The following is a 43,355-nucleotide window of genomic DNA, read 5'->3' as shown; positions in this document are numbered from 1 at the left end:
GGAACGGACGCTTCCTTTGTACTCACCCTCTCGGGCTTTCCTCCGGGCGCTTCCCTTCGGTCTTGCGTTTCCGACTCTATCAGATCTTTCCGATCTGATTTCCTCGGTGCTTTCCAGGTTCCCGCTTTCGCGTTTCCCTTTCCGGCGGTGTCGACTGTATCAGATCCTTTCGGCGTCTGACGCCCAGTCAACCGGGCTTGTCCTCGCGGCCGTTGAGCCGTTCCGACGTCTCAAACCTTAGCGGATTCCCCCGGCAGCGCCTAATCGGGCTGCCGAGCCCCATTCGAATTGAATTCGGGCACGCCGAATTCACCCCGGCTGGGAGATCGTGCTGGTGGTTTGAGGTGCCGCTGAAGCGGCGGAGGTGTTGTCGAAGAACCGTTACGTCCCCGCGGCAACCCGAAGAACTCTACGCATCGGGCAGGGGGGTGTCAAGCACCGCCTGTCAAGATCTTTAATCGAGGTCCGAGAGCCGGCCGCCGGCGTCCGGCTGAGCGTGCTCGACGCGGCGGAGCAGGCGGGTGAGGACCTCACCCAGGGCCGTGCGCTCCTCGGGAGAGAGGTCCTGGAGGAGCTCCTCCTCGAAGACCGAGGCGAGGCGCATGGCCTCCAGCCACTTCTCCCGGCCCTCCTGGGTGAGCTCGACGATCACCCGGACCCGGTTGGTCTCGTCGCGCTCCCGGGTGACCAGGCCCTCGGCGACCATGCGGTCGATCCGGTGGGTCATCGCGGCCGGGGTGAGGCCGAGCCGCTTGGCCAGCTCGCTCGGGCCCAGTCGGTAGGGGGCGCCGGAGAGGACGAGGGCCTTGAGGACCTCCCACTCGGTGCTGCTGATGCCGAGCGTGGCGGTCTGGCGGCTGTAGGCGACGTTCATCCGGCGGTTCAGCCGGGACAGCGCGGAGACGATCTTCTCGACCTGGGGGTCGAGGTCCTGGAACTCGCGCTGGTAGGCGGCGATCTGTTCTTCGAGTGTCGGCTCGCCGCTGATGCCGGAGTGGTCGCCCATGGCCGAAGTATCGCACGGGGCGAGTTGGCGTTGAAGTTCTTCCAGATGTAGTCTTTAGCTTCGAATTTTAGCTTTGAAGTCTTCAGGGGTAACCACTACAGGTTCAAACTCCTTCAGGCGTCGACTACTTGAGAGGGTGAACGTGACCAGGGCAATGGGCGCAGCGATGCGCCGGATCCACGTGGGCAACGCACTCAGCGCGTTCGGGCTGGGCTTCACGGTTCCGTATCTGTACGTCTATGTGGCGCAGGTACGTGGGCTGGGGGCTATGACGGCGGGTCTTGTGCTCGCCGTCTTCGCCGTGGCCGCGCTGGCCGTGCTGCCGTTCGCCGGGCGGGCCATCGTCCGGCGTGGCCCGCTTCCGGTGCTGCTCGCCGCTCTGGTCACCGCCGCGCTGGGCGCGCTGAGCCTGGGGCTGGCCGGGAACGCCACCGCCGTACTGCTGTCGTCGGCGGCGCTGGGCGCGGGGCAGGCCGTGATGCAGCCGGCGCTCGCGACGATGATCGTGGACTGCTCCACGGCGGAGACCCGGTCGCGGGCGTTCGCCATGCAGTTCTTCCTGCAGAACCTCGGTCTCGGTGTGGGCGGGCTCATCGGCGGTCATCTCGTCGACACGACCCGGGCCTCCTCCTTCACGCTGCTCTTCGCGATCGAGGCGGCGATGTTCCTGCTGCTGGTCGTGGTGATGGCGACGGTGCGGATGCCGCGGTCGCCGCGGATGGCGGACGCGCCGACGGCGTCGGCGAAGGGGAGCTGGAAGCAGCTGCTGAAGAACCGGGCGATGGTGCAGCTCTCGGTGCTGGGCTTCATCCTGTTCTTCGCCTGCTACGGGCAGTTCGAGTCGGGGCTTCCCGCGTACGGCGTGGAGGCGGCCGGGATCTCGACCTCGGCGCTCGGGACGGCGCTGGCCGCCAACACGCTGATGATCGTGGTGGCGCAGTTCGTGGTGCTGCGGTTCGTGGAGCGCCGGCGGCGGACCCGGGTCATCGCCGCGGCGGGGCTGATCTGGGCGGTGGCCTGGCTGGCGGCCGGGTACGCGGGTCTGGGCAGCGTCAGCCAGGAGATGGCGACGGCGGCCTTCGTTTCGACGTATGCCCTGTTCGGGCTGGGTGAGGCGCTGCTGTCGCCGACGGTGGCGCCGCTGGTGGCGGATCTGGCTCCGGCGGGCATGGCCGGTCAGTACAACTCGGCCTTCGCCCTGGTCAAGCAGTTGGCGCTGGCGGTGGGTCCGGCGATCGGCGGGCCCTTGGGTGCCGCGCTGCACGGCCCGTACATCGTGACGTTCCTGCTGTTCTCGCTGGGCATCACCGTGCTCGCCCTGCGTATGGGGCGGTCGCTCACGTTGGCGCAGGACCACCCGGCGCTGGCGCGGAGCCGGGTGGTGGCCTCGGGCGGTACGGCTCAGGCGGAGTCGGCTCCGGCGCACGCCTGAGCCGGGGCTCCGGGTGTCAGGTGCGAGGGAGGACGAACTCGCACCACACGGCCTTGCCGCCGCCCGGGGTTCTGCGGGAGCCCCAGCTGGAGGCGATGGTCGCGACGATGGCGATGCCCCGGCCGGATTCGTCGGCCGGTTCGGCGCGGCGGCGGCGCGGCAGGTGGTCGTCGCCGTCGGTGACCTCGACGATCAGGCGGCGGTCGGTGCGGCGCAGCCGTAGCCGCATGGGCGGGGTGCCGTGCTGGAGGCTGTTGGCGACGAGTTCGCTGGCGGCCAGGACGCCCAGGTCGTGCAGGTCGGCCGGGAAGCGCCAGCTGGTGAGGACGCCGGAGGCGAAGGCACGCGCGCGTGGGGCGGCTTCCACGCCGCCGAGTAGTTCGAGTGCGGCGTTGCGGAACAGGTCGGCGTCGGGGCCGGTGCGGGCCGGGTGCTGGAGGACGAGGACGGCGACGTCGTCGTCGTGGTCGGCGGTGACGCCGGCCGAGCGGACCAGGCGGTCGCAGACGACCTGAGGGGTGCCGGTGGCGCCGGCGAGGGCGCGCTCCAGGGAGGCGATGCCCTCGTCGAGGTCCTCGTCCCGGCGTTCGACCAGGCCGTCGGTGTAGAGGACGGCGGTGGAGCCGGGGCCGAGCGGGATGGAGCCGGAGGAGTGGATCCAGCCGCCGGTGCCGAGCGGGGGTCCGGTGGGTTCGTCGGCGCGCAGGACGGTGCCGCCCTCGTCGCGGACCAGGATGGGCAGGTGCCCGGCGGAGGCGTACACCAGCCGTCCCTCGTTCGGGTCGTGGATGGCGTAGACGCAGGTGGCGATCTGGTTGGCGTCGATTTCGGTGGCGAGGCCGTCCAGCAGTTGCAGTACCTCGTGCGGTGGGAGGTCCAGGCGGGCGTAGGCGCGTACGGCGGTGCGGAGTTGGCCCATGACGGCGGCGGCGCGTACGCCGCGGCCCATGACGTCGCCGATGACGAGGGCGGTGCGGCCGCCGCCGAGGGTGATGACGTCGTACCAGTCGCCGCCGACAGCGGCCTCGGTGCCGCCTGGCTGGTAGGTGGCGGCGATGCGCAGGTCGTCGGGGTGTTCGAGTTCCTGCGGGAGCAGGGACCTCTGGAGGGTGACGGCGGTTTCGCGCTGGCGGCGTTCGCTGGCGCGCAGGCGTTCGGCGGCCTCGGCGTGGTCGGTGACGTCGGTGGCGAAGACCAGGACGCCCTTCTCGCCTTCCGCGACCGGCGTGCAGGTGAACGTGTAGGAGCGGCCGTCGGGGGCCTTGCGGGACTTGAGGGTGCGGGGCTTGCCGCTGCGCAGGACCTGGTCCAGGAGCGGGAGCAGGCCCAGTTCGTGCAGTTCGGGCAGGGCCTCGCGGGCCGGTTCGCCGAGCAGGCGGGCGCCGAAGGCGGTGGTGTAGGCGTCGTTGACGTAGGCGAGGCGGTGGTCGGTGCCGTGGACCAGGGCGACGAGGGCCGGTACGCGGTCGAGGACTTCGCGTACGGGCAGGTCGTCGAGGGCGGGCAGGGGCGGGGCGTCGTCGGTGAGCTGTTCGGCTCGGGCGGCGGGGACGGCGCCCGCGCTCTCCCCGCGCCGCTCCGCGGGGACCGCGTGGTCGGTCCGCGCTGCGGTGCGGCGCTGCGTTCCGGGGAGCCGGGCGCTCCAGCGCGTGAAGTTCACGAATCCTTGCCTCGTGTCGTCGTCTTCGGCCGGCTTCGGACCAGGTGGGGGTCTGGGGGCCGGCATCCCCGGGGATGCAGCACTGTGGGGACGGTCGTGTGCGGAGTCGGGTGGGCGGGCTGGCTGCCCGTCCGGGTCCGGGGGTCAGTCTGGCAGTGTGGCGGACCGCGCCGACATCCGTCAGACGCCCGCCGCCTTCCAGGAGTTCCTGGGTCGGGTCAGGACGACCCCTTTGGGTCGTTGTCGCTGTCGACAGGAGGCTTTCCCCCGGCCGCGAGTTCGAACTCCGCACGGGGGTGTTCGAGTGAACCGAGGGAGACGATCTCCCGTTTGAACAGTCCCGAGAGCGTCCATTCGGCCAGTACCCGGGCCTTGCGGTTGAAGGTGGGCACTCTGCTGAGGTGGTAGACGCGGTGCATGAACCAGGCAGGGTAGCCCTTCAGCTTGCGTCCGTAGACGTGCGCGACGCCCTTGTGCAGGCCGAGTGAGGCCACCGAGCCGACGTATTTGTGGGAGTACGTCTCAAGGGGCTCGCCGTGCAGGGAGCGCGCGATGTTCTCGGCGAGGACCTTGGCCTGGCGCAGCGCGTGCTGGGCGTTGGGGGCGGTCTCGGTGCCGGGGGTCGCGGCGGTGACGTCGGGGACGGCGGCGGCGTCGCCCGCGGCCCACGCGTGCGGGGTGCCCTCGATCTGCAGCTCGGCGGTGCACTTGAGGCGTCCGCGTTCGGTGAGCGGGAGGTCGGTGGCGGCGACCACGGGGTTCGGTTTGACGCCTGCCGTCCACACCACGGTGCGGGTCGGGAAGCGGGCGCCGTCGCTGAGGACGGCGGTGCGGTCGGCGCAGGACTCCAGCCGGGTGTGCAGGCGTACGTCGATGTTGCGGCGGCGCAGCTGGGAGACGGTGTAGCGGCCCATCTCCTCGCCGACCTCGGGGAGGATGCGGTCGGAGGCCTCGACGAGGATCCACTTCATGTCCTCGGGGCGGACGTTGTGGTAGTAGCGGGAGGCGTAGCGCGCCATGTCCTCCAGTTCGGCGAGGGCTTCGACGCCCGCGTAGCCGCCGCCGACGAAGACGAAGGTGAGGGCGGCGTCGCGGACGGCGGGGTCGCGGGTGGAGGAGGCGATGTCCATCTGCTCGATGACGTGGTTGCGCAGCCCGATGGCCTCTTCGACCGTCTTGAAGCCGATGGCGTGCTCGGCGAGGCCGGGGATGGGGAGCGTGCGGGAGACCGAGCCGGGGGCGAGGACGAGCTCGTCGTAGGCGAGCTGCTGCCGGCCGGCGCCCTCGTCCTCGGTGGCGAGGGTGGTGAAGGTGGCGGTGCGTTTGGCGTGGTCGATCGAGCGGACCTCGCCGACGACGACCCGGCAGCCGTCGAGGACGCGGCGCAGGGGTACGACGACGTGGCGGGGTGAGATCGAACCTGCCGCCGCTTCCGGAAGGAACGGCTGATAGGTCATGTACGAGTCGGGTGTGACTACGGTGACCTCGACTTTTCCCTGTTTGATTTCTGGTTTCAACTTTTTCTGGAGTCGCAGGGCCGTGTACATCCCGACGTAGCCGCCGCCGACAACGAGAATGCGCGCACGTTCCTTCACCATCCCATGACGCACCCGGCGCTTGAGTTTGTCCACAGGCTCGGCAAATTGTGTGACCGGCGGTGATCGAGCCGCCGGGTTGGCCGAAATACCGGACTCTGTGGAAGGATCGCAGGTCAACGCGGGTGCGCTGGGGTGCCGCCGGGGGTGCAATCGGGACTTATGCGGCCCGTACGCCGATCGGGGGGCGCTCCGTGCGGAACGTGCCCCTTCTGAATTGACTCCCTCTCAACTATGTTCGTGTGTCGACGGGGTGTAGGGGGATGCGCTCGTCGGGCTCAAAGGGTTCGCGACGGGCGGGCTCGGGGTCCGGGCATGTTCCGCCACGCTCCTGCTGTCAATGGCGGGGAGAGTCTCCGGGGGGAGACGTCATTACCGGGGGAACACTTATGCATGTTCAGGACTCTCATTGGTCGACCACGTCCGCCATCGCGTCCGGTGGTGGAGCGATGGGCCAGACGATGGGTGGAGCCATGAGCGCGACGGGGAACGGCCGTGGGGAAGGCCCGCGGACGACGCCGTTGCGGGTGGACGCACAGCGCAATCTGGAGCACGTGCTGCGCGCGGCGCGCGAGGTCTTCGGCGAGCTGGGGTACGGCGCGCCGATGGAGGACGTGGCGCGGCGGGCGCGGGTCGGCGTGGGCACGGTCTACCGCCGCTTCCCGAGCAAGGACGTCCTGGTGCGCCGGATAGCCGAGGAGGAGACCTCCCGGCTGACCGAGCAGGCGCGGGCCGCGCTCGGGCAGGAGGACGAGCCGTGGTCGGCGCTCTCGCGCTTCCTGCGCACCTCGGTCGCGTCGGGTGCCGGGCGGCTGCTGCCGCCGCAGGTGCTGCGCGTCGGGGTGGCCGAGGAGCGCGGCGACGGCGCCGGGTTCGACGAGGCGCGGGTGCCGCAGCAGCGGACCCAGCCGGGCTCGGGCGAGCTGCGGCTGGTGGCCGACGAGAACTCCGGGAGCGACGACGCCGGGGCGGCGGCGCTGCTGGACGTCGTGGGCCAGCTGGTCGACCGGGCACGGGAGGCCGGTGAGCTGCGCGCCGATGTGTCGGTGGCGGACGTCCTGCTGGTGATCGCGACGGCGGCGCCCTCGCTGCCGGACGCGGCGCAGCAGGCGGCGGCCTCGGCACGGCTGCTGGACATCCTGCTGGAGGGCCTGCGGTCGCGGCCGTCCTGATCCGGGCAACGCCGGGTTGACCGGTGGCTCGAAGAGGTGACATCGGGGCGGGGGTTGCCGCAGGCGCCCCCGCCCCGGCGTTCCCGGGGACGTACCGGAAAATCCGGGCGAGCCACCCAACTGCCCTCTTCGGGGGCGTCACTTGTGCCTTCCCCGAAAGAGTGAGGGCACGCACTGGCTCGCGGCGAAACCCCTCGGACGAGTGGAAGGGAGCCCTCGACCGCTGCTGACCAAAAGTCGATATGGCACTCTGAACCGGTGTTCGGGACAGGTTGGGCCGGCGGCGGGGGCTTTCCGCGATGAGCGTTGACGGGTGGGACGAGTCACTCGGTGACGGTGACGCGGAGGACAACACCCCGGCCTCGCCCCATGTGCCGAGCCAGGGCGGCCGCGCCGACGTCCCGCAGGGCGGCGAGCCCCCGCTGGTGGCCGGTATCCCGGCGCAGGGCGGCGAGCCCGTGGAGGGCAACGTCCCCGCGCAGCGCGACCGGCGCGAGGACGGCGTACTGCCTCCGCCCCGGGATCTGCCGCCGTCCGACGCCGACTTGATCGGCCGGATGCGCTCCGGCGACGACTCGGCCTACGAGGAGCTGTACCGCAGGCATGCCGAGGCGGTCCGCCGCTACGCCCGTACCTGCTGCCGCGACGGCCACACCGCCGAGGACCTCACCGCCGAGGTGTTCGCGCGGATGCTGCAGGCGGTACGCGGCGGTTCGGGGCCCGAGCACGCCGTACGCGCGTACCTGCTGACCTCGGTCCGCCGGGTGGCCGCCACCTGGACGAAGTCCGCGAAACGGGAGCAACTGGTCGACGACTTCGCGGTGTTCGCCGCGCAGGCCGCGCGTTCCAGCGACGTACCGGACGACGACACCCTGGATCTCGGCGCGGACGTGCGCGCGATGCACGAGGCCGAGCAGTCGATGGCCATGCAGGCGTTCCGGTCGCTGCCGGAGCGCTGGCAGGCCGTGCTGTGGCACACCGAGGTCGAGGACGAGTCCCCGAGCGAGGTCGCCACGCTCTTCGGGCTCGACGCCAACGGCACGCGCGTGCTGGCCAGCCGCGCCCGCGAAGGGCTCAAGCAGGCCTACCTCCAGGCCCATGTCAGCGCCACCCTCGCCAGCGACGAGGAGTGCGCCCGGTACGCCGACCGGCTCGGCGCCTACGCGCGGGGCGGACTGCGCACCCGCGCGGAGCGGGGACTGCGCAAGCACCTGGAGGAGTGCGCGAAGTGCCGGCTGGCCGCGGGCCAGATCAAGGAAGTCGCCAGCGGTATCCCCGCCGTGGTCCCGGTGGCCGTCATCGGCTGGTTCGGCGCCGCCGGGTACGCCAAGGCGGCCGCGCTGATCGCGGGCGGCACCGGAGCGGGAGCCGCGGGCGCGGCGGGCGCCGCCGCCGCGGCGGGCGGTTCTTCCTCGGCGGGCGCCGGGGGTGCCGCAGCGGCCGGGGGTTCCTCCTCCAGCGGGGCCGGCGGCGGCGCCGCTGCCGCGGAAGGGCTCGGCGCGCCGGTGAAGGCCGGTATCGCCGCCGGTGTGGTCGCGGTGGCCGCGGCGGCGGTCGCCCTCGCCCTGGTCGCGAACCAGGACCCGGCCCCCGAGCCGGACGCCAAGCCGCCGGTGACCTCCCACGCGCCGGTCGTCGAGGAGTCCCCGCACCCCACGCCCCCGAAGAAGCAGCCCCAGCCGGCCCCGCCCGCCGTCGCGCCCGAGCCGGCCCCCACACCCACGCCCACCCCGAAACCGAGCCCGACCCCCACGCCGAAGCCCGCGCCGAAGAAGCCGACGCCCACGCCGAAGCCGACTCCCCCGAGGCCCACACCGACCCCGACCCCCACCCCGACTCCGACGCCGCCGCCCGCTCCGGCCGACTACCAGTGGAGCGAGCTGTCGTACGACATCAACGGCGACGGCACCGAGCCCGAGATGCGGATCGGCGAGAGCAGCTGGGTCTGGCAGCGCTACGGCGTCTCGGTCGGCGGCACGCGGTACGCCCACGGCGTCACCGTGCATGGCGAGTCCTCCGTCACCATCGACCTCAACCGGGAGTGCAGCACGTACCGGGCCATGGTCGGCGTCGACGACATGAACCTGATGCTGGGCAAGTTCTACTTCTCCGTGTACGCCGACGGGGTACGGCTGTGGCGGTCCGGAATGATCAAGGGCGGTGACCCGGCGGTGCCGGTCTCGGTCGATCTGACCGGGCGCGAGACCGTACGGCTGGTGGTGGAGCCGCACAGCCACTTCGACAAGCTGCTGCTGGCGGACTGGGCGGAGTCGAAGTTCAGCTGCTCCTAGAGGGACCTCACGCCCGCCTGGCCGCCGCCCCCGCGCCCAGGGCGTTGCGCTGAGGGGTGATGCCCGCGGGGACGGCACGCGCGCGTGCCGGGGTGCCGGTCCAGCAGGTGCCGCGGCGGGCCAGCAGGCGGGTGAGCCACAGCTCCAGGGAGACCAGGTCGGCGAGGCCGTCCAGCGGGAGGGGTTCGCCCTCGGCCGCCGCGCGCAGCGCCTTGCGGACCACGCGGGCCTCGACCAGTCCCGCCTGCGCGAGCAGGGGGGTGCCGAAGAGGGCCATCAGGTCGTTCGCCGCGACCCGCAGTCCGGTGCGGGCGGCCTGCGCCGCGGGGGCGTGGGACGGGGCGCCCCAGCCGGGCGGGAGGTCGGCGACTCCGGAGCTCTCCAGGACCGTGCGCAGGATCTCCGCGCGGGCGCCGGGCTGGACGCGCAGGGCCTCGGGGAGCGCACGGCAGGCGCGGACGACCTGGTTGTCGAGGAACGGCGCGTGCAGGCGCTGGGAGCGGATCTCGGCGGCCTGCTCCAGGACGCGCAGGTCGGACGCGTGCCGGGCGAGCGCCGCACGCGCGCGGTAGTCGCCGGGGCGCTGTCCCGGGCCCACCCCGGAGCGGTGGGTGGCCCCTTGCAGGCGAACCGATACTTCAGCCAGTGCCTCACCCGTCAGCCAGCGCGCGGCCGGACCGGGTCTGGCCCAGGTGAGCGCCGCCAGCGACGCCCCTACGGCACCTCCGGGTTCGTCGAACCGGCGGTGGAGCAGACGCTCGGCGAGCGCCTCCAGGCCCGCGCGGTACGGGGTGCGGGCCAGCTTGCGCGCCGCGCTGTAGACCCGCGCGGGGACCAGCACCGAGCCGTCCGCCTTGGCGAGCGCGGCGACGGGCCGCACCAGGTGGCGCCGCTTGCGGTCCATCAGCAGGTCGGCCAGGCGCGCCGGATGGGCGTCCAGGACCTGGCGGGCGCCGTAGCCGGTGAAGTGGTCGGCGCTGCCCGCGGCGAGCCGGGCCCGGTGCCGTACCGCCGTCACCAGGGAGGGCCCGGGTTCGTCGGTGAGCGGGCCGTCGAGATCGGCGTACGGGAGGGTCTCCTCGCCGCCGGTGACCACGACGTGGTGCAGGCGCGGGTTGGCCGCGAGGGTGCCCGCCCGTTCCAGCTCGGACTCCCGGCCGCGTACCGCGAGGTCGTTGAAGGTGACCGCCAGCAGCCGCTCCCCCGCGCCGGTGCCGTGGCCGAGGACGGTGCCGGGCATGCCGGGCAGGCCGGCGGCGAGCAGGGCGAGGGTGCCGGAGGCGGGGCCGCCGGAGAGATCGGCGCCGATGCCGGGGACGGGCATCCCGCGCGCGGCACGGCGTTCGGCGGGGCCCATGCCCGGTACGGGGCCGGGGTCGATGTCGGGGACGTGCCGGGGGGCGGAGAGCCGGGCGCGTACCGCCTCCACCAGCGCGTCGCGTACGGCGTCCACCGCGCTGTCCGGGTCGGCGGGCGGCGCCGCCACCGCGAGGGAGGCGACCGGCTCGTACCCGGCGATCTCGCGGGCGCCCGCCCGCAGGATCAGCGCGTGGCCCGGCGGGATGCGCCGGACGCCCTCGTAGGGGGTGGAGTCGTCCAGGGCCGCGGGGACGTCGGGGGCGGCGAGCAGGGCGGCCAGGTGGCCGAAGTCGAGGTTGGCCTCGATGAGGTCGGCGAGCGGCAGGGCGGCGGTCGCGTACGCGGTGCCGCCGGCCCAGGGGGTGTAGAACACCGGCCGGGCACCCGCGAGATCGCCGCAGACCATGACCCGGCGGCCGACCTGGACGACGGCCGTGTAGCTGCCGGGCCAGGCGGTCAGATGGCGCAGCGCGCCGCCGCGCGCGGCGAACAGGCCGACCCGCAGCTGTTCGTCGCTGGCCCCGCAGATGCCGAGGACGGCGATCCGGTTCTGGGCGTCGGCCTGCACCACGCGGACCTCGTCGGGGCGCCAGTCGCCGACCGCCCACAGCGGATCGGGGTCGCCCCACAGGAGTTGGGACCCAACCGGGTGCACCGTCTCGCCGTCGGGCCCGGTGGCCCCCGCGGAGCCGATCCCGGCGGCTCCCGCGGCGGTGCTGCTCCATCCCACCAACCACCGCATCTGACGCCTCCACAGGCTGTGGACAACCAGTGCACCGTACGAACCGGTTCCCCATGCTGCCATGAAGGAGGCCCGCCGGAGACGCGGCGGCACCGCTGGAGATTCGCCGAATGCGCCCCCGCGGGCGCCCCCATGTGGCTTGGTTGCCCGCCCGGCGCGGCGTCAACACCCGTGCAGGCCAAGGCGATCGCCTGGCCCCGGCGACGCGAATGCGCCCCGTTTCACTCCCCCAGGAACACCCTTCGCGCCCTCAAGTTCCGTGGTGGGAGCGGTAATCGCCCACGAGAGGCAGGGTCGATTTTCGGCCAAATCGGCGTGACGGCACCGGGTTTGGCCACTCTCCGTACATGCCCTGCGCACCACTCGGGGTGCGCGCAGCCCGGGGGACGGAACCCGCCCCCCGGACCGTTCCGCCGCCCGCGGGGATGGAGGCGGCGGTGTCCCCCAGCCCACTGGATCCAGTACAGCGGGCCGACCCACGCAAGCTCCATGGAATCGCTCCCCCGATGGCCGGAGAAGAGCGCACGGACGGGCGCACAGCCACACAGCGGGAGCACGCCGCAACCGTCCGTACCTGAACCGCACTTCAGTACGGACCACAATCCCGCCATCCGGAAGAATGCCCCTTAACGCTTGGGATGCGGCGAACTACGCTGGGTTTACGAATGCCGCGTGGTTATGCCAGCGCGGCAGCCGTCTGTGTCGAGGGGTGGCGCATGTCCAGGGAGCAACGCGGGCCGAACGAAAAACTCGGCGCCGTTCTCGCCCTCGCGGGAATCAGCAACGCAGGACTCGCGCGTCGCGTCAACGACCTTGGCGCTCAACGCGGGTTGACACTTCGCTACGACAAGACGTCGGTGGCGCGCTGGGTGTCGAAGGGGATGGTGCCGCAGGGTGCGGCGCCGCACCTCATCGCCGCCGCCATCGGCCAGAAGCTCGGCCGCCCGGTGCCGCTCCACGAGATCGGTCTGGCGGACGCGGATCCCGCACCCGAGGTGGGCCTCGCCTTCCCCAGGGACGTCGGACAGGCGGTGAAGTCGGCGACCGAGCTGTACCGGCTCGACCTCGCGGGCCGCCGGGCCGGCTCCGGCGGCATCTGGCAGTCCCTCGCCGGATCGTTCGCAGTGAGCGCATACGCAACGCCTGCCTCGCGGTGGCTGATAACCCCGGCCGACAGCTCGGTGGCGCGTGAGGCGAACCCGGCCGAGGGTTCCGGCGCACCGGTCAAAGTCGGCCACAGCGATGTGCAGAAACTGCGGGAGGCCGCCGAGGACGCCAGGCGCTGGGACTCCAAGTACGGAGGCGGCGACTGGCGTTCGTCCATGGTGCCCGAGTGCCTGCGGGTGGAGGCCGCGCCGCTGCTGCTCGGCTCCTACTCCGACGAAGTGGGCCGCGCCCTGTTCGGGGCGAGCGCCGAGCTGACGCGTCTCGCGGGCTGGATGGCCTTCGACACCGGCCAGCAGGAGGCGGCCCAGCGCTACTACATCCAGGCCCTGCGCCTGGCCCGCGCGGCGGCGGACGTCCCGCTGGGCGGATACGTCCTCGCCTCGATGTCCCTCCAGGCGACCTACCGGGGCTTCGGCGACGAGGGCGTCGACCTCGCGCAGGCCGCGCTGGAGCGCAACCGGGGCCTGGCCACCGCCCGCACCATGAGCTTCTTCCGGCTCGTCGAGGCACGCGCCCACGCACGCGCGGGTGACGCGCAGGCGGCCGGAGCCGCCCTGAAGGCCGCCGAGGGCTGGCTGGAACGCTCCCGCGAGGGCGACAACGACCCGTCCTGGCTCGGCTTCTACTCCTACGACCGCTTCTGCGCGGACGCCGCCGAGTGCTACCGCGACCTGAAGGCACCGCGCCAGGTGCGCCGGTTCACGGAGCAGGCGCTGTCGAAGCCGACGGAGGAGTTCGTGCGCAGCCACGGGCTGCGGCTGGTCGTCTCGGCGGTCGCCGAGCTGGAGTCGGGCAACCTCGACGCGGCGTGCGAGCAGGGCGTGCGGGCGGTGGAGGTCGCGGGCCGGATCTCCTCGGCGCGCACCACGGAGTACGTGAAGGACCTCCTGCACCGCCTGGAGCCGTACGGCGACGAGCCGCGCGTGGTGGAGCTGCGCGAGCGGGCCCGCCCGCTGCTGATGACGCCCGCGTGATCCTTTCGGTCCTTTCCGGGGCCGGGCCGGTGTTCGAGCGCTTCCTGGTTTGAGGGCATTGTCAGTGGCGCAGTGCACTATCGAAGCCGGGAGGTGATGCGGGTGCGGTCGGTGGCGTACGACTGTGACGTGCTCGTGGTCGGGGGCGGGATCGTCGGGTTGTCCACGGCGTATGCGATCACGCGGGCCGCGCCGGGCACGCGGGTCACCGTGCTGGAGAAGGAGGCCGGGCCCGCCCGGCACCAGACCGGGCACAACAGCGGCGTCATCCACAGCGGGATCTACTACCGGCCCGGGTCGCTGAAGGCGCGGTACGCCGTGCGCGGCGCCGCCGAGATGGTCAAGTTCTGCGCCGAGTACGACATCGATCACGCCGTCACCGGGAAGCTGATCGTCGCCACCGAGCGGGAGGAGCTGCCCCGGCTGCACGCGCTGGTGCAGCGCGGGCGGGAGAACGGCATTCCGGTGCGGGAGCTGGGGGCCGCGCAGATCGCCGAGTACGAGCCGGAGGTGCGGGGGCTGGCGGCGATCCATGTCGGGACGACCGGGATCTGCGACTTCGCCGGGGTCGCGCGGCGGCTCGGGGAGGCGTCGGGGGCGGAGATCCGGTACGGGGCGGAGGCCGTGGCCGTGGACCGGCGGGCGTCGCTGGGGGTCGCGGTGCGGACGCGCGCCGGGGACGTGGTGCGCGGGCGGGTACTGGTGAACTGTGCCGGGCTGTACTGCGACGAGGTCGCCCGGCTGACGGGGGATGCGCCGGGGATGCGGATCGTGCCGTTCCGAGGGGAGTACTACTCGCTGACGCGGGGCTCGCTGGTGCGGGGGCTGGTGTATCCGGTGCCGGATCCGGCGTTTCCGTTCCTCGGGGTGCATCTGACCCGGGGGGTCGACGGGGGCGTGCACGTCGGGCCCAACGCGGTGCCGGCGCTGGCGCGGGAGGGGTACGGGTGGGGCGTGGTCCGGCCCCGTGAGCTGGCGGGGACGTTGGCGTGGCCGGGGGCGTGGGCGATAGCCCGGCGGCACTGGCGGTACGGGGCGGGGGAGCTGCGGCGGTCGCTGTCCAAGGGGGCGTTCACGGGTGCGGTGCGGCGGTTGCTGCCTGCGGTGACCGAGGCGGATCTGGTGCCTGCGGGGGCGGGGGTGCGGGCGCAGGCCGTGCTGCGGGACGGGACGCTGGTGGACGACTTCCTGATACGGGAGGGGGTGCGGGCGGTGCACGTCCTGAACGCACCTTCGCCTGCGGCGACGGCGTCGCTGCCGATTGGGCGGGAAGTGGCGCGCAGGGCGCTGTCCGCGCTGGCGGAGGCGTAGTTTTTTCGCCCCCGCCGCCCTTACCCGTCCCATCCTGAAGGGGCTTCGCCCCTTCGACCCCAGGGGGTGGTTCTTCGGGTGCGGGTGGGTGGGGGCTGGTCGCGCAGTTCCCCGCGCCCCTGGCTCCAGGGGCTTCGCCCCTTGGACCCCGAGGCCCGTTCAGGGCCGATCGGGGATCTGGGGGCGTAGCCCCCAGGTACGGGACGGGTAGGGGCGGCGGGGGCGAAGAGACGCCTCCCGGGCACCCGCCCGCGCTCACGTAAAATCAACCCCACTGTGTCTGAGTCCATCCCCACCCCAGCCCCCGCCCCCGGCCACCGGCCCGGGGTGTCCGTTCGGCATACCCGGGGGAAGGGGGAGCCGCGGTTTCCGGACGGGCCGAAGCCCGATCCGGCGGGGTCGCACTTCGAGCGGCGGATCCGGAGCTTCCAGCCCCGCCGCAGCCGCGTGACCGCCGGACAGGCGGCTGCGCTGCAGCGGCTGTGGCCCAAGTGGGGCCTGGACATCGACGGGCACGGCGTCATCGACCTCGCCGAGCTGTTCGGCAACGACCGGCCCGTCGTCCTGGAGATCGGGTTCGGGATGGGTGAGGCCACCGCGCAGATGGCCGCCGCCGATCCCGGCACCAATGTGCTCGCTGTCGACGTGCACACGCCCGGGCAGGGGAATCTGCTCAACCTCGCCGATCACCTGGGGCTCGACAACGTCCGTGTCGCCAACGGCGACGCCATCATCCTGCTCCGCGAGATGCTCGCCCCGGAGTCCCTCGACGGCCTGCGCGTCTACTTCCCGGACCCCTGGCCCAAGAAGCGGCACCACAAGCGGCGGCTCATCCAGCCGGAGTTCCTCGACCTCGTCGCGCCGAGGATGAGGCCCGGCGCGCTCCTGCACTGCGCGACCGACTGGGAGCCGTACGCCGAGCAGATGCTTGAGGTCCTGACCGCGCACCCGGACTTCGAGAACACCCAGGCCGACGGCGGTTTTGCGCCGCGTCCGGAGTTCCGGCCGCTGACCCGTTTCGAGGGCCAGGGACTGGACAAGGGTCATGTCGTGAACGACCTGCTCTTCCGTCGCGTACAGCAGCCTGTGCGGCCGGACGCGCCGCACCGAGACGAACCCCCCACCGGCGCCTGAGCCCACCGCTGTCCTCTGCGGGCTGCGCCCCTGCCTCGTTAGGGTCGATGCCGTGGCCACCGTTCCCCCGTATCCGACGCACCCCACCGACCCCACCGGCGGCGCGCTGCGGCATGCGCACTGGTGGCAGAGAAGCTGTGTGCGCTACGGCGCGCTGATCACGCTGCTCGCGCTCTCCGGCCTCGTCATCCTCGCCCTGGTCCGGGAACAGACCGGCACCGAGGGCTTCCTGGTCGGCCTCGGCCTCGCCGTCCTGCCCGTACCCCTGCTGATAGCCGCCTTCCGCTGGCTGGACCGGGTCGAACCCGGCCCCTGGCGGAATCTGCTGTTCGCCTTCGCCTGGGGCGCCTGCGCGGCGGCGCTGATAGCCATCGTGGCGAACAGTTTCGCGACCCAGTGGATAGCCACCGCCACCGCCGACCCGTCCAGCGCGGACACCCTCGGCTCGACCGTGATCGCACCGGTCGTGGAGGAGTCCGCGAAAGCCGCGGCACTGCTGCTCGTCTTCCTCTTCCGGCGAAGAGAGTTCACCGGCCTCGTCGACGGGGTGGTGATAGCCGGGGTCACCGCGACCGGCTTCGCGTTCACCGAGAACATCCTCTACCTCGGTACCGCCTTCGGCACCGACCAGCTCACCGGCGACAGCGGCATCGCCTCCGTCACCGCCGCCACCTTCTTCGTGCGCGTCGTCATGTCCCCCTTCGCGCACCCCCTGTTCACCGTGCTCACCGGCATCGGCTTCGGCATCGCCGCGCTCTCCGGCGAACGCCAGCGCTGGCGGCGGGTCCTGCTGCCGCTGTCGGGGCTGCTGCTCGCGATGGGCATGCACGCGATGTGGAACGGCTCCACGACCTTCGGCCCGTACGGCTTCTTCGCCGTCTACGCCGCGATCATGGTGCCCGCCTTCGCCCTGCTGACCTGGCTGGTGATCTGGACCCGCCAGCGCGAACTGCGCACCGTCCGCGAGGAACTGCCCGCCTACGTGGTCGCCGGCTGGCTCACCCCGGGTGAGCCCTTCGCGCTCGGCTCGATGCGCGCGCGCCGCCTGGCCCGGCAGTACGCCCGCCGGCGCGCCGGACGGCAGGCGGCACGGGAGGTGGCCCAGTACGAGGCCTACGCGACGTCCCTCGCGTTCCTCAGGCACCGGGGCCGGCGCGGCCGCGCGGGCGCCGACTTCGTCGTACGGGAGGCGGAGCTGCTGCGGGAGCTGTGGCGGCGCCGGGAGGCCGCCCGTCCGGCCCTCGACCACGCGGCGCGCGCGACGGCACCACCCGTCCCGGTGGTGGCGGCGCCCTGGCCGATGTACGGGGTCTACGGGCACCCGGCCCAGCCGACCTACCAGCCCTATCCGGCGTACCCGGCCTACAACCCGTACCGCGGTTAGCCGGTGCGGGAATGCCGGAACCGGCAGCCCTGACGTCGGGGGGTTGTCGTCAGGACCGCCGGGGTTCGAAAGAGCGGGCTGATCAGATGGTGAGGCCCTTGCTGCGCAGCCAGGACAGCGGGTCGATGCCGCCGGAGTCGCCGGTGTGGACCTCCATGTGGAGGTGGGCGCCGGTCACGTTGCCGGTCGCGCCGACCCGGCCGATGATGTCGCCGGTGTTGACCTTCTGGCCGACGCTGACGCTGATCGAGGACTGGTGGGCGTACCAGATCTCGGTGCCGTCGTCGAGGGTGAGCACGGTCTTGTAGCCGTACGAGCCCTCGTAGCCCGCCGAGGTGATCGTGCCGCTGTGCACGGCCTTGAGCAGCGTGCCCGTGGGGGCGGCGAAGTCCAGGCCCGTGTGGTAGCCGGAGGACCACATCGAACCGGCCTGGCCGAAGGTCGAGGTGAGGGTGTAGGAGGACAGCGGGAGCGTGTACTCCTTGGCCAGCTTGGCCAGCCGCTCCTCCTCGGCCTTCTTGGCGGCCTCCGCCTCGGCCTTCTCCTTGGCGGCCTTGGCCTTGGCCTCGGCCTCCTTCTCGGCCTTGGCGGCGGCTTCCGCGGCGGCCTTCTCGGCGGCAGCGGCGGCGGCCTGGGCGGCCTTGGTGTCGACCTGGTCCTGCTGCTGCTCGGCCTGGGCGATGATCCGGTTGCGCAGCGCCTCGCCCGCGCCCTCGGTGCCCTGGGCGGTGTCCGCGGCGGTCATGCCGAGCGTGCTGAGCGCGTTCGGGGAGCCCTCGGGGGCCTCGTCGGCCGCGTCGTCGGAGATCAGCGGCAGGTCGGGCATGGTGATCGCGACCGGCGGCTTGCCGGACTGCGCGCTGGCCATGCCGCCCGCGCCGACGGCGGCTATGACGCCGACGCCGAGAACCGTGGAGCTGCGGGCGAGTCCACCGCCGCGCTGCTTGGAGACGCGGTGCCGGCCGCGGACCGGGCGAATGGACTCCGCGGTGGGGTTCCACTCCTCCCAGGGGCCCTCGTCGGTGCGGTGACTGCCGTAGGCGAAGGCATCGTCACTCCGCTGGCTCGGCACGAACGGGGCCGTGGTGGCAGGCCGGTTTGACGCCACGTGGGCGTGCTCCTTTCCTTCCTTCTCGCCTACCGGGTTAGCTGACGGGTTCGGAGCAGGAAGGTCTCCTACGCGCGTATATCCGCCCGGATTTGCCCGGTGGATTACGCCCGATTCACCCCAAGTGGTGGTTCCCCGGTTCCCTTGCGGGATTCGGCGCGTGCGCACGGAGCCGACTCTTGTGACGGCTGGGACGACCGCGCTGCGTTATCGAACGTTAATAGACCCGGGGTGTGGATTCCAAGCTGTTCCGCTTGATCATTACGGAATCCGGCGGGGACTTTCGGGTCACCAGCGGTCCAAATCGGGCGAGTTGACCAGGACTCAGTCGGCGCGCCGCCACTGACGGTGTGTCAGTTGTTATGCGGAGGGCTTCCATCCGATCACGCGTGGTGACAATGGCACACGGAGGTACAGACGCACCGAGGGCCGGAACCCTTTCGGATTCCGGCCCTCGGCCTTCAGTAGCGGGGACAGGATTTGAACCTGCGACCTCTGGGTTATGAGCCCAGCGAGCTACCGAGCTGCTCCACCCCGCGTCGGTGAAACCAGTGTACGTCATCCACGGGATGCGAAGCACACGCATTTATTCAGGCCCTACAAGTGCGGCGATCACGGCGGTGACCTGCGCCCCCACCCCGCTCCCTCATCCCCCGTGGGTCAGGGTCTCCCAGGCCACGAAGAGGTCGTTCGTACCGGCCGGGCGGGTCCTCTCGGCGAGCTTCCGCGTCGCGGGGCCGCCGATGCCGCGGTGGACCGCGATCTCCAGGACGGGCCCGAGCTTCCCCTCGACCTCGCCGCCGCACAGCCAGGCAGGGGCGCGCCCGCTGTTCTGGAGCCCGGCATGCAGGTCGAGGGCGGCGGCGAGCCGGTCCTCGGTCTCGCTGTAGAGGTCGACGCCCTGGTGGCGTGCGGTCTCGGCGATGTGCGCGGTGGCGGCGACGGCGTGGCCGACGTGCTCGACGTCGCGGCAGGTCTCCTGGGTGACGCCGCTCTTGAACGTCGTCTGCCGGTGCCAGTACGACGTGAGCCGCTGCGGGGTGGTGATGCCGGAGCCGGCCGGGGTGAGCGGGAGGCGGCCGTCCTTGTCGAGGTAGAAGTAGGCGGGCACGCGGTCACGGAAGCGGGCCAGGGCCTTGTCGAAGGTGTCGTGGTCGTCGAGGAAGACGGCGATGCCGATGGCGGCGTCGGTGGCGACGAGGTCCCGGTCGCCGTTGACGTCCGGGACCTTTCTGGCGACCTCGGGGAGGTGGGCGGTGCGCAGCATGGACTCGAAGCGCCGTACGCGGTCGGCGGGCCAGCCCGCGCCCTCGCTGTACCGGACGATCTCGGCGGCCCGCGCCCAGGTGGACCCGGTCCAGCCGGCCTGGAGCGCGGCGTTCTCCCCGCTGTGCCGCTTCAGCTCCGCCGACCAGGCGTCCATGATCTCCCGGGCCTTCTCGGCGTGCTGCTTCTTGCCGGTGACGGTGTAGAGCAGGGCCTGCGTGTAGGCGGCGAGGGCGTCCTCCCGCTCCTGCGCACAGCCCTGCCCGGCCTTGCCGCCCGCGGGACAGTGCACGTCCTCGTACGGCTCGGCCCGGTACTTGTACGCCCCGTACTTGCTGTCCCGCATGTCGAGGTACGCCGTCAGCCACGGTTCCTTCCCCGCGGTGACGTTCTTCCTCATGTCCTCCAACTGCCCGGCGCTGACCAGCACCCCGGGGTGGGTGAACTCGGCGTCCGGCGGCAACGCCCGCGCCAGCGTCCGGTTCCCGCTCCCGGCGGCGCCACAACCGCTGAGCAGCAGACCGACGACCACGAACACGACAGCACGCCCACGTACAGACCTCATGCAGGCAGCGTGTCCCGGCGGGGCGGGGGGTCGCAGGGTTTGTTGGGCCGATCGGAGCTGGGGGCGGGTTACTTCAGCAGGTGCCGGTTCGGGGCCTTCGCCCGGTCCTCGTACTCCGGGAGTTCGACCACGACGGCTCCCGCCGACGTCAGCACGCCCGTTCCGTCCGCCTCGGTCACGAAGGTGTCGGGTTCCCGCCAGGCCGTCACCACCCGGCGGACGCCCGACCGGAGGATCAGACCGGCGCAGGGGGTGGGGCGGGAGGAGCGGTGGGCGCAGGGTTCGAGGCTGCTGTAGATCGTGGCGGTGGGCAGGCGGGGGTCGTCGGGGGCCAGCTTGGCCAGGGCCGCCTCCTCGGCGTGGACCACGGGGTCGTCCCCCTCGCGGGAGTGGCCGCGGGCGAGTTCGGTGCCGTCGGCGGCGACCACCACCGCTCCCACGCTGAAGGCCGTCTCGGAGGGCGGGCACAGTTCGGCCAGTTCGCAGGCCAGGCGCAGCCAGTGGCGGTCGGCGGCGTTCGGAGCGGTACCGGTGCCGGGGGCGGTGGGCTCGTAGCGCATCAGGACCACGTCCTCGATGCGGCGGGTCTCCACCAGGCGCAGCCGGCCGGGCTGATAGCCGCCGGGGCCGAAGAGGCGGGGCGCGGACGGGTCGCCGACGAAGAGCGGGGCGAGGACGAGCTGGAGTTCGTCGGCGAGGCCCTGCTGGAGGAGCTGGGTGTGGATCGTGCCCCCGCCCTCGACCATCAGGCGCTCCACGCCCCGGTCGTGCAGGTCGGCGAGCAGCCGCAGCCAGTCCAGGTCGTCCCCGAGGGCGACCACGTCGGCCGCGAGGCCCACGGCCCGGGCCCGCTCCGCGCCCTTGTCGGTCGTATAGACGACCTTGTCGCCGCCGGTGTGCCAGAACTTGGCCGCCGGGTCCAGGTCGCCGCTGCCGCTGACGGTGACCTTCAGGGGGTACTCCGGCTTGCCCGCCGCCGTGCGGGCCGCGCGCCGCTCGGGGGAGTTCACCAGCAGGCGCGGGTTGTCGGCGCGGATGGTCCCGGCGCCGACGAGGATGGCGTCGACACCGGCCCGTACCTCGTCGACCCGGTCGAAGTCGGCGGGGCTGGACAGCAGCAGCCGCTCGGGACCGGTGTCGTCCAGGTAGCCGTCGAGGGAGACGGCGGCCGAGAGCAGGACGTAGGGCAAGGGCATCGGTGCTCCATCGGTACCGGCGGGCTTGGTTCAAGTTTTAAGCAAAACTACACTGGGACCATGACGACCCGCTGGCTCTCCCCCGAGGAGCAGCGCGCCTGGCGCGCGTACATCGGTGCCGCCCACCTCCTGGAGGACGTCCTGGACCGGCAGCTCCAGCATGACGCCGGCATGCCGCACCTGTACTACTCCATCCTCGCCAATCTCTCCGACGCCCCGGACCACCGGCTGCGGATGACCGACCTCGCGGAGCTGGTGAAGATCACCCGCAGCAGGCTGACGTACGCGGTGACCCGGCTGGAGAAGGACGGGCTGGTGGCGCGCGAGGACTGCCCGTCGGACAAGCGCGGCAGCATCGCGGTGCTGACGGACGAGGGGATGGCCGTACTGAAGCGGACGGCGCCGGGCCATGTCGAAACCGTCCGGGCCGCTCTCTTCGACCACCTCAGCCCCGAGCAGGTGGGGCAACTGGAGGAGATCTTCGGCACGGTGACGCGGGCGCTGCAGGGCGGGGCGGCGGCCGACATGCCGTGGCTGCGGCGGTCGTCGCCGTGTTCGTCGGCGTCCGGAGAGACGGAGTAGCCGCGCGACGGGGAGTGACGCGGGGCATCCGTCGGCAGCCGCGCGGCGGGGAATGACGCGGGGCGTCCCTCGGTTGCTTCACAGCACTGAATGACGCAGCTCACATCCCTGTTGCTTCAAAGTTAAAGCATGGGCTAGGGTCGGCACTCCAGGATCTGCTTCAAATTTTGAGCAGTAACCCAGGATGACCGGAGACCCGCATGTCCGAGCAGCCCGCCGCCACCCAGCGCTCCCGCGTCCGCGTACCGCTGCGCTTCCAGGACGGTTACAGCGTCGACGCCGACCTCGTCACCTTCCACGGGCTGGCCGACGGCCAGGAGCACGTGGCCGTCGTCCTCGGCGAGCCCGGACCCGTCCCGCTCGTCCGGCTCCACTCCGAGTGCCTGACCGGCGATGTCTTCGGCTCGGCCCGCTGCGACTGCGGACCGCAGCTGCGCGAGGCCGTCGAGCGGATCGCCGAGCGCGGCGGGGTGCTCCTGTACCTGCGCCAGGAGGGCCGCGGCATCGGCCTCTACAACAAGCTCGACGCCTACGCCCTCCAGGACGACGGCCTCGACACCTACGCCGCCAACGCCGCCCTCGGCCTGCCCGAGGACGCCCGCGACTACACGGCCGCCGCCCAGATGCTCGGGGCCCTCGGCATCGACACGCTCGACCTGCTCTCCAACAACCCCGACAAGGCGGCCCAGTTGCGGTCCCTAGGCATCTCGGTCCGCGACCGCGTCCCCACCGGTGTCTTCACCACCGCCCACAACGTCCGCTACCTGCGCGCCAAGGTCCTCCAGACCCAACACACCCTTCCCTTGGGCGAGTTGGCCTAGCGCACAGCGAACGGACAGGCTTCCGGAAGTCTTAACTCCCCTCTGGCGTACGGCCGTTCGACTCCGTACAGTGCAGCGACCGGCTGTTACTCGGGGGTTCCCATGGGGCGCGCAGGACGGTTAGGGCGGGCGGGGCTGAGCACCCTTCTGCTGGGTGCGGGCCTGGTGCTGCTGGGCAGTCCGTGGATGCGGGAACCGCTGTACGAGTTTGAGCCGGACTCGCCCCTGGAGAACGTGATCCACCGCTCCCTCTACCTGCCGACCTGGGATCTGTCACCGAGTTCGCAGGGGCTGTCCGAGCCGCTCTACCTCGCCGGCAACACCGCCCTGCTCGTCCTGCTCGCCGGTGTCGTCCTCGCGCCCCGGCCGCTGACCCGGACCACGGCACCGGCCGGGCTGCGCTGGCTGGCCGCGTTCGGCTCGGGCGTCCTGCTCTCCCTGATCGCGGCCGTGGCGTCCTGGGCCGCGGTCAAGGCCGACGGCGAGGCGTCCCTGAGCTACTTCGCCTCCCCGACGAACTTCGTGATCGTCAACTTCGTCGTGGACGGCCTCGTCTTCGGCGTCCTGCTCGGCCTGGCACTGGGCCTGCTCACCGTGCCCAGCGGGGCCGGCTCCCGCACGGCCGCCCTGTCCCGTGTCCGTATCCGCGAACGGAGCAGCACCATGGCGCCCTCCGCCTCCGAGGCCCCCGGCGGTGCCGTCGGCGACACCGCCCCCGGGGACACCACCCGCCATCTGTGCGCGGCCGCCTACACCGACCCCGAGTTCACCCGCCGCGTCGTCGAGGACGTCCTGCGCGACGAGCTGGGCGCCGTCGCCCCCTCCCCCGGCGTCGACCTGGTCCCCGTGGTCCGGCACAGCCTGGCCGCCCGCCGCCTGCACCGCGCCCGCGACCGGCAACTCGCCCTGGTCTACCTGCTGATCGCCGCCTTCGGCCCCCTGTGGCTGCTCTACGGCAGCTTCGCCCTCAGGTCGCTGGCCGGTGCCTCCCGTCCCCCGCGGCAGACGGCACGCGGACGGGAGCCGGTGGACACGGCTGCGGCCGTGCGCCGGCTCGTCGGCACCGGCGCCGGGGTGCTGCTCGCCGGGATCCTCTTCGCCCTGTTCCTCTCCGCGCTGCCGCTGTCGGGGGTGTGGAGCTGGCTGGCGGGCTCCTACGCCGGAGGCGTTCCCGCGCTGCTGGCGGTGGTCGGCGGCGGGGGCTGGGCGTACTGGATCATGGCGCGGGCGGAGCTGGACACCGACCGTCGGCTGCGGGACTCGCTGCGGCGCGAGAACTTCGTCCCCGAGGGCGGTCCCGAGGTCACCGAGGCGTGGTCGGCGGCCGGGGTGCGGGCCGTGGCCGAGGCGCAGTCCGGCAACGTCACCGTCTACAGCGGCTTCTCCCCCTTCGTCGGACAGGGCGTACAGCAGTCGCAGTGGGCGCTGTCCCTGCCACTGCTGCCCGCGCAACCCGGGGCTCCGCTCACCGGCTTCGACACCTGGGACGTGGTGGAACGGCTGCGCGCCCGGCTGCGGGAGGCCGCCCAACGCCCGCCCGCCGACGGCGGACCCAGCCTCGCCGCCCTTGAGGTCGAGGACCGCGTGTTCGTCAGCGGCACGCGGCTCACCGGGGACCGGCTGCTGCTGCCCGCCCCGGTCCGGGCCCCGGTCACCCGGCTCTCCGACGACGCCGTACGCGCGATCGCCCTGGACCCGCAGGGCACCCCGCGGCACTGCCTGGCCGCGCATCTGCCGCTGTGGGGCGGCGCGGTGGTGCCCAGTCAGCTGCTGCACATCGCGGTCGTGGGCAGGACCCTGCACCTGCACTGCGACCGCCACGTCCTCACCCCGCTCCGGCCCGACCTGCGCGGCGTGGACACGCTCCCCTCCGCCCTCACGCCCGCGCACCGGGCGGGCGTGCTGCTGACGGCGCTGCGGCGCAGTGGCGGGGCCCTGTTCGGCGCTCCGCGGGCCGTACTGGGCGACGCCCTCCGGGACTGGGGCGCACCGCGCAGACAGCGCCGGGAGCGGGCGGCGGCGCAGACCGACCCCGCCTTCGACCGGGGGGCGCGCATGAGCATCCGGGAGTACGCGATGAGCGCGGAGTACCTGGACCACTTCCAGCGCGTGGACGCCGAGCGGGCGTTCGCGGCGCTGGACCGGCACGCGCTGGCCGCCGTACGGGACTTCCTGGAGGAGCACGGGGTGGACACCACCGACTTCCGCACCCAGACCCAGACGATCCTCAACCACGGTGTGCTGCAGACGGGCGGGGTGAGTGTCGTGGCCAACCAGGCGGTGGGCCAGGGCGCGCAGGCGACGACCGGTACGGCCTCGGCGACCGCGCCCGCACCGCAGTAGCCCCCCAACCGGGGGAGTCCCGCACCGCACGAGGAGGAAGATCCGGATGTCCCAGCAGCCCCCCGAGGGGACGAACTACGGCGTGCAGCAGTTCGGCGGTCAGAGCCAGGTCGCCAACCAGGCCGTGGGGCCCGGCGCACGGGCCACGGCCGGCGCGATCTCCTTCCAGTCCCTCACCGCCGACCAGCGCACGGTGATCGACGACCGACTGGCCCTGGTGGAACGCCTCCTGGACGAACACCGGGCGGCCCTCCCCGACCAGGACACCCCCCGCGCCGAACTGCGCCGGCTGCGCGAGGAACTGACGGAACCCGAGCCGGAACCGGGCGTGGTCCGGCGCGCGCTGGACCGCCTCGCGGCCTTCGCCGAGCCGGTGACCGCGCTGTCGGCGGCGGTGGCGGCGCTGGCGCAGGCACTGCCCGCTCTGTGACGAACGGGACGAACGGGACGGTTCCTGTCACAGGACGGCCACAGCGAGCTCAAAGACGCGGGTGATGACGGATGATGCCCTCTCATCATTGTTGATCTCTGGGGGACATCTTGAAGACCCGTACCGCCGTCGTCGCCGCCCTGCTCGCCGTCGGAACCCTGGGCCTCACCGCGTGCGGCAGCGACGACAAGGCCGACCCGGCCGCCTGCAAGGCCGCGGTGGCCGAGCAGGTCAGCGAGGCCGTGAAGAGCGGCAAGGAAATGGGCGAGGACCGGCCCAGCGCCTGTGACGGGCTCAGCGAGAAGGAGCTGGACAAGATCGCCCGCGAGGTCGCCAGCAAGGAGATCGAGGACTCCCTCGGCGACCTCCAGGAGAGCCTGGACGAGCTGGAGCAGTCGGCGCCCTGACGCGGACTCAACTGACGGGGATCGGCCACTCCGGTCCCCCGTCGTGCCCCGGCTTCAGGAAACGGAGCCGGGGGGCGGGGTCGTCGTCGCGCACGGTGACAGCGACCAGGGCGCTCTGGTCGGGCAGCCAGACGAGCCCGCGGTCCAGCAGCCGCTCGTGCGAGGGCAGCCCCGCGGCCCACTTCGGCTCACCACCGCTGAGTTGATAGACACTGACTTCCTTCCCCTTGTGCCCACCTGTGCGTACGCCGACGGCGACGAGCATCCCGTCCGGGGACGGGGCCACGGCTACGGGGCTGTGCCGGGTGTACCAGGCGCCGTTGTCCCCGAGCGCGGGGGTGGTGAACCCCAGGACGCGGTCCTCCGAACCGGCCGCGGTAAGCAGTCGCGTGCCGTCCGGGGTGAGCGCGAGGTCATTGAGGTTGCTGCCGCCGCGGCGCTCGTCCTTGGCGAGGGTCAGCGTCTTGTCCGTTCCTACGGTGTAGGCGAGGAGCCGGGCCGGGCTGAGATGCGGCTGACTCGCGACGAGGGTGGTACCGCTCGCGGCGAGAGCGGGCGCCCGCTCGAACCGGACGGTGCCGCCCTGCTGATCGAGCTCCAGCTCCGGCTTCCCGGCGGCGGTGTCGACCCGAGCGATACCGCCTTCCCAGGCCTCGCACCCGTAGCCGATCCAGAGGAGGGTGCCGGTCCGGGCGATGTGCGTCGGACAGACGTGCTCTTTCCCTCCGGCGACGGAGTAACGGGCGGTCTCCTTGAGCGTCGCGGTGTCGATGGCGGAGACGGCGTCTGCGGCGGAGAGAGCGACGAAGAGGGTACGGCCGTCCTCACTGAGCACCATGCCGTGAGCACCGGGCTGGCCCTCGATCAGACGGTGCCGGTTGCCGGCCCGCTCCCGGTGCGACAGCTCGGCAACGGCGATGCCCTGTCCTCCGGAACCTCCACTGACGAACACCTGCCGGTGCGCGGCGTCGACGACTGCGGCGCCGTATCCGGGGAGGGGGAGGCCGTCGTGGCCTTTTCCTACGGCGACTCCCGCGAGCCCGCCCACGAACAGGGCGGCACAACTGAACACGCTGACAAAGGCAGCGACACGTCTCCTGGCCATACTTGAACGAGAGCACAGGTCGGTGACGTCGGCGGCTTGGGTTACTCCGGGGAGATGACGTCTCCGCCAGCAGGCAGGTCCGCGAACTCCTCAAGCAGATCAAGCATGGCCTCAATCAACCCAGCCTCCGACTCGCGGGGAATCCGGTCGATGGAAGCCTGGCCGTCCCCCATGCCCGGCACTTGGCTCGAAGCCAGGACATATGCCCAGTGGCGGGGCGAGTTCCCGCCGAGAATCCGCTTGCAGACCCACTTCTGGAAGCCATTCAAGGGATCACCGTCACGAGCAGCATCAAAGCCCTCAACGAATGCAACGGCGGTCGAGAACCGATCGTCCAAGAGATACATCCGTCGTCGATTCCTCAAGTGAAAGCAGAGATCTCGAAGTTCCATTCCCTACCCCAGGTCGGCCTTATCCAGCCGGATGTACTCCCAGTATTCCCACTGGCGACGATAGGCGTCCAGTTCCATGCCTTTTGGCCCGGTGAACCCATCGAACGCTTTACCGTCCTTCACCACCACGAAGTGCTCGTGCCATGAACCGTGGGGGTCACGCTTAGAAGGCCCGAGCCTGGCCCCGAGAGAATCCCGCATGTGGTAGATCTCGCCGCCGATGAGATCCTTGATCTTCTTCGCGCACTCGAAGCAGTTGTCCATGGTCGGGACCGGCCAGCCATCTGCACCGATTTCGCACGGCGTCGCATTATGGACAAGGACCGGAGTCGCCCCCGCCAGCACAAAATACGTCCGCAGATCCGCGACGCTCAGGTTGTGCACCCTCGTCTTCCGGGTGCTCTTCTCGACCGTCTCGACCTGCACGTACGTGCCCGCCGACGTGCGTAGCCACTGGCCCGGCCTCAGGTCCGTCGCCTTTGTCCACTTGCCCGTGTTGCGGACCCAGAACGGGTGGTTGTCCGTGGCGGTGAGGGAGGACTTGCGGTTGTCCTTGTCGGTGATCGTGACGCGGACCAGGGTCTTGTCGCCCTTGGAGGTGATCGGGCGCGTGACCTCGCGAGATACCGGCTTCTCGTCGTCCGGGTTCGCCGCCAGGACCCGGTCGCCCTTGTGGATCTTCTCGATCGGCTTTGTCGTGCCGTCCGCCATCAGGACCCGTGTGCCCGGCACGAAGCTGGAGCCCCCGCGGCAGCCCTTGGGCTGGGGAGCCGGTTCGGGGACCTTCTCCTTCGGCGGCGTCGGTGCGTCCGGCACCGCCGACTCCGTCCGTTCCGCCTTGTTCAGCGCGGCGCCCCCGTCGAGCGCCTCGTCCATCTGCTTGCCCGCCTTGCGGGCCAGGCGGGCCGCGCCGATCGCGTTGCCCGCGACCGGGATCGCCGAGGCCAGGGACAGTCCCGCCTCGACGTAGTTGCCCTCCGCCAGGTACAGCAGGCCGTTCGCGACGTCCGCGATCTCGCCGACGCCCGGGATCATGCCCGCCACGTCCAGCACGGAGTGCGCCAGCTCGCTCCACGACATTCCGAACAGGTGGCCGTCCAGCTCCACGTTGCTGATCGGGTTGCCGCCCGCGAAGCCGTAGCGGTTCTGGGTCCAGGGGTCGGTCGCCAGGTCGAGGTCGGCCAGGGCGCCGTTGTACATGTCGCGGGACAGGAACTGGTTCAGTCCCGGGTTGTAGTCCCGGAAGCCCATGTCGTACGTGCCGGAACCACCGTCCCAGCGACGCGAGTTGAAGCGGTAGAAGTTGAACGGCTCCGACGTCGGGTCCAACGCCGACGGCTTGTCCACGCCCGTGAAGGCCGCCTTGTCCGCCTGCCCGTACGCCGTGTAGCCATACGTCGCCTTCGTGTCGCCCTTGTCGTCCGTGATGTGCTCGACGTCGTTGTGGGGCCCGTACCCGAAGAACACCGTCTCGGGATCCTTCGCGCCCTCCGTGTCGAAGGTGACCTGGGAGAGGCGCTCCCCCGCCGGACCGTACTGGTACGTCCGGCTCAGCTTGCCGTCCTCCTCCTCGGAGAGGAGCTGTCCGCCCAGGCCCAGGTAGTGGAAGTCGGTCGTACGGCGCTCACCGCCGCCCGACACGCTCGTGCTGGTCCGGCGGTCGAACGCGTCGTACGAATGCTCCGCCACCACCTGCGCCCGCCCGCTCCCCGAGCGCGTCTCGATCAGGCGGTCGAAGCCGTCGTAGACGTTCTTCTGCGCGGGCCTGCCCCCGGCCGTCACCTGGGACAGGCGGCCGTAGACGTCGTACAGGTACGACGACTTCGTGCCCGCGGTCGTCGACGACAGCAACCGGTCCCGGTCGTAGTCGAACGTCGTCTCCGTCTCCCCGATCCGCTGCCGGACGACGTTGTTGTTCGGGTCGTACTGGTACGTCTCCGTGCGGTCGGTGCCCTCGCCCGCCTTCTTGACCTCGATGCTCCGGTTACGGGCGTCGTAGCGGTACGTCGCCACCGTGTCGAGGGTGTCCCCGTGGTCGTCGGCGTCCATCTTCACCGAGGCGTCCCGGGTGCGGTTGCCGTCGGGGTCGTAGTCGATCTCGTGGCGGGAGACCAGCTCCCCGCCGCCCTCCTTCTTCTCCTCCTGCACGGCCAGCGTGCCGTCGAGGTAGTGCCAGTGGTCGACGGTGTTGCCGTTGTCCTTGGTCTGGCGCTTGAGCCGGCCCGTCGGCCACCAGGTGAAGGTGGTCCTCTTCGCGTCCCCGTCCGTCGACGGGCCCTCGGTCAGCGCCTCCTCGACCAGCCCGAGCGTGTTGTAGGTGTACCGGGAGGTCTCCGGGTCCCGGCCCTCCGCCGTGACCCGGTGTTCGAGGAGGTTGCCGTCCGGGTCGTAGGCGAAGGTCGCCCTGCGCGGGGGGCCGCCCCCGCCGTCCCGTTCCTCCACGGCCGACGGGCGGCCCAGCGGGTCGTTGCCGACCTCCCAGGTGCGGGACGGCGAGGACAGCGCACCCTCCGTGATGCGTGTGACCAGGCCGTCGGGGTCGTAGGTGTAGTGGTACTCGCGGGCGTCCTCGCGCTCCTCGCGGGTCTCCTCCACCTTGACCAGTTCCACCGCGTCGGCGAGCACCAGTTTCCCGGGCGCTTCCTCCGCGCCGGACACCGTGACCCCGTACTCCTTCCCGGCCTCGAAGCGGAACCGCCCCAGCTCCCGCCACTCCCCGGACCCCTCGCCCTGGTCCACCGGCACGACGGCCCGCCCGCCCTCGTGCGGCACCGCGAACTCCGCGCGCCCGCCCTTCTCGTGCCGCGGCCAGCGCGCCAGCACCCGGTACGTGCCGTCGCTCGGCGCGGCCAGCTTCCAGGTGAAGGAAGCGGAGCGGTCCTCGGCGGGGTGGGTGCGGAAGTCGAGCCCGAAGCCGTCCGAGCCGGACGGCTCCTCGGCCCACCGTCCGGCCGCCTCCGTGCGCCCGGCGTCGGAGTTGTCGAGCAGCACCGTCTCCCGCCCGGCGGGCGTGCCGGTGTCGCGGTGCTCGGCGAGGCTGCCGTCCGGGTGGTACCGCCAGCTCATGGTCCGCCGGGTGCCGCCGCCGTCCCCGGTCAGCGTGCGGGAGAGCTGGTTGCCGACCTTGTCGTAGGCGTAGTCGGTGCGGATCTGCCAGGGGTCGGTGCTGCGCCGGAGCAGGCCGTCGTCGAAGTAGGTGTAGCGGGTGACGCTCGGGCGGTCGGACGTGCCGGAGGGCGGGTTGTGCACCTCCATGAGGTCGCCGACCTCGTCGTACACCTGCCGGACGCGGTGCGGCTTCGGGACACCGGGGTCGTCCGGGTCGTAGGGCAGGACCTGCTCGGCGACCCGGTTCAGCGGGTCGTAGACGGTCTCCTGCGCCAGGGTCTTCTTGTTCTCGGCGACCGAGCGCGGCGTGAAGATCTTCGTGCGGTTGCCGGCCTCGTCGTACTCGTAGCGAGTGATCCGGTACTCGATCCGCTCCTCGGGCAGCTCGCACTTCTTGCCCGGCGGGCAGGAGCACTCGAAGCGGCGTTCGTCGCCGAGCTTGTGCGGGGCGCGGATCTGGACCGGGGCCCCGGCCGCGTCGAGGGTGGTCTCGGTGGTGGCGCCGCACTGGTCGGTGACCGAGACGAGGTTGCCGTCGCGGTCGTAGCCGTTGCGGACGGTGTTGCCCTCGGCGTCGGTGACGGCCGTGATGCGGTGCGCGAGGTCGTAGGTGAAGCGCTGGTCGGGGAAGCGGGCGCGGCGGTCGTTGGAGCGCGGGCGGGTGACCGAGAGGACGTCGCCGGCGCGGTCGTAGACGTAGGTGGTGCGGCCCCTGAGGGGGTCGGTCGTCTCGATCAGGCGGTGCAGTTCGTCGTAGGCGAAGACCGTGCGGTGGCCGCGCGGGGTCGTCTCGGCGATGCGATTGCCGACCTTGTCGTAGCTGTAGCGGGTGGTGCGCTCGGGGCCGCCGTCGTCGCTGTTGGGCGGGTCGACGACGGCGACCGGCCGGTCGGCGGCGTTGTACGCGGCCCTGGTGACGGCGCCGTTGGGGTCGGTGGCGCGCACCACGTTGTCGTTGCCGTCGTAGGCGGGCGCGGGGACGCGGATCCAGCGGTCCTCGGGGTCCTCGGCGGCCAGGTCGCGCGGCAGTACCGCGCCGAGCGGGCGGCCGAGCAGGTCGTACTCGTAGCTGCTCGTGCGGCCCTTGGCGTCGATGACCGCCGTGACCGCGCCGACCGCGTCGTACCGGTACCGCGTCGCGTGACCCAACGCGTCGATCACCCGCCCGGGTTGACCGGTGGGCCCGTACTCCGCGAACCGGGTGCTGTGCCCGCGCGGATCGGTGCTCTCCAGCAGCCGCCCGCGCTCGTCGTAGACGCTGTACGAGGTGTACGGCGCCGTGCGCGGCCCCTGCGACCTCGGCGCGGAGTCGCCGGTGTTGCCGCGGGGGTCGGTGACCGAGACGACGTTGCCGTAGCCGTCGACGCCGAAGGTCCAGCGGCGGCCCTCGGGGGAGACCTTCTCCACCAGGTCGGCGACGTGCCCGCGCAGGAAGGTGCGGTAGGTCAGGCCGGTGGAGGCGCGGTCCTCGGGGTCCTTGGCGTTCTCCTCGGGGCCGGTGATCTCCAGGGGGTAGCCGGTGCGCGGGTCGTAGCGCCAGGTCGTCACCGCGCCGCCGGGTTCTTCCAGTCGGCGGACGTTGTTGTCGGCGTCCCAGGCGAGCCTGGTCCGCTCGCCCTTGGCGTTGGTGGAGACGACGGCCCGGCCGAAGGCGTCGAGCCGGAAGGCGGTGCGCTCGCCGCCCGCGTCGGTGACCGTCGTCAGGCGTCCGCGTTCGTTGCGGTCGATGCGGGTGGTGCCGCCCATGCGGTCGGTGAGGGTGGCGACCCGGCCGTGGGAGGCGTTCCCGGACTGGTAACCGAGCCCGGTCCGGCCGCCGTTGGGGTCGGTGATCGAGGTCAGCCGGCCGGAGCCGTCGTAGCGGAACCCCATGGACCGGGCCACGGGCGACCCGGCCGCGTCGGTCACCTCGCTGAGCAGTCCGCCCTCGCCGTACGAGAACTCCACGCGCCGCCCGTGCACATCGGTGACCGAGGCCAGCCTGCCGCTCTCGCCGTACGCCAGGGTCATCACCCGGCGTCCGGAGGCGTCGGTCAGCCGGCGCAGCTGCGGCTCGGCCGCCAAGTCGGCCTGTTCGTAGTGGAATCGGAGCGTGTTGCCGTTGCGGTCGACGACGGCGGTCGGGCGGCCCCCGTCCGAGAAGTGGAACTGGGTGCGGTCGGGCCGGGTGAACACCCAGCGCCGGTCGGGGGAGCCGCCCGCGCGCTCAAGGTGGAAGTGGACGCCGGCCGGGTGGGCGTAGTCCCAGTTCCGTGGGTTGTCGCTGCCGTGCCGGTCGAGGCGGAAGGTGTGGCTTGTGCCGTCGCCGTCGACCAGGCGCACCGAGTCCGGGAAGCCGTTCCCGATGTACTGGCCGGTCTCGAAGTGCAGGGGCGAGCCGAGCCGGGTGAGCGTGGACGCCGACACCGACCAGCCGGGTCCGGCGACCGTGTCGGAGGCGTCCTGAGTGTTGTGGGTCAGGCGCAGGAAGGCGGCGGGGCCGAGGCCGGGGTGGGCGAAGAGGTTCCAGCTCGTCGCCGCGTTCCCGTTGGCCGCGTTGACGGCGACCGCGGCTCCCGCACCGGCTTCGGCGCGTGTGTACTGGTAGAACCGCTCCAGCCCCAGCCGGTCGGAGGCGGACCGCTCCACCACGACCCGCTCCCGCGCCTGCGGCACGGGTCCGGCGGGCGGCTCGGCCTCCGACAGCCAGCGACGCGCGGCACGGTCGTACAGGTCCCAGGAGAGGAAGAGGGAGCCGCGGGTGCCCGGCAGGTCCGGGGCGCGTACGACGGCCCGCAGCTCGGCGGACTCGCCGGGCGACAAGTCCCGGGGCAGCGCGGTGAGATGGTCGACGGGCCGCTCGCCCTTGCCGTACGGGTACTCGGTCCCGTCGGCCCGGTACCAGCGCACGCCGAGGGCGATGTCCTGGGCGGGCCAGGCCTGTTGGGCGGTGTCGGTCACGGTGATGCTCACGCGGGTCCGGCCGCCGGGCGCGAGGCGCCGCGGTGCGGCGGGCGCGAAGTACGTGGCCCCGCGCGGCGGTTGCTCCCCCGACGCCTGGCCTCCCGCGCGCTCCCCGGAGGCCGGGCGCGGCCGGTGGGGCAGCGGGTTCTCGGACGGCAGCAGCCGCCCCGGATGCCGTCCGGGCTCCCCACGCCAGGTGGGCGCGGGCACGGCCGCGCGGGTCGCCTGCCCGGCCGGGGCGTGCGCGCCCAACAGGGTGGTCAGGACGCAGCAAGTGAGCAGGAGGACAAGCGGGGACCGGGACCGGCTGCTGAGCATGGGCCCATTACATTCCGATGATCAACAATTACATAGCGTGACATTCGGAGTGCGTGTGCGCCATCCGGACGAAATGCGGGCCGGAACCGGCAGGCGCGCGGTGTCCCTACGATGGACCGGCCGTGAAGTGCGGGGCAGCGGAAGGGAGACAGGGCATGACGGATCACCGGCGCCCCCGGCGGCGGGGGCAGGGCGAGCTGGAGGCGCAGGTGCTGTCGGCGCTGCGCGAGGCGGACGGCCCGGCCACGGCGGGCTGGGTGCAGGAACGGCTCGGCGGCGACCTCGCCTATACGACGGTGATCACGATCCTGACGCGGCTGCTGGCCAAGAACGCGGTGACCCGGGAACGCGCCGGACGCTCCTTCCTGTGGACCCCGGTCTCGGACCAGGCAGGGCTCGCCGCGCACCGGATGCGCAGGCTCCTGGACGGCGAACGCGACCGGGAGGCGGTGCTCGCCAGCTTCGTCACCTCCCTCGAACCCGACGACGAGCGGCTGCTGCGGGGGCTGCTGGAAAAGGCGGAGGACGACGGGGAAGGCTGACTCCTCATGGGGCTGTTCGTCTTTCTTCCGCTGGTCCTGCCGCTCACGGCGTGGCCGGTCGCCCGGCTGGCCGAGCAGCGTCTGCATCCGCGCGTCGCCACCCGCCTGCTGACCGGCGTGGCCGGGGTGATGGCCGTGTGCAGCACGGTCTGCCTCGCCCTGCTGATGGTCGTCGGCACCGCCCAACTGCCCGGCAACCCGCTCCCGGACGGCTGGTCCGACCCCGAGGTGCGCGCGGCGGTGCCGTACGACGGGGTCGCGGGCCGGGTGGCGATCCCCGCGCTGCTGGCGGTGGCCGTGGCGTGCGGGCGCACCCTGTGGCGGCACGGGCGGGCACGCCGGCGTGCCCACCGGGCCCTCGCCGCCCTCCCGCCGACCGAGGTCGCGGTACTCCCCGACACGACGCCGTACGCCTACGCCCTGCCCGGCCGCCCCCGGGACCGGATCGTGGTGACCACCGCCCTGCTCGCCGGACTGCGCCCCGCCGAACGCCGCGCCCTGTTCGCCCACGAACGGGCCCACCTGGCGGAACGCCACCACCGGTTCCTCCTGGTGACGCAACTGGCGGCTCGGGCCAACCCGTTCCTGCGCCCCTTGCGTACGGCCGTCTCCTACACGACCGAACGCTGGGCGGACGAGGAGGCGGCCCGAACCCTCGGCGACCGCCGCACCGTCGCCCGCGCGATCGGCAGGGCGGCCCTGGTCTCGCGGGGCACCCCGGCCCCCACCCTGGCGGGGCTCGCGGCACCCGGGCCGGTGCCGCGCCGGGTGGCGGCCCTGCTGGGGCCCGCTCCGGCGGCCCGGCTGCCGGTGTTCACGGCGGTGGGAGTGGCGGCGTGGACGGCGGCGGCCGGGGCGGCGGTGTCGGCGATGTCGTCGGCCAACTCGGCGGTGACGATGATGACGATCCTGTACGCGGCGACGCCGCTGTGACCGGCGGGGTGCCGGTCACAGCGGTGTCCGAGAGGACCAGCGGGATGCCGGTCAGGCGCCGTCCGTGAGCACCGCCAGTCCCGCGATGAGCCCGACGAAGGCCAGGACCGCCAGGACGCAGACGAGGAGCACGAGCCAGCCGGTCAGGACGGCGGCGAGCGCGAGTCCGCGCCCGTCACCGTCCAGACGCCGGCCCCTGAAGCGCGCGATGTGGCCCGTGGGAATGGCGACCAGCGCGCACAGCAGCGCACCGCCGATGAAGATGCCCGGATTGATCCAGGCGATCCCCGTGGCGAAGTTCCCGAGGAACGCGGTACCGCCGAGCGCGAAGAAGGCGCTGACCTTCGCCGCCCGGTTGCGCCCCGAGGCCGACGCACGGGCCGGTGCCTGCGGGTGAGCACGGCTGCTCATGCTGTCCCCCCTGTTGACGGTCCTGGCATGTCCGCCGACGGATGCTACGGGATCACCGTGGGGCCGGTGTCCGCTCAGAGGTCGAACTCGTGCGGCGGCAGGTCGAGGGCGAAGCACGCCTCGCGGACGACGCCCTGCTCGGTCTTGTCGAAGTCGCCGTCGGCGCCGCCGATGACGATGCCGATCTGGATGACGGCGCGGGCCTCGGCGGGCTTCTTCCTGGCCTTGGCGATCTCCTGCATGACGCTGACCTTGCCGAAGGCGAAGTCGGCGGTCAGCTTGTTCAGGTTGTCCTCGAAGCGGCGGCGCAGGTCGTCGGCGTCGAAGTTCTGCAGCACCTCGTTGGTGGCGATGAGCTGGGCCACGCGCTGCCGCTCGGAGGGGTCGACGGTGCCGTCGGCGGCGGCGACCAGGGCGCACATCGCCATGCTCGCGTCGCGGAAGGCACCGCTCTTGAGCTCGTTCTTCTTCGCCGTCAGCTGCGTCTGCATCGTCGACGCGGACTCCTTGATGCGGTCCCAGAGGGCCATGCGAACTCCATGCGCTAGGGGAAGGCTATTTTCTACAACACTGTAGAAACTGCGGGGATGGCGAAGAAGTTCCCGCGGAACCGCTCCCCCACCCCCGCCCGCCTCACGGGGTCAGCCCTCGTCCTCCTCGTCCCCCTCGAAGAAGTCACCGATCTCGTCGACGACCTCGGCCGCGACCATGCCGCCCACCACACCGACGGCGAGCCCGGCGGCACCGGCCGCGACGGCGGTACCGATACCGGGCCCGGAGTGCTGACCGCCGTACGACCCGTGCGCACCGTGGGAGGCCCGCTGCTCGACGAGCTGCCGCAGCCACCCGTCGACGACCGCGTTCCAGTCCAGCCCCTCGGCATCGGCGTGCGAGACGGTGAACCGGGTCAGCGCGTCCTGCCCCTCGGAGAAGAACCCACCGCGCTTGTCGGCTTCGAGGACGACCTCCATCCCGGCCGGACCGGCGAGGAAGGTCACCTCGACCTCGTTGAAGTGCTGCGCGTACGAGGGCGAGGGCGTGAGCTCGATCTCCTGGTAGAAGGGCAGCCGCTGCCCGGTCCCCCCGATCCGCCCGTACTCCAGATCCGCCGACCTGAACCCGAACCCGAGCTGCCCGAACGCCTCCAGCACGGCCTCCTGCACGGGCAGCGGACCGACGGCCAGCGGATCGAGGTCCCCCTTGTCCTTGGCCCCGGCGACCGCCAGCTCGGTCCGCACCCCGAGGACGATGCCGAGCGCCTGCCCGTACAGCTCGGTGACCGGGGTCTCCCAGGGCACCGTCACGGTGAAGGGAACGCTCTGCTCGACCCCCGCCGCGAGCCGGAACCCCCCGCCGACGGTGAACCGCTCGAAGGCGACGACCCCCTCGCCCTCACCCCCGTCGTGCTCGACCTCGACCCGGGCGACGAGCTCCAGGGTGATGTGCTCGATCTCGAAGTCGGCGCTGCCGCCGGTGAGACGGACCTCCCCCGAGAGCGAACCCCCCGGCCGGACCGCCCCGGCATCGAGCACCGTATCCACCGTGGGCCCGCCCACCCCGAGCGAACCGAGCAGCCGCTTGAACACCATCGCGGTGTCAACTCCTTTGCCTGTCTACGGTCTGACGCGCCGTCGAGAACGGCCGGGGCGCCCCGACCATCCTCTACACGCACGTAGAAGCATAGGGTCGGGGCGCCCTGCCGCGGGTCAACACGAAGACGCCGGCACCGCCGTGGTGGAGTCCGGGGAACCGTTGAGCGGGCGGGTGAAGCGGTAGCACTGGGAGGTCGTGGCGTCCGCGGCGGAGAGCACGACGGAGACCGTGACGGTGTCCACCTCGCGCACCACGCCCCTGACATCGCCCGTGGGGTCCAGGGCCTTCCGCACTCCGGCCTCGGTCAGGTCCTCGGGGTACAGGTTCGCGATGCGCTTGCGCGTGAGCCCGGCCAGCCCTTCGATCTCGGCACCGGGCAGGCACACGGAGTCGTCCCGCTCGGAGAAACGCGACGTCCACGCCCGGCCCTCGCCGTGTGCGTAGGTGACGACGAAGCACCGGGTCACCCTGACGGGCCCGCCGCCCAGGATGGCCTTCTCGTCGTACTGGGCGAAGTGTTCGGCCGTGGCGGTGAACTCGCGGCGGGAGGCGTCGTAGGTGATCAGGGGCGCCTGGCTGTGCCGCCGGATCACCCCGGTGAGGGTGTCGGCGTCGGTGGCACGGCTCTCGCCGAGTGCGCGAGCCGTGTCGTCCGTCTCGGCCCGGACCCGCTGCTGGATCGAGGCGTACGCCTCGTCCCTGCGGTCGCTGTTGACCTTTCCGTCGTCCCAGTGCCGGTACCACAACCAGCCGACGGCGACGCCGAGAACGGTGATCAGTGCGATCAGGGCGGTGAGACAGCCGGTGGTCACGAAGCGGTTCGCCCGTCCCGTGACCACCGTGCCGCCGGTCTGGTCAGCTGTCACTGACTGCCCTTGTACCCCAGGTCGGCCAGTGCCTTGTCCATGACCCGAGCGTAGCCCGTGGTACCGGCGTTCTTCGGGTGGAACGATTCCAGGCTGGCGCAGACGTTCTGACCGGGCCAGGGCAGGCAGGGCGGCAGAGCCGGACAGGCCGGGACCACGGCCACGCTCCGCTGTTCAGCGAGGGGCGGAGGTACGGGATTGATCTCATGCGATGGGATGGAGGCGGTCTGTGACGAGTTGGACGATGTCCGGGCCGGCCATGCCCATCCTCTGGGCGAGTTGGACGAAGTGCTGGCACGCCTCGATGACCAGGGCCTTGCTGGGAGCCTCGGCGGTGACGACCGCTCCGCGTCCGGGGCGGAGTTCGATGAGCCTCTCGTCCTTGAGGAGTTGGTATCCGCGCAGGACGGTGTGCATGTTGATGTCCAGCGTGCGCGCCAGGGTGCGGGCGGGCGGCAGGCGGTCACCCTTGCGGAGTTTGCCGTCGGCCATGTTGCGGCGTACCGATGCGGCGATCTGCTCCGCGAGACTCAGGGGCGAGGAGCGGTCGATGGTGACCAGCATGTCAGCGACCTTTGCGTCCGTGCGCGAGGAGTTGGTTGGTGAGCTGCGCGGCGGTCTCGGCGTCGTCGATGGTGATCACGAACTTGTTGCCGTTCGTGAGGGTGAGCCACAGCGCGTCCCCTTCCCGGAGCGAGATGGCGCTCAGGCCCGGGTTCCAGCGGTAGCCCCACCCTCCGATCTCGGTGGGCCGGGTCCAGCCCGCCGAGGCGGCTTCAATGCGGTCGAGGGGGAAGCGCCGGCGCAGGAACGGCAGGAGCGCCGATCCGGCGGTGACGCCACCGGGGGAGACCGTGACACGGATCGCGCCGGTGACGAGGAATGCGGCGGAGACGATCAGCAGCCACAGGGCCATGGCCCGGTGGGGGCGGTCGACGGCCGCGATGACGACGAGGCCGAGAGCTGAGACGAGGCCGGTGGCGAGCATCCAGCCGCTGGCCAGGTGACGATGCCAGACCGTGACCGCCGTCGGAGCGGAGTCCTGGTTCATGCCCGCCTCCGGGAGATCAGCCAGGCCGCGACACCCGCGGCGGCACCCACTACGACCCCCACGGGCAGTTGGAACAGAGGCAGTTCCGGGGTGCGCCCGTCGGAGCCGCTGGTCGCCCACATGGCCGCTATGAGGATGTAGGCCGTCGCCGCGGCCAGGCCGATGGAGAAGATGGTCAGTGACCTTGTGGTGGTGAGCGCCGACCTGGCAGAGAAGCCCGCGGCGATCGTGCCGACGGCCTCGGTGGCGAACACCAACATGTACAGGCCAACTGCGGCGGCAGGAGAACTGTACCCGTCGGCGGTGCCGTCAAGGGTGAAGTGCGTGGCCACCCTGTCCGGGAACGAGTCCCGGAACAGCAGGAACGCTATGCCAGTGGCTAATGCCCCGCCCGCGAAGGGCGCGGCCAGCAACGTGACCCGACGTACAGGACCGGCAGGTGCTTCACGGTTCGACGACATGAGCATCGACCTCCTCTGTGACTCACATCACTAAACTTGTTCGTATTGCAGTAGAGCAACTGTACCGTTCAGTGATGCCCGTACCCGAGCTGCTGCGACTGACACGCAACTGCAAGTAGTTGGCTTGATCGCCTGGCGCCGCACCGTAAAGACGTTGCCTCACGGTCGAACACTTGTAGGTTTTACTCGTCCGTACCCCATGGTTGCGCTGCGTGACCACTGGGGCATCACGAAGAACCAAGGAAGCTCTTCATGCACAGACGCGCAAGCGTCGCCATCGCGGCCGTCGCTGTTCTCGGGCTCGGCGGCGCCGTGGCCCAGCAGGCCGTCGCCACACCCGCAGCAAGCCACGTCGGCTCGTCCTTAGCGTCGGCCTCCCTGTCCAAGGCCGAGGCCACACGGGACGGCCGGGCACTGTTCGAGGGCCTGGCCTTCGCCCAGGGCTCCGTGGCGAAGGACCTGGCCGACTCAGGCAAGTTCGTGGATGTCGCCGCGCTCCGCAAGAAGAACAGCACCGCCGAACAGCGGCAGGCAACGTCCGCGCTGCTGGACAAGATCCAGAAGGAACGCCCGCAGTTCTTCCACACCTTCTCGCAGAAGCTCCGCTCCGGAGACCCGCGGAAGGTGGAAAGCGGCGTTGCCAAGGCCGGCGACATCTTGAAGTCACTGGCGGCCGCGGCAGAGCCCAAGGCCCGCGACACCGGCACCGGAACGGGCAGGTGCGCCACCGTCGTACTCGCGGTCAACGTGCTCGTAGCCGTGAACCTGGGTGGCGCGGTCAACGTCTCGGTGGCCGTCAACATCCAGGCCGCCGGCAATGTGGTGAACGCGCTCAACTTCTGGTCCTCGTCCGCCAAGGACGGCGAGAGCTCTCTGACCAGGGACGAGCAGATCGCCGAGCTGACGCAGGTCCTCGCGGCCTGATCGCGCTTCGGGGCGGTGGGCCGTACTCCAAGGCGCCTGGCGGCCGGCCCGCCGCCCCTCGTCATCCGCCTCTGCTCGCGGCTCCCGCGCTGTGCCGACCAGTCAAGGGCACCCCTTCCCATGCGTCTCGCTGACAGACTCCAATTACGCTCGCCCAGCCCCGGCCACTCGGCCGCGGTGCCCCGCTCCTGGGTCACGGCGGTCGCGGTGACCTGGATCGTCGTTTCGCTGTATGTGGCCCAGAGCTTCCTGCCGCACAACGTCATCTCCCTGCCGGGGCAGAACGCCGCCCGCAAGGCAGCGACCGTCGTGACCCCTCAGGGGTGGGCCTTCTTCACCAAGTCCGCGAAGGACCCCCAGTACGCCCCGTACCGCATGACCGACGGCCAATGGCACAGCGCCGCGCTCACCCCGCACTCCAGGCCGTCGAACATATTCGGCCTCGACCGTGCACCGAGGTCCCAGGGCATCGAGACGGCCCTGCTGCTGCACCAGGAGAGCGTTTGGTGGACCCCCTGCGCCGATACGGGCTCGGTCATGGACTGCCTGGCACGCGGGGCGGCCAAGGCCGTGAGGACGACCAACCCGTCGCCCGCGCCCAGCTTGTGCGGACGCGCCGCCGTCGTGGAAATGAAGCCGGTCCCCTGGGCCTGGCGCCACCTCTCCCCTGAGCGGCACACCCCGGAACGCGTCGCCGTGTGGGAGGTGAGCTGCCCGTGAACCAGCAGCACATCCCGCTGCCGTGGACCAACATCTACGGACTCGCTCGCACCCTCGTGGCCCTGGGCACCGCTGGCACGCTGGCCGCTTCCAGTGCCGAGACCCTCTTCCGGCCGGTGGCCACCATCGGTGACTACCCGTCCTGCAACTCCACCACCGCGGCCAGCCTCTTCTGCCTCTCCCCTGACAACTACAGTCATCTCACCTGGCTCACCTGGCTGTGTGTCGCCGCCCTGTTGGTCATCGCATCGGGCTGGCGGCCACAGATCACCGCGCTGCCGCACGCCTACATCAACTACAGCGTCTTCTCCGGTATCGCCATCGTCGACGGCGGAGACCAGATCGCCCTGATCCTCTCCGTGCTCTTCGTCCTGCCGGCACTCGGGGACGAACGCCGTTGGCACTGGGAACAACCTCGGGACCAGACACCGAAGACGCGCACGACCCGCCTGCTCGCGCTGATCGGCACCAGCGGACTGATCATGCTGCGCCTGCAGATGGTCGTCGTCTATTTCCAGGCCGCCGTCGCCAAACTGCCCCACGCCGAATGGCAGGATGGCACCGCCATGTGGTACTGGGGCAGCAACCTGGACTTCGGCCCCGCACCATGGCTCGACACCCTCGTGGAACCAGTCATCACCAGCGCGCTGGGCGTGGCACTGATGACCTGGCTCCCCCTGCTGATCGAGGGCTCCCTGGTGGTCTCCCCGCTGCTCCCGCAGCGGTTGCGCTGGTGGGCCATGGGCGCCGGCCTCCTCTTCCACCTCTCCATCGCCCTGATGATGGGTCTGTGGAGCTTCGCCCTGGCCATGGCCGGCGGAATCCTGGTGCTGTGCCTGCCACTTGGCTCGTCCCTCAGCCTCCGCGCTGAGGAGAACACGGCCGCTGTCGATACACAGCCCCCGCCGGAAGCCGAGGCACCGGATCACGACCGCTCCGCTCCCCCCGTCGAGCAGCCGCAACCGTCCCGATGACCGCGCGAGACCACCGCCCAAGCGGCACCCGATCCACAGGCCACGCGCATATCCACTCACGCAGCGCTCACGCAGTGCCTTGAAAACGAAGCAGCGCCCGAGCCAACCGAAGCCGACTCAGGCGCTGCACAGCAGGTCAGAGGCCATATCCCCGACCGCCACCGGTAGGCCCTGTGGGACTCGAACCCACAACCAATGGATTAAGAGTCCTGGTCAGGATATGCGGGTGCGTCCAAGTACCGCTTCGGAGTCCGGAGCCATCAAGGTCAGAGCACACTCACGTGACGTTCGGTCCGCGCCGTATCAGCTCGTGCCACCCCATCCGCTCACGCATCGCTCACGCACGAAGCTTCGTAGGCAGGGCGTGCAAATCCCCTTGGGAATCGGTCAGGTACAGCCAGTCATCGGTACAGGCCGGGGCCCCTTGGCGGTCAGCGCTCAGAAGCATGTCGTAGGAGCGGAGCTTTCGGCCGACGGGGAGTTTCCAGGCTGTCACCGTCGCCGCACGATCAGCAGTGAAAAGAGTGTCGCCTACCGCAAACGGCCGGGTGGGGTGCCCCGAAGTTTCCGGACAGGGATCCAATAGGATCGTCCTGAGAGGGAAACGAGGAAGCAGTGGCGCCACCCAGTAAGTACTCGCCGGAGTTCCGTGAGGAAGCCGTCCAGATCGCGTTGAGGTCGAGCAAGACGATCTCTGAAGTCGCCCGGGAGCTTGAGTTGAACCCGGAGACGCTACGTGGCTGGGTGAAGAAGTACCAGAAGCAGCAGGAACCGGCTCCCGATGCGGAATTGACGGTGAGCGAGCGGTCGCGCTTGAAGGAACTCGAGCGGCGTAACCGTGAGCTGGAGATGGAAAACTCCTTCCTGAAAAAATGCGCGGCGTACTTCGCGAAGGAACCCCGGTAGCAAGCAAGTACGAGTTCATCGATGAGATGCGGCTCGACACTGCGGAGTACGCACACAGCGTCGAGTTTATGTGCGGCCGGCTCGGCGTATCCAGATCCGGCTACTACGACTGGCGATCCCGCCCCGAATCCGCGACGGCCCAGCGGCGCGAGGAACTGAAACT

36 protein-coding genes, 1 tRNA gene, 1 pseudogene and 1 riboswitch are annotated in these 43,355 nt (G+C 71.4%); of the genes and pseudogenes, 19 read left to right on the top strand and 19 right to left on the bottom strand.

Annotation, left to right across the window (positions count from 1 at the left end; translation table 11 throughout):
- Positions 1 to 454 precede the first annotated feature (454 nt).
- The gene (locus ACZ7L7_RS36150) at positions 455 to 1,006 is read right to left on the bottom strand and encodes a MarR family winged helix-turn-helix transcriptional regulator (RefSeq protein WP_093725441.1); all 552 of its coding nucleotides are present in this window, start codon (positions 1,004 to 1,006) and stop codon (positions 455 to 457) included.
- A gap of 154 nt (positions 1,007 to 1,160) precedes the next feature.
- On the opposite strand from ACZ7L7_RS36150, the gene ACZ7L7_RS36145 reads away from it, so the two are divergent.
- Positions 1,161 to 2,438 carry an MFS transporter gene (locus ACZ7L7_RS36145; RefSeq protein WP_471593416.1) on the top strand — a complete coding sequence of 426 codons (1,278 nt, stop codon included), beginning with the start codon at positions 1,161 to 1,163 and terminating at the stop codon, positions 2,436 to 2,438.
- A gap of 16 nt (positions 2,439 to 2,454) precedes the next feature.
- Here the strand turns inward: ACZ7L7_RS36145 and ACZ7L7_RS36140 are convergent, their stop codons facing one another.
- Both ACZ7L7_RS36140 and ACZ7L7_RS36135 read right to left on the bottom strand, forming a co-directional pair.
- On the bottom strand, positions 2,455 to 4,098 hold the full coding sequence (locus ACZ7L7_RS36140) for an ATP-binding SpoIIE family protein phosphatase (RefSeq protein WP_472077951.1): 1,644 nt from the start codon (positions 4,096 to 4,098) through the stop codon (positions 2,455 to 2,457).
- A gap of 218 nt (positions 4,099 to 4,316) precedes the next feature.
- Positions 4,317 to 5,696: an NAD(P)/FAD-dependent oxidoreductase gene (locus ACZ7L7_RS36135; protein WP_472077950.1), complete on the bottom strand. Its 1,380-nt coding sequence runs from the start codon at positions 5,694 to 5,696 to the stop codon at positions 4,317 to 4,319.
- 386 nt (positions 5,697 to 6,082) lie between these two features.
- On the opposite strand from ACZ7L7_RS36135, the gene ACZ7L7_RS36130 reads away from it, so the two are divergent.
- Positions 6,083 to 6,865 carry a TetR/AcrR family transcriptional regulator gene (locus tag ACZ7L7_RS36130; protein ID WP_285516226.1) on the top strand — a complete coding sequence of 261 codons (783 nt, stop codon included), beginning with the start codon at positions 6,083 to 6,085 and terminating at the stop codon, positions 6,863 to 6,865.
- A gap of 299 nt (positions 6,866 to 7,164) precedes the next feature.
- The gene (locus ACZ7L7_RS36125) at positions 7,165 to 9,156 is read left to right on the top strand and encodes a sigma-70 family RNA polymerase sigma factor (protein ID WP_471593413.1); all 1,992 of its coding nucleotides are present in this window, start codon (positions 7,165 to 7,167) and stop codon (positions 9,154 to 9,156) included.
- A gap of 7 nt (positions 9,157 to 9,163) precedes the next feature.
- Here ACZ7L7_RS36125 and ACZ7L7_RS36120 read toward each other — a convergent pair whose 3' ends face one another.
- The gene (locus ACZ7L7_RS36120) at positions 9,164 to 11,257 is read right to left on the bottom strand and encodes an asparagine synthase-related protein (protein WP_472077949.1); all 2,094 of its coding nucleotides are present in this window, start codon (positions 11,255 to 11,257) and stop codon (positions 9,164 to 9,166) included.
- 716 nt (positions 11,258 to 11,973) lie between these two features.
- Here ACZ7L7_RS36120 and ACZ7L7_RS36115 point away from each other — a divergent pair.
- The 4 genes from ACZ7L7_RS36115 to ACZ7L7_RS36100 all read left to right on the top strand — a co-directional run bounded on the left by ACZ7L7_RS36115 (position 11,974) and on the right by ACZ7L7_RS36100 (position 17,227).
- Positions 11,974 to 13,398 carry an MFS transporter gene (locus ACZ7L7_RS36115; RefSeq protein WP_285516223.1) on the top strand — a complete coding sequence of 475 codons (1,425 nt, stop codon included), beginning with the start codon at positions 11,974 to 11,976 and terminating at the stop codon, positions 13,396 to 13,398.
- 96 nt (positions 13,399 to 13,494) lie between these two features.
- Positions 13,495 to 14,709, top strand: a complete 1,215-nt coding sequence (lhgO, locus tag ACZ7L7_RS36110) for an L-2-hydroxyglutarate oxidase (RefSeq protein WP_471593415.1) — start codon at positions 13,495 to 13,497, stop codon at positions 14,707 to 14,709.
- 276 nt (positions 14,710 to 14,985) lie between these two features.
- Positions 14,986 to 15,843 (top strand): tRNA (guanosine(46)-N7)-methyltransferase TrmB, encoded by an 858-nt coding sequence (trmB, locus tag ACZ7L7_RS36105; RefSeq protein WP_471593412.1) that lies wholly within the window; start codon positions 14,986 to 14,988, stop codon positions 15,841 to 15,843.
- A gap of 52 nt (positions 15,844 to 15,895) precedes the next feature.
- Positions 15,896 to 17,227: a PrsW family intramembrane metalloprotease gene (locus tag ACZ7L7_RS36100; RefSeq protein ID WP_472077948.1), complete on the top strand. Its 1,332-nt coding sequence runs from the start codon at positions 15,896 to 15,898 to the stop codon at positions 17,225 to 17,227.
- A gap of 82 nt (positions 17,228 to 17,309) precedes the next feature.
- Here ACZ7L7_RS36100 and ACZ7L7_RS36095 read toward each other — a convergent pair whose 3' ends face one another.
- The 4 genes from ACZ7L7_RS36095 to ACZ7L7_RS36080 form a co-directional block, all read right to left on the bottom strand.
- The gene (locus tag ACZ7L7_RS36095; protein ID WP_453606055.1) at positions 17,310 to 18,335 is read right to left on the bottom strand and encodes a M23 family metallopeptidase; all 1,026 of its coding nucleotides are present in this window, start codon (positions 18,333 to 18,335) and stop codon (positions 17,310 to 17,312) included.
- A gap of 11 nt (positions 18,336 to 18,346) precedes the next feature.
- A riboswitch (cyclic di-AMP (ydaO/yuaA leader) is annotated at positions 18,347 to 18,504 on the bottom strand.
- Between the two features lie 296 nt (positions 18,505 to 18,800).
- Positions 18,801 to 18,874 (bottom strand) — tRNA-Met (locus tag ACZ7L7_RS36090).
- Positions 18,875 to 18,981: 107 nt separating this feature from the next.
- A complete protein-coding gene (locus ACZ7L7_RS36085; RefSeq protein ID WP_285516220.1) occupies positions 18,982 to 20,166 on the bottom strand; it encodes an alginate lyase family protein in 1,185 nt (394 codons plus the stop codon).
- A 68-nt stretch (positions 20,167 to 20,234) separates the two neighbouring features.
- A complete protein-coding gene (locus ACZ7L7_RS36080) occupies positions 20,235 to 21,362 on the bottom strand; it encodes a dihydrofolate reductase family protein (RefSeq protein ID WP_453606058.1) in 1,128 nt (375 codons plus the stop codon).
- Positions 21,363 to 21,422: 60 nt separating this feature from the next.
- Here ACZ7L7_RS36080 and ACZ7L7_RS36075 point away from each other — a divergent pair, with 60 nt between their 5' ends.
- The 5 genes from ACZ7L7_RS36075 (at position 21,423) to ACZ7L7_RS36055 (ending at position 25,945) form a co-directional block, all read left to right on the top strand.
- Positions 21,423 to 21,944, top strand: a complete 522-nt coding sequence (locus tag ACZ7L7_RS36075) for a MarR family winged helix-turn-helix transcriptional regulator (RefSeq protein WP_285516218.1) — start codon at positions 21,423 to 21,425, stop codon at positions 21,942 to 21,944.
- A gap of 200 nt (positions 21,945 to 22,144) precedes the next feature.
- Entirely contained in the window at positions 22,145 to 22,765 is a 621-nt protein-coding gene (locus tag ACZ7L7_RS36070; protein WP_285516217.1) for a GTP cyclohydrolase II, read from the top strand.
- 102 nt (positions 22,766 to 22,867) lie between these two features.
- Complete coding sequence (locus ACZ7L7_RS36065) at positions 22,868 to 25,108, top strand: hypothetical protein (protein WP_472077947.1); 2,241 nt, start codon at positions 22,868 to 22,870, stop codon at positions 25,106 to 25,108.
- Between the two features lie 46 nt (positions 25,109 to 25,154).
- Positions 25,155 to 25,538 (top strand): DUF5955 family protein, encoded by a 384-nt coding sequence (locus ACZ7L7_RS36060; RefSeq protein WP_093723637.1) that lies wholly within the window; start codon positions 25,155 to 25,157, stop codon positions 25,536 to 25,538.
- Positions 25,539 to 25,648: 110 nt separating this feature from the next.
- On the top strand, positions 25,649 to 25,945 hold the full coding sequence (locus ACZ7L7_RS36055) for a hypothetical protein (RefSeq protein WP_093723636.1): 297 nt from the start codon (positions 25,649 to 25,651) through the stop codon (positions 25,943 to 25,945).
- A 7-nt stretch (positions 25,946 to 25,952) separates the two neighbouring features.
- On the opposite strand, the gene ACZ7L7_RS36050 is transcribed toward ACZ7L7_RS36055, so the two are convergent.
- The 3 genes from ACZ7L7_RS36050 to ACZ7L7_RS36040 all read right to left on the bottom strand — a co-directional run bounded on the left by ACZ7L7_RS36050 (position 25,953) and on the right by ACZ7L7_RS36040 (position 33,811).
- A complete protein-coding gene (locus tag ACZ7L7_RS36050) occupies positions 25,953 to 27,017 on the bottom strand; it encodes a YncE family protein (RefSeq protein ID WP_472077946.1) in 1,065 nt (354 codons plus the stop codon).
- Between the two features lie 74 nt (positions 27,018 to 27,091).
- Entirely contained in the window at positions 27,092 to 27,397 is a 306-nt protein-coding gene (locus ACZ7L7_RS36045; RefSeq protein WP_285516212.1) for a hypothetical protein, read from the bottom strand.
- A gap of 48 nt (positions 27,398 to 27,445) precedes the next feature.
- Positions 27,446 to 33,811: a golvesin C-terminal-like domain-containing protein gene (locus tag ACZ7L7_RS36040; protein WP_472077945.1), complete on the bottom strand. Its 6,366-nt coding sequence runs from the start codon at positions 33,809 to 33,811 to the stop codon at positions 27,446 to 27,448.
- A gap of 155 nt (positions 33,812 to 33,966) precedes the next feature.
- Between ACZ7L7_RS36040 and ACZ7L7_RS36035 the strand changes: the two genes are divergently transcribed.
- Both ACZ7L7_RS36035 and ACZ7L7_RS36030 read left to right on the top strand, forming a co-directional pair.
- The gene (locus ACZ7L7_RS36035) at positions 33,967 to 34,353 is read left to right on the top strand and encodes a BlaI/MecI/CopY family transcriptional regulator (protein ID WP_285516210.1); all 387 of its coding nucleotides are present in this window, start codon (positions 33,967 to 33,969) and stop codon (positions 34,351 to 34,353) included.
- A gap of 6 nt (positions 34,354 to 34,359) precedes the next feature.
- Positions 34,360 to 35,286, top strand: coding sequence for a M56 family metallopeptidase (locus ACZ7L7_RS36030; protein WP_471593408.1), 927 nt, complete (start codon positions 34,360 to 34,362; stop codon positions 35,284 to 35,286).
- A gap of 51 nt (positions 35,287 to 35,337) precedes the next feature.
- Here the strand turns inward: ACZ7L7_RS36030 and ACZ7L7_RS36025 are convergent, their stop codons facing one another.
- The 8 genes from ACZ7L7_RS36025 to ACZ7L7_RS35990 form a co-directional block, all read right to left on the bottom strand.
- Positions 35,338 to 35,697, bottom strand: coding sequence for a DUF4190 domain-containing protein (locus tag ACZ7L7_RS36025; protein ID WP_285516208.1), 360 nt, complete (start codon positions 35,695 to 35,697; stop codon positions 35,338 to 35,340).
- A 74-nt stretch (positions 35,698 to 35,771) separates the two neighbouring features.
- Positions 35,772 to 36,227, bottom strand: coding sequence for a tellurite resistance TerB family protein (locus ACZ7L7_RS36020; RefSeq protein ID WP_285516207.1), 456 nt, complete (start codon positions 36,225 to 36,227; stop codon positions 35,772 to 35,774).
- A gap of 111 nt (positions 36,228 to 36,338) precedes the next feature.
- The gene (locus ACZ7L7_RS36015) at positions 36,339 to 37,286 is read right to left on the bottom strand and encodes a sporulation protein (RefSeq protein ID WP_285516206.1); all 948 of its coding nucleotides are present in this window, start codon (positions 37,284 to 37,286) and stop codon (positions 36,339 to 36,341) included.
- A gap of 117 nt (positions 37,287 to 37,403) precedes the next feature.
- The gene (locus tag ACZ7L7_RS36010; protein ID WP_472077944.1) at positions 37,404 to 38,156 is read right to left on the bottom strand and encodes a hypothetical protein; all 753 of its coding nucleotides are present in this window, start codon (positions 38,154 to 38,156) and stop codon (positions 37,404 to 37,406) included.
- Entirely contained in the window at positions 38,153 to 38,320 is a 168-nt protein-coding gene (locus ACZ7L7_RS36005; protein ID WP_453606072.1) for a hypothetical protein, read from the bottom strand. Before ACZ7L7_RS36005 ends, ACZ7L7_RS36010 begins: the two co-directional genes overlap by 4 nt.
- A gap of 40 nt (positions 38,321 to 38,360) precedes the next feature.
- Positions 38,361 to 38,720, bottom strand: a complete 360-nt coding sequence (locus ACZ7L7_RS36000) for a GntR family transcriptional regulator (RefSeq protein WP_285516204.1) — start codon at positions 38,718 to 38,720, stop codon at positions 38,361 to 38,363.
- Between the two features lies 1 nt (position 38,721).
- Positions 38,722 to 39,207 (bottom strand): hypothetical protein, encoded by a 486-nt coding sequence (locus ACZ7L7_RS35995; RefSeq protein ID WP_285516203.1) that lies wholly within the window; start codon positions 39,205 to 39,207, stop codon positions 38,722 to 38,724.
- The gene (locus ACZ7L7_RS35990) at positions 39,204 to 39,668 is read right to left on the bottom strand and encodes a DUF1648 domain-containing protein (RefSeq protein ID WP_285516202.1); all 465 of its coding nucleotides are present in this window, start codon (positions 39,666 to 39,668) and stop codon (positions 39,204 to 39,206) included. The genes ACZ7L7_RS35995 and ACZ7L7_RS35990 overlap by 4 nt, the downstream gene beginning before the upstream one ends.
- Positions 39,669 to 39,920: 252 nt before the next feature.
- Between ACZ7L7_RS35990 and ACZ7L7_RS35985 the strand changes: the two genes are divergently transcribed.
- The 5 genes and pseudogenes from ACZ7L7_RS35985 to ACZ7L7_RS35965 all read left to right on the top strand — a co-directional run.
- Positions 39,921 to 40,592: a sporulation delaying protein family toxin gene (locus ACZ7L7_RS35985; RefSeq protein WP_453606077.1), complete on the top strand. Its 672-nt coding sequence runs from the start codon at positions 39,921 to 39,923 to the stop codon at positions 40,590 to 40,592.
- A 177-nt stretch (positions 40,593 to 40,769) separates the two neighbouring features.
- On the top strand, positions 40,770 to 41,312 hold the full coding sequence (locus ACZ7L7_RS35980; RefSeq protein ID WP_453606079.1) for an SdpA family antimicrobial peptide system protein: 543 nt from the start codon (positions 40,770 to 40,772) through the stop codon (positions 41,310 to 41,312).
- A complete protein-coding gene (locus tag ACZ7L7_RS35975; RefSeq protein WP_472077943.1) occupies positions 41,309 to 42,286 on the top strand; it encodes a sporulation-delaying protein SdpB family protein in 978 nt (325 codons plus the stop codon). The genes ACZ7L7_RS35980 and ACZ7L7_RS35975 overlap by 4 nt, the downstream gene beginning before the upstream one ends.
- 615 nt (positions 42,287 to 42,901) lie before the next feature.
- Positions 42,902 to 43,192 (top strand): transposase, encoded by a 291-nt coding sequence (locus ACZ7L7_RS35970; RefSeq protein ID WP_472077942.1) that lies wholly within the window; start codon positions 42,902 to 42,904, stop codon positions 43,190 to 43,192.
- A pseudogene (locus ACZ7L7_RS35965) lies at positions 43,159 to 43,355 on the top strand (hypothetical protein); the annotation flags it as partial. The gene ACZ7L7_RS35970 and the pseudogene ACZ7L7_RS35965, both read left to right, overlap by 34 nt.

Source organism: Streptomyces sp. NPDC110618 (assembly GCF_055657065.1).
Note: the sequence above shows the minus strand (reverse complement) of the source record. Positions and strands in the feature narration are given on the sequence as shown.

What these genes read in the sequence shown, in the direction of transcription:
- ACZ7L7_RS36075 (WP_285516218.1), top strand. Translation starts at nt 21,423, where the DNA reads ATGACGACCCGCTGGCTCTCCCCCGAGGAGCAGCGCGCCTGGCGCGCG.
- ACZ7L7_RS36115 (WP_285516223.1), top strand. Translation starts at nt 11,974, where the DNA reads ATGTCCAGGGAGCAACGCGGGCCGAACGAAAAACTCGGCGCCGTTCTC.
- ACZ7L7_RS36085 (WP_285516220.1), bottom strand. Translation starts at nt 20,166, where the DNA reads ATGAGGTCTGTACGTGGGCGTGCTGTCGTGTTCGTGGTCGTCGGTCTG.
- ACZ7L7_RS36150 (WP_093725441.1), bottom strand. Translation starts at nt 1,006, where the DNA reads ATGGGCGACCACTCCGGCATCAGCGGCGAGCCGACACTCGAAGAACAG.
- ACZ7L7_RS36040 (WP_472077945.1), bottom strand. Translation starts at nt 33,811, where the DNA reads ATGCTCAGCAGCCGGTCCCGGTCCCCGCTTGTCCTCCTGCTCACTTGC.
- ACZ7L7_RS35990 (WP_285516202.1), bottom strand. Translation starts at nt 39,668, where the DNA reads ATGTCGTCGAACCGTGAAGCACCTGCCGGTCCTGTACGTCGGGTCACG.
- ACZ7L7_RS36015 (WP_285516206.1), bottom strand. Translation starts at nt 37,286, where the DNA reads ATGGTGTTCAAGCGGCTGCTCGGTTCGCTCGGGGTGGGCGGGCCCACG.
- ACZ7L7_RS36030 (WP_471593408.1), top strand. Translation starts at nt 34,360, where the DNA reads ATGGGGCTGTTCGTCTTTCTTCCGCTGGTCCTGCCGCTCACGGCGTGG.
- ACZ7L7_RS36130 (WP_285516226.1), top strand. Translation starts at nt 6,083, where the DNA reads ATGCATGTTCAGGACTCTCATTGGTCGACCACGTCCGCCATCGCGTCC.
- ACZ7L7_RS36035 (WP_285516210.1), top strand. Translation starts at nt 33,967, where the DNA reads ATGACGGATCACCGGCGCCCCCGGCGGCGGGGGCAGGGCGAGCTGGAG.
- ACZ7L7_RS36070 (WP_285516217.1), top strand. Translation starts at nt 22,145, where the DNA reads ATGTCCGAGCAGCCCGCCGCCACCCAGCGCTCCCGCGTCCGCGTACCG.
- ACZ7L7_RS36000 (WP_285516204.1), bottom strand. Translation starts at nt 38,720, where the DNA reads ATGCTGGTCACCATCGACCGCTCCTCGCCCCTGAGTCTCGCGGAGCAG.
- ACZ7L7_RS36060 (WP_093723637.1), top strand. Translation starts at nt 25,155, where the DNA reads ATGTCCCAGCAGCCCCCCGAGGGGACGAACTACGGCGTGCAGCAGTTC.
- ACZ7L7_RS35985 (WP_453606077.1), top strand. Translation starts at nt 39,921, where the DNA reads ATGCACAGACGCGCAAGCGTCGCCATCGCGGCCGTCGCTGTTCTCGGG.
- ACZ7L7_RS36065 (WP_472077947.1), top strand. Translation starts at nt 22,868, where the DNA reads ATGGGGCGCGCAGGACGGTTAGGGCGGGCGGGGCTGAGCACCCTTCTG.
- ACZ7L7_RS36120 (WP_472077949.1), bottom strand. Translation starts at nt 11,257, where the DNA reads ATGCGGTGGTTGGTGGGATGGAGCAGCACCGCCGCGGGAGCCGCCGGG.
- ACZ7L7_RS36080 (WP_453606058.1), bottom strand. Translation starts at nt 21,362, where the DNA reads ATGCCCTTGCCCTACGTCCTGCTCTCGGCCGCCGTCTCCCTCGACGGC.
- ACZ7L7_RS36125 (WP_471593413.1), top strand. Translation starts at nt 7,165, where the DNA reads ATGAGCGTTGACGGGTGGGACGAGTCACTCGGTGACGGTGACGCGGAG.
- lhgO (WP_471593415.1), top strand. Translation starts at nt 13,495, where the DNA reads ATGCGGGTGCGGTCGGTGGCGTACGACTGTGACGTGCTCGTGGTCGGG.
- ACZ7L7_RS36135 (WP_472077950.1), bottom strand. Translation starts at nt 5,696, where the DNA reads ATGGTGAAGGAACGTGCGCGCATTCTCGTTGTCGGCGGCGGCTACGTC.
- ACZ7L7_RS36045 (WP_285516212.1), bottom strand. Translation starts at nt 27,397, where the DNA reads ATGTATCTCTTGGACGATCGGTTCTCGACCGCCGTTGCATTCGTTGAG.
- ACZ7L7_RS36025 (WP_285516208.1), bottom strand. Translation starts at nt 35,697, where the DNA reads ATGAGCAGCCGTGCTCACCCGCAGGCACCGGCCCGTGCGTCGGCCTCG.
- ACZ7L7_RS36145 (WP_471593416.1), top strand. Translation starts at nt 1,161, where the DNA reads ATGGGCGCAGCGATGCGCCGGATCCACGTGGGCAACGCACTCAGCGCG.
- ACZ7L7_RS36020 (WP_285516207.1), bottom strand. Translation starts at nt 36,227, where the DNA reads ATGGCCCTCTGGGACCGCATCAAGGAGTCCGCGTCGACGATGCAGACG.
- ACZ7L7_RS35995 (WP_285516203.1), bottom strand. Translation starts at nt 39,207, where the DNA reads ATGAACCAGGACTCCGCTCCGACGGCGGTCACGGTCTGGCATCGTCAC.